This window comes from Flavobacterium sp. LPB0248, assembly GCF_013388355.1.
In the GTDB taxonomy this organism is placed as follows: domain Bacteria; phylum Bacteroidota; class Bacteroidia; order Flavobacteriales; family Flavobacteriaceae; genus Flavobacterium.
In genome coordinates this window covers 2,133,642-2,191,312 of the sequence record NZ_CP058246.1, presented here as the reverse complement: position 1 = coordinate 2,191,312, position 57,671 = coordinate 2,133,642, and the positions used below count along the sequence as shown (strand labels likewise).

45 protein-coding genes (2 of these 45 cut by a window edge) are annotated in these 57,671 nt (G+C 35.1%); 17 read left to right on the top strand and 28 right to left on the bottom strand.

Going from position 1 to position 57,671, the window contains the following annotated elements; all coding sequences use genetic code 11:
- The 10 genes from LPB248_RS09015 to LPB248_RS08970 form a co-directional block, all read right to left on the bottom strand.
- Positions 1–112: the start of a TonB-dependent receptor domain-containing protein gene (locus tag LPB248_RS09015; RefSeq protein ID WP_177211136.1), read on the bottom strand. 2,672 nt of this gene lie to the left of the window's left edge; only the first 112 of its 2,784 coding nucleotides appear in the window; its start codon is at positions 110–112; its stop codon lies off the left edge, out of view.
- Positions 113–856, bottom strand: coding sequence for a hypothetical protein (locus LPB248_RS09010; protein WP_177211135.1), 744 nt, complete (start codon positions 854–856; stop codon positions 113–115).
- Between the two features lie 302 nt (positions 857–1,158).
- The gene (locus tag LPB248_RS09005; RefSeq protein WP_177211134.1) at positions 1,159–2,763 is read right to left on the bottom strand and encodes a hypothetical protein; all 1,605 of its coding nucleotides are present in this window, start codon (positions 2,761–2,763) and stop codon (positions 1,159–1,161) included.
- Positions 2,764–2,834: 71 nt separating this feature from the next.
- Entirely contained in the window at positions 2,835–4,013 is a 1,179-nt protein-coding gene (locus LPB248_RS09000; protein WP_177211133.1) for a DUF4249 domain-containing protein, read from the bottom strand.
- 18 nt (positions 4,014–4,031) lie between these two features.
- Positions 4,032–6,794, bottom strand: coding sequence for a TonB-dependent receptor (locus LPB248_RS08995; RefSeq protein WP_177211132.1), 2,763 nt, complete (start codon positions 6,792–6,794; stop codon positions 4,032–4,034).
- A 19-nt stretch (positions 6,795–6,813) separates the two neighbouring features.
- The gene (locus tag LPB248_RS08990; protein WP_177211131.1) at positions 6,814–7,620 is read right to left on the bottom strand and encodes a hypothetical protein; all 807 of its coding nucleotides are present in this window, start codon (positions 7,618–7,620) and stop codon (positions 6,814–6,816) included.
- A gap of 261 nt (positions 7,621–7,881) precedes the next feature.
- Complete coding sequence (locus tag LPB248_RS08985; RefSeq protein ID WP_177211130.1) at positions 7,882–10,017, bottom strand: polyribonucleotide nucleotidyltransferase; 2,136 nt, start codon at positions 10,015–10,017, stop codon at positions 7,882–7,884.
- 180 nt (positions 10,018–10,197) lie between these two features.
- Entirely contained in the window at positions 10,198–10,464 is a 267-nt protein-coding gene (gene rpsO / locus LPB248_RS08980) for a 30S ribosomal protein S15 (protein WP_057117622.1), read from the bottom strand.
- 152 nt (positions 10,465–10,616) lie between these two features.
- On the bottom strand, positions 10,617–11,312 hold the full coding sequence (locus LPB248_RS08975) for a hypothetical protein (protein ID WP_177211129.1): 696 nt from the start codon (positions 11,310–11,312) through the stop codon (positions 10,617–10,619).
- A 33-nt stretch (positions 11,313–11,345) separates the two neighbouring features.
- The gene (locus LPB248_RS08970; protein ID WP_177211128.1) at positions 11,346–11,801 is read right to left on the bottom strand and encodes a GAF domain-containing protein; all 456 of its coding nucleotides are present in this window, start codon (positions 11,799–11,801) and stop codon (positions 11,346–11,348) included.
- A gap of 70 nt (positions 11,802–11,871) precedes the next feature.
- On the opposite strand from LPB248_RS08970, the gene xrtF reads away from it, so the two are divergent.
- From xrtF to LPB248_RS08940, 6 genes are all read left to right on the top strand, one after another.
- Complete coding sequence (xrtF, locus tag LPB248_RS08965) at positions 11,872–12,408, top strand: exosortase family protein XrtF (protein ID WP_177211127.1); 537 nt, start codon at positions 11,872–11,874, stop codon at positions 12,406–12,408.
- Entirely contained in the window at positions 12,398–12,844 is a 447-nt protein-coding gene (locus LPB248_RS08960; RefSeq protein ID WP_177211126.1) for an exosortase F system-associated membrane protein, read from the top strand. Before xrtF ends, LPB248_RS08960 begins: the two co-directional genes overlap by 11 nt.
- A 46-nt stretch (positions 12,845–12,890) precedes the next feature.
- Entirely contained in the window at positions 12,891–13,289 is a 399-nt protein-coding gene (locus tag LPB248_RS08955) for an HYC_CC_PP family protein (protein ID WP_177211125.1), read from the top strand.
- A 119-nt stretch (positions 13,290–13,408) separates the two neighbouring features.
- Positions 13,409–15,415: a TonB-dependent receptor plug domain-containing protein gene (locus LPB248_RS08950; RefSeq protein WP_177211124.1), complete on the top strand. Its 2,007-nt coding sequence runs from the start codon at positions 13,409–13,411 to the stop codon at positions 15,413–15,415.
- Positions 15,416–15,456: 41 nt separating this feature from the next.
- Complete coding sequence (locus LPB248_RS08945) at positions 15,457–15,798, top strand: heavy-metal-associated domain-containing protein (RefSeq protein WP_177211123.1); 342 nt, start codon at positions 15,457–15,459, stop codon at positions 15,796–15,798.
- Between the two features lie 133 nt (positions 15,799–15,931).
- Positions 15,932–16,612 (top strand): DedA family protein, encoded by a 681-nt coding sequence (locus tag LPB248_RS08940; RefSeq protein WP_177211122.1) that lies wholly within the window; start codon positions 15,932–15,934, stop codon positions 16,610–16,612.
- 257 nt (positions 16,613–16,869) lie between these two features.
- Here LPB248_RS08940 and rodA read toward each other — a convergent pair whose 3' ends face one another.
- The 6 genes from rodA to purH all read right to left on the bottom strand — a co-directional run bounded on the left by rodA (position 16,870) and on the right by purH (position 24,138).
- Positions 16,870–18,105 carry a rod shape-determining protein RodA gene (gene rodA / locus LPB248_RS08935; RefSeq protein ID WP_177211121.1) on the bottom strand — a complete coding sequence of 412 codons (1,236 nt, stop codon included), beginning with the start codon at positions 18,103–18,105 and terminating at the stop codon, positions 16,870–16,872.
- Between the two features lie 15 nt (positions 18,106–18,120).
- Positions 18,121–20,094, bottom strand: a complete 1,974-nt coding sequence (gene mrdA / locus LPB248_RS08930) for a penicillin-binding protein 2 (RefSeq protein ID WP_177211120.1) — start codon at positions 20,092–20,094, stop codon at positions 18,121–18,123.
- Positions 20,091–20,597: a rod shape-determining protein MreD gene (locus LPB248_RS17060; RefSeq protein WP_111379478.1), complete on the bottom strand. Its 507-nt coding sequence runs from the start codon at positions 20,595–20,597 to the stop codon at positions 20,091–20,093. The genes mrdA and LPB248_RS17060 overlap by 4 nt, the downstream gene beginning before the upstream one ends.
- A complete protein-coding gene (gene mreC / locus LPB248_RS08925) occupies positions 20,590–21,414 on the bottom strand; it encodes a rod shape-determining protein MreC (protein ID WP_177211119.1) in 825 nt (274 codons plus the stop codon). The genes LPB248_RS17060 and mreC overlap by 8 nt, the downstream gene beginning before the upstream one ends.
- 112 nt (positions 21,415–21,526) lie before the next feature.
- Positions 21,527–22,555: a rod shape-determining protein gene (locus LPB248_RS08920; protein WP_008466528.1), complete on the bottom strand. Its 1,029-nt coding sequence runs from the start codon at positions 22,553–22,555 to the stop codon at positions 21,527–21,529.
- Between the two features lie 56 nt (positions 22,556–22,611).
- On the bottom strand, positions 22,612–24,138 hold the full coding sequence (gene purH, locus LPB248_RS08915; RefSeq protein WP_177211118.1) for a bifunctional phosphoribosylaminoimidazolecarboxamide formyltransferase/IMP cyclohydrolase: 1,527 nt from the start codon (positions 24,136–24,138) through the stop codon (positions 22,612–22,614).
- 165 nt (positions 24,139–24,303) lie between these two features.
- On the opposite strand from purH, the gene LPB248_RS08910 reads away from it, so the two are divergent.
- Both LPB248_RS08910 and LPB248_RS08905 read left to right on the top strand, forming a co-directional pair.
- Positions 24,304–25,551: an ABC transporter permease gene (locus tag LPB248_RS08910; RefSeq protein ID WP_177211117.1), complete on the top strand. Its 1,248-nt coding sequence runs from the start codon at positions 24,304–24,306 to the stop codon at positions 25,549–25,551.
- A gap of 88 nt (positions 25,552–25,639) precedes the next feature.
- Complete coding sequence (locus LPB248_RS08905; protein WP_177211116.1) at positions 25,640–26,527, top strand: cupin-like domain-containing protein; 888 nt, start codon at positions 25,640–25,642, stop codon at positions 26,525–26,527.
- Between the two features lie 333 nt (positions 26,528–26,860).
- Here LPB248_RS08905 and LPB248_RS08900 read toward each other — a convergent pair whose 3' ends face one another.
- From LPB248_RS08900 to LPB248_RS08885, 4 genes are all read right to left on the bottom strand, one after another.
- Positions 26,861–27,259, bottom strand: a complete 399-nt coding sequence (locus LPB248_RS08900; RefSeq protein WP_177211115.1) for a helix-turn-helix domain-containing protein — start codon at positions 27,257–27,259, stop codon at positions 26,861–26,863.
- 214 nt (positions 27,260–27,473) lie between these two features.
- Positions 27,474–28,328, bottom strand: coding sequence for an acetyl-CoA carboxylase, carboxyltransferase subunit beta (gene accD / locus LPB248_RS08895; protein WP_111379468.1), 855 nt, complete (start codon positions 28,326–28,328; stop codon positions 27,474–27,476).
- Between the two features lie 82 nt (positions 28,329–28,410).
- Positions 28,411–29,478: a class II fructose-bisphosphate aldolase gene (gene fbaA / locus LPB248_RS08890; RefSeq protein WP_012023542.1), complete on the bottom strand. Its 1,068-nt coding sequence runs from the start codon at positions 29,476–29,478 to the stop codon at positions 28,411–28,413.
- Between the two features lie 60 nt (positions 29,479–29,538).
- Entirely contained in the window at positions 29,539–32,112 is a 2,574-nt protein-coding gene (locus tag LPB248_RS08885) for a BamA/TamA family outer membrane protein (RefSeq protein ID WP_177211114.1), read from the bottom strand.
- Between the two features lie 37 nt (positions 32,113–32,149).
- Between LPB248_RS08885 and LPB248_RS08880 the strand changes: the two genes are divergently transcribed.
- A complete protein-coding gene (locus LPB248_RS08880) occupies positions 32,150–32,878 on the top strand; it encodes an RNA methyltransferase (RefSeq protein ID WP_177211113.1) in 729 nt (242 codons plus the stop codon).
- Between the two features lie 9 nt (positions 32,879–32,887).
- Here the strand turns inward: LPB248_RS08880 and LPB248_RS08875 are convergent, their stop codons facing one another.
- From LPB248_RS08875 to LPB248_RS08860, 4 genes are all read right to left on the bottom strand, one after another.
- Complete coding sequence (locus LPB248_RS08875; protein ID WP_177211112.1) at positions 32,888–33,598, bottom strand: porin family protein; 711 nt, start codon at positions 33,596–33,598, stop codon at positions 32,888–32,890.
- 1 nt (position 33,599) lies between these two features.
- On the bottom strand, positions 33,600–34,331 hold the full coding sequence (gene ubiE / locus LPB248_RS08870) for a bifunctional demethylmenaquinone methyltransferase/2-methoxy-6-polyprenyl-1,4-benzoquinol methylase UbiE (RefSeq protein WP_177211111.1): 732 nt from the start codon (positions 34,329–34,331) through the stop codon (positions 33,600–33,602).
- Positions 34,332–34,897: 566 nt separating this feature from the next.
- A complete protein-coding gene (locus LPB248_RS08865) occupies positions 34,898–35,380 on the bottom strand; it encodes a dihydrofolate reductase (protein WP_177211110.1) in 483 nt (160 codons plus the stop codon).
- A gap of 11 nt (positions 35,381–35,391) precedes the next feature.
- The gene (locus LPB248_RS08860; protein ID WP_177211109.1) at positions 35,392–35,736 is read right to left on the bottom strand and encodes a 2TM domain-containing protein; all 345 of its coding nucleotides are present in this window, start codon (positions 35,734–35,736) and stop codon (positions 35,392–35,394) included.
- Positions 35,737–35,975: 239 nt separating this feature from the next.
- Between LPB248_RS08860 and LPB248_RS08855 the strand changes: the two genes are divergently transcribed.
- Positions 35,976–36,272 carry an isoamylase early set domain-containing protein gene (locus tag LPB248_RS08855; RefSeq protein WP_177211108.1) on the top strand — a complete coding sequence of 99 codons (297 nt, stop codon included), beginning with the start codon at positions 35,976–35,978 and terminating at the stop codon, positions 36,270–36,272.
- A gap of 38 nt (positions 36,273–36,310) precedes the next feature.
- Here the strand turns inward: LPB248_RS08855 and LPB248_RS08850 are convergent, their stop codons facing one another.
- From LPB248_RS08850 to LPB248_RS08835, 4 genes are all read right to left on the bottom strand, one after another.
- Positions 36,311–37,162, bottom strand: a complete 852-nt coding sequence (locus LPB248_RS08850) for a thymidylate synthase (RefSeq protein ID WP_177211107.1) — start codon at positions 37,160–37,162, stop codon at positions 36,311–36,313.
- 92 nt (positions 37,163–37,254) lie between these two features.
- On the bottom strand, positions 37,255–37,878 hold the full coding sequence (locus tag LPB248_RS08845; protein WP_008466556.1) for a bifunctional nuclease family protein: 624 nt from the start codon (positions 37,876–37,878) through the stop codon (positions 37,255–37,257).
- A 165-nt stretch (positions 37,879–38,043) separates the two neighbouring features.
- Positions 38,044–39,012: an electron transfer flavoprotein subunit alpha/FixB family protein gene (locus LPB248_RS08840; RefSeq protein WP_177211106.1), complete on the bottom strand. Its 969-nt coding sequence runs from the start codon at positions 39,010–39,012 to the stop codon at positions 38,044–38,046.
- Positions 39,013–39,094: 82 nt separating this feature from the next.
- Positions 39,095–39,841, bottom strand: coding sequence for an electron transfer flavoprotein subunit beta/FixA family protein (locus LPB248_RS08835; RefSeq protein ID WP_177211105.1), 747 nt, complete (start codon positions 39,839–39,841; stop codon positions 39,095–39,097).
- Positions 39,842–40,342: 501 nt separating this feature from the next.
- On the opposite strand from LPB248_RS08835, the gene LPB248_RS08830 reads away from it, so the two are divergent.
- The 7 genes from LPB248_RS08830 to LPB248_RS08800 all read left to right on the top strand — a co-directional run.
- On the top strand, positions 40,343–41,320 hold the full coding sequence (locus tag LPB248_RS08830) for a pyruvate dehydrogenase complex E1 component subunit beta (protein ID WP_008466560.1): 978 nt from the start codon (positions 40,343–40,345) through the stop codon (positions 41,318–41,320).
- Positions 41,321–41,389: 69 nt separating this feature from the next.
- On the top strand, positions 41,390–43,891 hold the full coding sequence (locus LPB248_RS08825; protein WP_177211104.1) for a DUF5686 and carboxypeptidase-like regulatory domain-containing protein: 2,502 nt from the start codon (positions 41,390–41,392) through the stop codon (positions 43,889–43,891).
- 223 nt (positions 43,892–44,114) lie between these two features.
- Positions 44,115–44,714 carry a DNA-3-methyladenine glycosylase family protein gene (locus LPB248_RS08820; RefSeq protein WP_177211103.1) on the top strand — a complete coding sequence of 200 codons (600 nt, stop codon included), beginning with the start codon at positions 44,115–44,117 and terminating at the stop codon, positions 44,712–44,714.
- A gap of 111 nt (positions 44,715–44,825) precedes the next feature.
- A complete protein-coding gene (locus tag LPB248_RS08815) occupies positions 44,826–45,356 on the top strand; it encodes an inorganic diphosphatase (RefSeq protein ID WP_111379450.1) in 531 nt (176 codons plus the stop codon).
- A gap of 113 nt (positions 45,357–45,469) precedes the next feature.
- Entirely contained in the window at positions 45,470–48,013 is a 2,544-nt protein-coding gene (locus LPB248_RS08810) for a sodium-translocating pyrophosphatase (RefSeq protein WP_177211102.1), read from the top strand.
- A gap of 448 nt (positions 48,014–48,461) precedes the next feature.
- Positions 48,462–57,293 (top strand): lectin-like domain-containing protein, encoded by an 8,832-nt coding sequence (locus tag LPB248_RS08805; protein WP_177211101.1) that lies wholly within the window; start codon positions 48,462–48,464, stop codon positions 57,291–57,293.
- A gap of 47 nt (positions 57,294–57,340) precedes the next feature.
- Positions 57,341–57,671, top strand: the start of a protein-coding gene (locus LPB248_RS08800) for a type IX secretion system membrane protein PorP/SprF (protein WP_177211100.1). The gene runs 587 nt beyond the window's last position; 331 of the gene's 918 nt are visible here — the first part of the coding sequence; it begins with the start codon at positions 57,341–57,343; its stop codon lies beyond the right edge, outside the window.

The window sequence follows — 57,671 nt, the reverse complement described above, 5'->3', positions numbered from 1 at the left end:
CAGTTTTTATATTGGCATTTTTAAAATCAACAGATATTTTGTCACTGATTACTTGAGAATATATGATTTGTTGAAAGGCAATTAGAAATAGAATAAGAGTAATTTTTTTCATTTAATTAGAACTTTTTTTTAAAAGACCATTGATTTGTTTCGTTAGATTTTCCATGAATTGGGGCTTGTTGGAGCGTTCTAATTTTTTATCGGTACTATAAATGTTGCTTATTTCTTTCTTAAGATTTGGAAAAATTTTCTTGAAATCCTTTTCTGTTTCAACCTTGTAGAAATAGTTGTTATATTTTAAGACATAACCTATTTTATAAATGAAATTATAGTAGATGATATCTGCCTGAAAAGACTTTACTTTTTCTTTGGTATGCTTGATGTAAAGAGAGACATTGTCTCCAATGTATGTCTCCTCATAAATACCTTTTATTATAGAAGGAAATTTTACTGATTCTTCTTTTAGGTTGACAAATTTTTTGTTTTTAATAAAGAAGTAATCAACCTTATTGTTAATTAGGTTTATAGGTGCATTCTCTGAAGAACCATTCTGTTTGTAGATGACTTGGTCGACAAGAATATCGTATTTAAGATTAACATTTGAATAAATCTGACCTTCGAAACTTATATCTCCAAGATTAAACTCATCAATGTAATATCTGTTTTTACCTTCTAAGGGGCGGAAAGACTCGCTATGAATGATTCCGTTATTGATGTTTAGGTTGTCTTTTCCAACCGCTTCATCGAAGTAATCATACAGTGAGGATTTTTCAGTGGATTGGGAATGTGCGTACGATATTTTTAACAGGCTTGCAAATATCGAAAGATAAATGATTTTTTTTTTGTAATTTTTCAAAGGAAACGTAATTTTTGTTTTTGGATTGATGGATTTCAAAAGTATTAAAAAAATGTTATAAAAATCACGTAATATTGTTAAAATGTAATAAAAATTCTATGAATTGATTTGAAACTATATTTATAGTATATTTTAGAAGAAAAGTTAGGAATTGGGTTGAAAAGGCTGCAACAGCGATCTTTAATTTTCAAATCAGCTTAAATTTAAAAAATAATGTTTGCTTCTATAAGCTGAAACCCCTAATTCATTACCGAATTGGGGGTTTTCTCTAATAGACCTTTAGCGCAGTAAGATCTGAGAACTTATTCCGTTTTGAATGTTTTATAAAAATGAACATACTTTCCTGTTTCGGTAATTCCTTCTAAACTGATCTGATAATCTCCAGAAATATCAGATGTATAAAAAGGAATTGTCATGTCGTTATTTTTAAAAACAATATTGGGTTTCCAAACTAATTGATATCTATAATCAGGAATTCGGCTAAGGTTGCTTGATGTATTGTATTTTGGTTCAAAATATACTTTTGCAGGTTCGGGTCTTAAAATCGTGGTTTTTAAAACATTTTTGTCGTTATAAATAGTGGCAAAATCTTTGTTTTTTGTAATGACACTGACTATTCCATTAAATATTTTAGGCCCATAACAATAAGGTCTATCTACAACGCTAATACTTTCAATTTGATAAGTGTTGTAATTTAATAGTGCATTTATATCCTGAATTTGTAGTCCGTCAACCAAAACAAGACATGGTTCGGGAGATTGTGTGATATTGTATCTGATGTCTCTTAAATACAGGGAAGGCACTTGATTATAATCTTTAAAGTTAAGTTCGATAACAATTTCTATTATTGTTTCTTTAAACGTTCTAAATCTTTCAAAATCATCAAGATTATATTTTTTTTCGGTAGGTTGAAAAAAGAAATCGTTATTATCAGTTTCAATAAGACTGTCTTTTTTCTGTGAAAAATATACGTTTTCGACTTGAGTTGCTAGAGAACGCTCCTGAATCGCTTTTAAATATTTAGCTGAAATAAAGGTCTTTTTGGAGAAAACTAAATTTGATAAATCTGGACTTGGATTTTTATCTATTACAATAGTGTAATTTTCTTTATCAAGTTCTGATAACTGCACATAACAGTCTGATGTACTGGTTTGTTTATCTATTAAAAAAATGAATTTTCCGTTGCGATCTGTTTTAGATGTTTTGAAAATGAAATTTTTTCCCGAGACAGATAATGTAACTATTTTAGAATCTAAACTAGAATTTGCAGCTTTTGCAATTATATAGCCAGTTATAATTTCGCCTCTAGTTTCTGGAAGTATCTTTATTTCTTGGTTTAAATTTATATTAGCATTACTTGTTTCGTTATTTGTGTTTGTAGACATATGATCTATTTTCCTAATATTTAGAAAGTAATTCCCTCGATCTAATGTTTTTGGTATTATAAGAGAAGCTTTTTCTCTTTTAGAGTATTTTTCTTTATCCAGACTTAAAAGAATATTTTCAGATGAGTTTTTGGCTTTATCTTGAGAAACGTCAACTTTGTTATAAGAACTATCAATGACCATATTGATGTTTTCTTGAAATGGATTTATAATGGTAAAATCCTTTTCAAAAAAGTTGTTTGTACTATTGTTTAACATCCAGTTTGTGTAAGCAATAAGTTTATAGTTTCCGGTTTTTAATATGGTTGGAATAAAATAATCGCCAGATCCGATTCCGTTTTTCAGGCTAATTTTATTTTTAAAGACACTTTCTTTCTTATCATTAATTACTTCTACGTATGCAATTTCACTAATATCAGAAAATACATTCGTCTTACTTAAGCAGTATAATTGGTAATATAGAGTTTCACCGGTTAGAATTACCGAGGTATTCGTTTTAACCAATAATGATTCTGCACTCAAAACAGTATTGTTTTGAGCACTGCTTTTAAAAGTAAAATTTACTAGTAGCAGTAGAAAAGCTAATTTGATGTTTAATTTTCCCAAAATGAAGGTATTACGTTAGAAGAGAATGTTGTGCAATCGCCACATTTTTTTTCAACCATTATGAAACTGGTGGGAATAATTCCTCCAGGACCATCTGCTATATAAACATGTGTGCTAAGTAAGAGATAATTTTGTCGCTCTATTTCATCAAAATTATAGGGTCTCGCATCGCAAGTTTGAAAATATTTAACAGGTTTTTCTAAGGGGAAAATGTCGTTGAAGTTAAAAAAGATTCTTTTTTTAGAGACAGATGCAACTTCAAAATAGCCCACAACTTTTTCATGTAAATCTGTTGTTGATTTTATATTTCCAGAAACATATCCTGGTTGATTTGGAGATAGTAATTCTCCAGAATCAATCATTTTTTTTGATTTGTAATAGTAGTCATAAGCCGATTGACTTTGCGTGTATTGAGAAACCATTATGCTATAACGATTTGTTAGCATATAATCTGTGTTGTTAATAAAACGGACAGGATATTTTACACGATCTTCAGTTAAATTCACGGTATTGGTTTGCCTTATTCCTGTAGAGTGCTTAGTTGTGTAGCAAATTTGAGTGTTTGGCTCGGCAGGAACTTTTTCGAAGCTATAAGAATAGTCGCTTTTTTGTACTAATTTCAGACGTGTTTGAATATTATAAGGAGTTATTATTTTGTACGTTTCTTCATATTCATATCGATAATATTTGGAAGTATTGGTTGGATCAAAACTTTTAACGTTAACCTGAACCCCTCGAGCTCCATCTTTGTCTGCAATCTCTGTTTCTAGATCAATACTATTTTCTGTAGGTAAAATTTCTGTTGAAGAAACATACGATTTTCTAGAACTGGTAGTTATTTTTAATTGATAGTTTTTATTTGGTTCTGCTTTAAATTCATTTACAGAAATATATTTTCCATCTTTTTCGTTAAAATTAAATACATTTCCATCGCTATCAACAACAGTAACATTAGCTCCAGATTCTGGTTTTTTTATTGTATCGTTAACCAGTCTTGTTCGTGAAATGTTTATTTCCTGATGTTTTAATTCATTTGTTAATGTGGCTTCAACACTCATTGCATCTTCAAAATCTTGATTTTGATATACATATTGTTCTGTGCAACTTGATAAAAAAGCAAATGCAAAAATGGCCAACGATTTTTTTTTGATTATTGATAAATTCATATGCATGAGATAAATGAATTAAAACTTGATATTGTAAGTGATTGTTGGAATTGGAACAGAAAAAATAGAGGTTTTGTAAGCCTTGATTTTTTTATCTTCAGTAACAAAATAAACATTGTAAGGGTTGTTTCGCCCAAGAACATTATAAACTGAAAGGTTCCAAAAACTATGAGCGAGTTTTTTTATTTTGTGATTTCCTTCAAAATTTAGACCTATATCTAGCCTATAATAATCTGGAATTCTATATTGGTTGCGATTGCTGTATAAAGTAAATTGCTCTCCTGTTAAGTCATAAGATCCAATAGGGAAGGTGACAGGTCTGCCGGTTTGGTAAACAAAATTAGTTGACAAGCTATACCTTTTTGTGAATTTATAATTTAGAATAGCACTAAAATCATGCGGTTTGTCATAATTCGTAGGAAAATAATCTCCATTGTTTATTTTTTCAGCGTCAAATCTGCTATCCAGTTTTATTAAAGCTCTCGAATAAGTATAGCTTAACCATCCGTTAAAATTTCCTTTTTCTTTTTTGATTAAAAATTCAACTCCATAAGCTTTTCCTTCTCCTTGAAGAAGTTCAGTTTCTATGTTTTGGTTCAAAAATAATTCGGCACCAACTTTGTAATCCAGAATGTTTTTAGAGCGTTTATAATAACCTTCGACACTTAATTCTAATGATTTCTCAATTATATTTTTGAAAACTCCTAACGAGAATTGATTAGAAGATTGTGGTTCAGTATTTAAATCTGAAAGCTTCCACACATCCATTGGAGATTGAGTGGTGTTTGTAGACAGTAAATGCATATATTGATATGTTCTGTCAAAACTTGCTTTTATAGATAGATCTGGAAGTATAAAATATCGAGCTGAAAATCTAGGTTCAAAGCCACCATAAGTTTTTACAGACTCATTATTAGAATAAGTCTTAGTGTCAACAACGGTTCTGTCAGATTTAGGCTGGTCATCTTGGTAGATGTTTTGCGTGGCAGGGCCAAGTGCAGAATAGAAAGAATAGCGTAAACCTAAATTAATTAAAAACTTATCGTTGACTTTATAATTTTCGGTAAAGAATAAAGCCGACTCTAATGCTTTTTCTTTTTCAAGTGTGATATTTTTAATTAGAGAGTTGCTGGTTGTTGGTTTAAGAAATCCAGGTTCAACATTGTATAATTTACTGCTAATGCCATAATTAAATAAGTGTTTTTCATTAAGATTGGACTTCATTTTAAAAACAAACTGAGTTTCATTGATTTTATAGCCGTAATCAAATGATTTTTCTGGTTGAGAATCGTAATCGATGTTGAATTTATATTGGCTATTTGTAACAATTAATGAAGATTTGTTTTTTAGATTGAAATCGTGATCCCATTTTACTGTTGCTAATAAATTGCTGTATTTGTAGATAGAATCTGAATTAATACTGTATTTGTCATGGCTATAATATAAGGAAGTTTCCAGATCATCTTTTTTTGAGATTTGGTGATTGTATTTTATAAGCAAATCATAAAAAGAAGCTTGACTATTGTCTAATTCTGGTTCCTTAATGGCCTTCAAAATCCAATCAGAATAACTCGCTCTGCCGCCAAATAACAAGCTTGATTTTCCTTTTACTATCGGAAGTTCGAGTGTTACATTACTCATTACAGGGCCAATTCCCGCTTCACCAGAAACTTTTTCGGTATTTCCGCTTTTAGATTTTATATCAAAAACAGAAGAAAGACGTCCTCCAAACTCAGCAGGAATACTCCCTTTGTAGATATCGGCTGTTTTGGTTGTAAATGGATTTACAGAAGAAAAGAAACCCAAAAAGTGAGATGGATTGTAGAGAGAAGCGTTGTCAAGTAAAAACAAGTTTTGATCATCTTTTCCTCCACGTACATTAAATCCTGCAGAACCTTCTCCTGCCGTTTTTATCCCTGGGAGTGTTGTCGCAACTTTAAAAATATCTCTTTCACCTAGAATTAAAGGTACATTTTTGATGTTTTCAACATTGATGCTTGTAAGACCAGCAACTGCCGAAGCGGTATTTTTTGTTCTTTTATTTTCAATAACAACTTCTTTAAGTGCATTTACATTTTCATCTAAATTAAAATCAACCTTTCCATTATTATAAAGCACAATCTTTTTGGTCTTTGATTGATGATTTAATGATTGTGTCTCAATTATATTGATTCCTGCAGGAACTCTAAAGCTATAATAGCCATTTGCATCAGTTGTGGTGCTTATGTCTTTGTCTTTTATTTTGATGGTAATATTGTATTCTGGTTTTCCTGAAATTCTGTCTTTAATATAGCCTGATAAGGTATAAGTTTGAGACGTGTTTATTAAAGACTGTTTTCCTAAAGAAATTATAGAGTCTGAATCTTTCTTAGAATCATTTAGATACTGTTTATTATAAATCGGGACAACTTGCAAAGCACTTATTTTGCTAACAGTTTTATTGTCAGTGTTTTTGAAATAATTTTCAGTAATCGGGTTCGATATTAAAAGACCATTGCTCAGAATTATATTATTGTTGTCAATAATATAATTTATGGTTGTGTTATTAAAAACAGCATCTAAAATTACTGTAATAGATGTATTCTTAAATTCGCCCGAAATAAGTTCATCTTTAGATAGCCATTGGTCTTCGAAATAGAAATGAAAAGATGTGTTTTTTTCAATTATTTCGATAGCTTTTTTTCGTGTTACGTTTGAATATGCTGCAGAAACATTTTTTTCCTGAGAAAAAAGAAAGAGAGGCAGTAACAAAAATAAACAGAAGAGAAAGGGTTTTTTCATTTAGATTTAGAAATAGAGCTTATAAATTGTTATCAATAAATTTTAGTAAATCTGCTTTAAATAGGTTTGGGGCTGTCTCTTCTAAAAGTTTATTTTTTTTGTAATAATCTTTTATTTCTTTTTTTAGGTCAGGAAATATTGCGAGGATTTCTTTTTGTGTATTTACAGGCGTAAATTTTGAATTATAAAGAAGCTGATAATCGCTCAATTCTTTGAATTCTGTATACAAAGTAGTTTCAACTATAATTTCTTTTGCAGTTTTAAAGTGCTTAATGTATAAGGAGATTTTTTTGCCTAAATACTTTTCTTCAAAGAATCCAGTGATGACTTTGGGGAATTTATATTTAGTGTCAATATTGATAAACTTTTTATTTTCAATGAAAAAATAATCTGTTTTTTCATTTATCAGAGTTATGCCGAATGCGGTATTATTTGCAAACGATTTAACAAGTTGATCTTTGTAGATGTCATACTTTATGAGGACATTTTCATAAAACTGGTTGTCATAAAAAACAGATCCTTTAACAAAGTTTTTATCTAAATAATAATTATGGCTGTTTTTTAAATTATAAGGATCAATATGAATTTTGCCGTTATTGATGTTTAAAATCTCTTCGCCAACAATTTTGTCAAAATAATTGGAGACTTCTTTTTTTTCATTGGTTTGAGAAAAACCGTTGATTGAAAGCAATAACAGGATGAAAACTATTGTTGAGAGGTTTATGATTTTAGATGGTTGGTTTTTACAATATAGTTTGAATTTAAAAGAGATAGTAATAAATAATATTGTGTTATTAATTCCTGACCTTGTAATACCTTTTTTCATCAAAATTTTAGTTTTTGTGTAGCTATTTTCTATATAAAACTATGTTAATGACAATCCTTTAAAAAATAAATTAAACCAACAACATTGATTTTTAAACCAACAACATTATTTAATCTATAATGTGTTTCCTGAAAACGTTGTAGATTAGTGTTTTAACCTTGTGATTTTATATTGGAAAATAGCTATAAAACTTAAAAACCCCAATTCAAATAAATGAATTGGGGTTTTTTATAAATAAACCTTTAGTAAACTAAGATCTGATTACTCTTTTTTCTCCTCGCGCGGAGGTCTTGGAAGAAGTGCTTTTTTAGACACTTTCTCTTTTTTAGTTTTAGGGTCAACTCCTAAGTATTTCACTTGGAAAACATCTCCCATTTTAACTACGTCAGCAACGTTTTCAGTACGTTCCCAAGCAAGCTCAGATACGTGAAGTAATACTTCGTTTCCTGGTGCAGCAGTATATTCAACTACAGCTCCAAAATCTAGCATTTTGATAACTTTCACTTCGTAAGCTTCTCCTAATACTGGTTTGAAAGTGATAGAAGCAATTTTTGCTAATACTGCTTCAATTCCAGCAGGATCTGTACCTAAAATTTCAATAACACCTTGTTCATCAACTTCGTTAATTACAATAGTTGTTCCAGTAGCTTTTTGTAATTCTTGAATTACTTTTCCACCAGGTCCAATTAATGCTCCAATAAAGTTTCCAGGAATAGTTCTGGTAATGATTTTTGGTGCATGAGCTTTTACGTCAGCTCTTGGCGCAGCGATAGTTTCAGTTAATTTTCCTAAAATGTGTAAACGTCCATCACGAGCTTGAGCCAAAGCTTGCTCCATAATGTCATAACGTAAACCATCAATTTTGATGTCCATTTGACAAGCTGTAATACCGTCAGCAGTTCCAGTTACTTTAAAGTCCATATCTCCTAAGTGATCTTCGTCTCCTAAGATGTCAGACAATACAGCAAATTTCTCTCCGTCAGTAATCAATCCCATAGCAATTCCAGAAACTGGTTTTACCATTTGAACTCCAGCATCCATCAAAGCCATTGTACCAGCACATACTGTTGCCATAGAAGAAGAACCGTTAGATTCTAAAACCTCAGAAACAACACGAATTGTATAAGGACAATCTGCAGGAATCATATTTTTTAATGCTCTTTGAGCCAAGTTACCGTGACCAACTTCTCTTCTTGAAGTTCCTCTTAATGGTTTTGCTTCACCAGTAGAGAAAGGAGGGAAGTTATAGTGTAAGTAGAATTTCTCTTCACCTTGTTCAGATGGAGAATCGATTTGGTTAGCTTCTCTAGAAGTTCCTAAAGTTACTGTAGCCAAAGCTTGAGTTTCTCCACGTGTAAATAAAGATGAACCGTGTACTCTTGGTAAATAATCAGTTTCACACCAGATTGGTCTGATATCTGTAGTTTTTCTACCATCTAAACGAACACCTAATTCTAAAACTACATTACGAACAGCTTCTTTGTTTGTTTTGTAGAAATATTTTGAAACTAAATCTCCATCAGCAGCTAATTCTTCTTCAGTAAATAAAGCTTTAACTTCTTCTTTTACTTCAGCAAATGCAGCGCCTCTTTCGTGTTTAGCTGAACCAACTTTTGCAATAGCATAGATTTTATCGTATGCTGCCTCTCTTACTTTTTTGTAAATTTCTTCGTTTTCTTTCTCACCTTCGTAAGTACGAATTTCTTTTTTACCAAAAGCTTCTTGTAAACGGTATTGAGCCTGAATTTGAACTTTGATAGCTTCGTGAGCAAACTTAATAGCTTCGATCATTTCAGCTTCTGAGATTTCTTTCATCTCACCTTCAACCATTGCTACAGAATCCATAGAAGCTCCAATCATCATATCGATGTCTGATTTTTCTAATTCTTCTCTACTTGGGTTGATAACCAATTTTCCGTCGATACGTGCAACACGTACTTCAGAAATTAAGTTATAAAATGGAATATCTGACACAGCTAATGCTGCAGAAGCTGCTAAACCAGCTAATGCATCTGGCATAACTTCTTCGTCGTGAGACATTAACTGAATCATAACTTGTGTTTCAGCATGGTAATCGTCTGGGAAAAGCGGACGCAATACACGGTCAACTAATCTCATTGTCAATACTTCGCTGTCGCTTGGACGTGCTTCTCTTTTAAAGAAACCTCCTGGGAAACGACCTGCTGCTGCAAATTTTTCGCGGTAATCTACCGTTAATGGTAAAAAGTCAACGCCTGGGTTTGATGTGCGAGCTGAAACTGCAGTTGCAAGAATCATAGTGTCGCCCATTCTAACTACTACAGAACCATCAGCTTGTTTAGCTAAACGTCCTGTCTCGATTGTGATGCTTCTGCCATCACCTAAATCGATCTTTTCTACAAATAATTGTGGAATCATAAATTTTTTCCTTATTGATTATACAATGGGTTTTAGTTGTGTTGTAGTTGTTGTTGTGTGTAGTTGTTGTTATCTAAAACCCAATGAAAAACCAAACTTTTTTTCTTGTAATATGCTTATTATAAACAGCTGTAATGTAAAAACAAAAAGAGGCACTTTCGCACCTCTTTTCTATATTGATTATTTTCTGATATTCAATACTTTGATAATCTCACGATATCTGTTGATCTCTTTCTTTTTCAAGTAATCAAGTAACGCTCTTCTTTTACCTACTAATAGTACAAGAGAACGCTCAGTGTTATAATCGTGACGATTTTTTTTCAAGTGTTCAGTTAAGTGAGCAATTCTGTAAGTGAACAATGCGATTTGACCTTCTGCACTTCCTGTGTTTGTTGCACCACCGTGTTGTGCGAAAATTTCTTCTTTCTTTTCTTTAGTTAAATACATTCCAATATTATTTAATGATTTTTATGTATGTCATACAACTTTTGTAAGACGGGTGCAAAATTAGATTAAAAAATCAAAAGAATCAAACAAAAATAAAAGAATCTTAAAATAAGGGTTAAGAAATTTGTTTTTAACGATTTATGATCGTTTTTTTACTTAAGCTTCTGGGCTTTTTTGCCAGATTGCTTTTCGCTTAAAGAAGAATAGGAAAATTTGACATTGTTTGTATCAGTGCTCACGCCTGAAATTAAAACTCCTTTATCATAATTATCAACAAATGTAATTTTTCTCGACGCATCATTTCCTTCCCAAACTCCTTGTTTCAACCCATCTTTAAGAGTTCCTTTTTGTGTTACAAATAAATCTGTTTCTTCATAATCTCCATTTCCGTCAACTACGGTCTGACTTTTGTTTTCATCCCAGCAGTTAAGAACTAAAGTTTGTGTCTTTTTTGTTTTCGGATCCCAGAGATTCTGCTTTTCGCACTTTTTATTTTGGTTTTCGTACCAATTGATTTCTTTTCCGTTTTTGTGATCCTCAGAATAGTTGACAACTGTTTCTTTTCCTCCGTTTTTATAATAGTAAATAAATTCGCCGTCTTTTTTTAAAACATCGCGATCCAGAGTAGAACCGGTCATTTTCTTTCTTCCATTCTTATAAAAATCAGTAACAACATAGCGAACAGTTTTTTGAGAATAATTTGTAATTACCCTTGTGTAACTATAATTGTTGGGCGTGCATTCCTGATTTAACGAGTCTAAAAAGATTTTTTTAGACATCATGCTGATTTGTGCAGAAAGACTAACTGAAATTATCAGAAGCAAAAAGAGTAAGATGTTTCTTTTCATTCAGTTCTATTTTTTATCTTAAAAATAGTTCTTCTAGAATAATTTAGCAACTTCTTGATTTACAAATTCCAAAAATCTTTCGTCGGCTTCTGTAAACGGATCAATAACATGACTGTCAATATCGATTTGGCCAATATTAACTCCATTCACAAAAAGTGGTACTACAATTTCAGATTTAACTGTTAAACTGCAGGCAATATAATTATCTTGTGCTTTAACGTCAGGGACTACAAAATTGGCATTGCTTTCGGCAACCTGACCGCAGATTCCTTTACCAAACGGAATAACTGTATGATCTGTTTCTGCACCAACATATGGACCTAAATGCAAAGTTTTAGTATCGTGATTAGCAAAATAAAAGCCAACCCAATTGTAATATTCGATATTCTCGTTTAATAGCTTGCAGACTGCTAATAATTTTTCGTCTCTATTTGTTTCATTGTCAGCGACAATTGTACTTATCTTTGGTTGTAATTCTTGAAATGTCATGATATTAAATTTTATACAAAAGTATTTAAAGCTAAACTCAAAAAATATATAAATTTGAAAAAAAAATCTCTTGAAAAAATATTTAGTCCAGTTTAGGCCATTTCTGATTTTTATAAGCATCTTTTTTCTGACTTATATTATTTTTACGCTGCTTTATAAATTTTATTTAAACAGCTATCAAGCAGAAGATCTTGATGCTATAACGATGATTTCTGGCAAAAATTCGGAACAATTGCTAAAGCTTTTTGGTTACGATGTGTTAATTCAGAAAAATTCACAAAATCCGTGGCAGGACATTATTTTAAATGGCAGATTTATAGCGCACATAACCGAAGGCTGTAATGCTGTAAGCGTGATGATACTTTTTGTGTCGTTTGTGGCCGCTTTTTCTGGAAATTTCAAAAAGACGCTATTGTTTATAATCTTTGGACTTATATCTATTTATATTTTAAATGTCATTAGAATTTCACTTTTGATTGTTCTCGTATATAATTTTCCGCAGTATACCAGTTTTCTGCATGGCACTTTTTTTCCTTTGATGATTTACGGATATGTTTTTGTTTTATGGATTTTCTGGATCAATAGATTTTCAAAGTATGCTAAATAAATTAAAAGAGAATAGATTTAAAATCTTTACTGCAATTGTTGTTGTAATAGGTTTGGCTTTAATTAGAACATTTGAAAGAAAATTGTTTTATGATCCATTTCTGATATATTTTAATACCGATTTTCATTCCATTCCACATCCTCCTGTAGAAGACCTAAAACTTTTTGCAGGACTTTTTTTTCGTTATTGTTTAAATTCGGCTCTATCTCTTTGGCTAATTTTTGCCTTATTTCAAGATCGGGATATTTTTAAGTTTAGTCTATTTGTGTACGGTTTATTTTTAGTCTTGTTTTTAATAGCATTTTATATTATTCTCGAATATTTTCCAGACTGCAATTGGCTTCTTTTTTATGTGCGTCGATTTTTAATTCAACCTATTTTAGTGCTATTATTTATTCCTGGATTTTACTATCAGCTTCAAAAAACTAAAAAATAACATTTGTTTAGGTTTTTTTTATGCGGTTTTTAAATAGCTTTGCAGTATGAATTTGAAAAAGTGTACAGGTCTGTTTTTAGCGCTCCTTTTATTGGTCTCCAATATTGGGTTTGCTTTTGATGTGCACTATTGTGGCGGAGAAATTGCTTCAGTTTCTTTAAAAACTACGGCAGAACCAGTTGTTGAAAAGAAATGTTGCGGTTCTAAAGAAAAAGAAAACTCTTGCTGTAAAGATAAAGTTGTTCATTTCGAAAAGAAATCAGACAACGCGACCATCAAATTCTTCTTTTTTCAATTTGCTTTTCCAGCTGTTGTACAAGATTATAAACCTCTAGTCTTTTTAGAAATTCCAACTTTCAAAAAGAAAGAAGTTCTCTCGTATTATGCTGATGCAAATGCGCCCCCCTTATTTAAATTATACCATCAGTATATTTTCTATTCCTGATTTTGATGTTAAGATGCAATACAAGTCTTGATTAAGGCTTTGTGTTTACATTTTGATCGTTTTTGTTCTTGTAAAAACATCTAAAATGTAATTCTATTTAAACATTAAAATCATTTTTTATGCAAAAAAATATAATGCTTTTTGCAGCGTTTTTACTTTCTATTTCTGCCTTTTCGCAAGAAGATCTGCAAGAAGTAAAAATTACAAAAAAGCAAAAAGGGATTAAAAAATCCTTTACAGTAACAGCCAATACATCTGTAATTACAAGTAAAGAACTGCTTAAGGCGGCTTGCTGTAATCTGGCAGAAAGTTTTGAGACCAATCCGTCAATTGATGTTAATTTTTCTGATGCCTTAACAGGAACCAAGCAAATCAAAATGCTTGGATTAACCAGTCCATACTTAATGATTACAGAAGAAAATATCCCTTCTGTTCGTGGAGCTTCTCAAGCTTACGGTTTATCATTTACACCAGGAACATGGATTGAAAGCGTTCAAATTACAAAAGGTGCGGGGAGTGTTATAAACGGCTATGAGAGTATTTCAGGGCAAATTAATACAGAGCTTTTAAAACCGTTAAATGATATTCCTTTCTTTCTGAACGCTTATGGTTCAACCGATTCTCGTTTTGAATTGAATACCCATTTCAATAAAAAATTATCAGATAAATGGGCTACTAGTTTATTTGTTCACGGAAATGCTCGTGTAGCAAAAAACGATATGAACAAAGATGGTTTTCTAGATAATCCGTTAGGAAAACAAATAAATGTTTTAAATCGTTATCAATATTACAATCCTGAAAGTGGTTTGGTAAGTTTTATCAATTTCAGATATATGAATGATAAAAAGCAAACTGGAGAAGTTAATTTTGATAAAGATCGTGATCGCGGCACAACTAACTATTGGGGTTCAGAAATCAATACAGAACGTTTTGATGTTTCTACAAAAATCGGATATGTATTTAAAGACATGCCATATCAAAGTATTGGTTTTCAAAATGCATTTAATAGTCATAAACAGGATTCTTATTATGGTTTGAATCAATACGATATCAAGCAAAATAGTTTTTATTCTAATTTGATTTTCAATTCGATCATCAATAATACGATGCATAAGTTTTCAACGGGTCTGAATTTTACTTACGACCAATATCAGGAATTTGTAAACGTAACCGATGTAAGCAGAATTGATAACTCTGTTGGGGCTTTCTTTGAATATACTTACGATAATACAGATAATTTCAGTTTGATTTTAGGAGGAAGAGTTGACAATCATAACCGATTGGGACTTTTTGTTACGCCAAGATTGCACATGAGGTATAATCCTTGGAAGAATGGAGTAGTTCGTTTTTCTGCAGGAAGAGGAAAGCGTTCTGCTAATATCTTTGCCGAGAATCAGCAGCTTTTTGCTAGTTCAAGAACTTTTTCGATTTTAGATTCTAATGGAAAAGTGTACGGATTAAATCCAGAAATTGCATGGAATTATGGTGTGAGTTTTTCGCAGAAATTCCGTCTTTTCAACAGAAATGCCGATGCAGGTTTTGATCTTTATAGAACCGATTTTCAAAATCAGGCAGTTGTAGATGTGATGCAAAGTCCGCAACAAGTATTGTTTTACGATTTGAAAGGAAGTTCTTTTGCAAACAGTCTTCAACTCGAGTTTAATTACGAATTGATTCACAACTTAAATTTAAGAACGGCTTACAAATATTATGATATTCAGACTGATTATTTGAGAGGGACATTTCAGCGTCCATTACAGGCAAAACATCGTTTCTTAGGGAATCTAGAATACGAAACTACGATGAATAACGACAAGCAATGGAGATTTGATTTTACCTATAATTGGTCAGGAAAACAGCAGTTGCCTTATACTGCCACAAATCCTGCAGGAGATCAGTTTCCTGATTTTTCACCATCGTATGCGGTAATGAATGCGCAAGTTACCCGCGTATTTTCGCCAGTTTTTGAAGTATATATAGGAGGAGAAAATATTGGAAATTACAAACAAGAAAAAGCAATTTTAGGAGCAAATGATCCTTTTGGGCCTAATTTTGATGCATCGATTGCATACGCGCCAATTTTTGGACAAATGTATTATGCAGGACTTAGATTTAAAATTAAATAACAATATCAAAAATCAATTTCAATAACAATAAATTAAATACAATGAATAAAATAGTTTTAATCGCAATGATGGTTTTTCTGGGTTTTTCAGCTCAGGCTCAAACTAAAAAGAATAAGAATTTAAAATACACTACAGAAGTAAATGGAAACTGTGAACAATGTAAGAAACGAATTGAAAAAGCAGCTTACGGCGTTCCGGGAGTAAAAACGGCAATTTGGGATGTTGGTTCGCACCAGCTTTCAGTTATTTTAAACGAAGAGAAATGTTCTCCTTCAGATTTAAATAAAGCAATAGCAAAGGCAGGTCATGATACTAAGGAAGTTAAATCGACTACTGAAGATTATGACAACTTACACAGCTGTTGCAAGTATGTAAGAGAATAATAATTAGAGAAGCCCGAACAATTAGTTTGGGCTTTTTTTAATAGTTAATTTATGTTTAAAATACTGCATTTTATTGTGGTTAAGGTAAATTATTGTTACTTTCACGAACTATAAAAAATAACCAATCACATTTATGAATAATTTTGAATGGACTCAGTTACTAAACCCTGAATTTTATATTACTTTAAGCGTCGGAGGTTTTCAGATTGGGTTGTTTATTGTTCTGTTTATAGTTTTTGCTGAGACAGGACTTTTTGCAGGTTTTTTTCTGCCTGGAGATAGTTTACTTTTCTTAGCGGGTATTTACAGTCGTGATCTAATTGAAAATGTTGCCTATATTCCGAATGATTTTCTAAATGTATTTCTACTTGCAACAGCTGTTGCTATAATGGGTGTTTTAGGTAATATGACTGGTTATTGGTTTGGTGCAAAAAGCGGTTATTATTTGTTTAAAAAAGAAGATACCTTCTGGTTTAAGAAAAAATACCTGCTTCAATCAAAAGACTTTTTTGAAAAATATGGAGGAAAAGCAATCATTTATGCGCGCTTCCTGCCAATTTTTAGAACTTTTGCTCCAATCGTTGCTGGAATCGTTTCGATGGATAGAAAGAAGTTTATGTTTTATAATGTTTTGAGTTCTTTTCTTTGGTCGTTTATATTAATCTTCGCAGGACATTATTTATACGGCGTGTTCTTAAAACAAGGAATAGATTTAAAGAAACACATTGAATATATTATTATCATTATCATTATTATTTCAACGTTTCCTGTTATATTAAAATTGCTTAAAAAGACACCAAACGAACAGATATAATCAATAAAAAGAATAATAAAAATCCGAAGTTGCAGCTTCGGATTTTTTTATGCTTGTTGTTTAGTTGTTGTTGAGATTTCTGCTATATAATATATATCTTGCTTAGTAAATAAAATGGGAGTTATGAAGTAAGGGTAAAAACAAAAAAGCTGTAATTAGTTTTTAAAACGTAATTACAGCTTTAGGTTAAATTATTTAGTTGTATAAAAGTAATTTCTAATTGAAATTTGGCATTTAAAAATTCAATATCTTAAACATTACCATTCATTCACTTTATTGGCATCCATTTTAAGGAAAATAAACAGCAAAATTGTAAATCCCCAGAGTCCAGAACCTCCATATGAAAAGAAGGGCAGAGGAACCCCGATTGTTGGGAAAATTCCGATTACCATGGCAATGTTTACAAAGAAATGTATAAAGAGAATTGCGGCAACACAATATCCGTAAACCCGACTGAATTTTGTCTTCTGTCTTTCTGCTAAGTAAATTACTCTAAGTAATAAACTCACAAAAAGTAGAATAACAACAAAAGAACCTGCAAAACCCCATTCTTCACCAACCGTTGTAAAAATATAATCGGTATGTTGCTCTGGAACAAATCCTCCTTTGGTTTGTGTACCTTCAAGAAAACCTTTTCCTATCCATCCTCCAGATCCAATGGCAATTTCAGATTGGTTGGTATTGTATCCAATCCCTTTCATATCTACAGTTTTGCCTAGTAAAATATTGAAACGATCTCTGTGGTGCTGTTTAAAAACATTGTCAAATACATAATCAACAGAGAAAACAAATCCAGAAATTAAGACCAATAAAATACCGCTTAAAATAATATTTCTGTCAACTACTCTGCCTTTAAAATGTATAATGGCCAACACGATAAAAGCCATTCCAATAACTGCATATGGCTCTAAAACTAAAGTAAGAACGAAAAGAACAATAGTTATAAATGCTGTCCAAACGTACCAAGAAGGCAAACCTTCTCTATATAGAACAAGGATGAACGCGCTATAGATTAAAGCACTTCCAGGGTCTGGCTGTGGTAAAATCAATATTACAGGCAAAAGCATAATAGCCAAAGCTTGAATTTGTCTATTGGTTTCTTTTAAGTTGATTTGTGTATCACTCAGGTATTTGGCTAATGCCAAAGAAGTGGCAGCTTTTGCAAACTCAGATGGCTGTAAAGTGAAGCTTCCTATGGCATACCAGCATCGCTGTCCTGCAATGGTTTTTCCAAAGAGAAATAATCCAGCGAGAGACAATAAGGAAACTCCAAATATAATACTGGCATATTTTTCATAAAATTTACCATCAACAAAAAGCACAACAAATATCAATGGAATAGTGCAGCAGATGAAAATCAGCTGTTTTTGATAAGTTCCATCGGTTGATAATAAAGAAGACGAATAGATATTAAGCCAACCTAAAGTTACCAGCGCAATGTAGATAAAGACACTTATCCAATCAATATTATTTTTTACACTTTGATTTTTCATTTGAAATAATCTTTCTTAGTTTTTCTTAGTTGTGTCTACCGCTGTTTTTTTAACTTCAGTTTTTGGTGCCGTTGTAATAGGTGCTTTTGGCTTTATAATTTTAGCTTGTAATACAGAATCTTTTGGCACAGATTCAATTTTAAGAGCGTCACTTATTCCGCCTACTTTAGCATATTCCGAAAGTAAGCTTTTGTTTAATACTCTTACTTCTAGATCTGTTCTTGTGATTTTTTTTCTTAGATATTTTTCAATCATTAAACTCGCAATCGGACCTGCTACTGTTGCTCCAAAACCTCCGTTTTCAATCATAACTGCAATAGCTATTTTCGGATTGTCTTTTGGGGCAAAAGCAACAAATATAGAGTGGTCTTTAAGCTGGGTTCTTTTACCGTTTATTTTGGCAAAGTTCTCAGCAGTACCTGTTTTTCCGCAAATATCAATTCCTTCTACTCGAAGACTGTAAGCTGTACCTTTGTTGTAAACATCAAATAGTCCGCTGATAACCGGCGGGAAATATTTTTGATCAATCGTAGTCACGTGCTTTGTCGTGAACTTTTCGTCTATTTTTTCTCCCTCAATTTTTTTGATGATGTGAGGAGTATAATAATAACCCTGATTTGCAACGGTGGCCATCATGTTGGCTAATTGAATAGGAGTCATTAAAACCTCTCCCTGACCAATTGCATTCGATACAATGGTTGAGCTTCTCCATCCTCCGTTAGGGTAAATTCTTTTATAAGTTTTAGAAGTTGGAATATTTCCTCGTTTTCCAATAGGTAAATCATATCCCATAAATTGTCCTAAACCAAAACTTTTTACGTGACTGCTCCAAACATCAACAGCTTGACCGGGATCTTTGTACTTGTTGATCGTAAGCATATAGGCTTGTCCGAAATAAGTATTACAAGAGTTGTAAATTCCGTTATGCAATTGATGCGGACCAAAACCGTGGCATTTCATGAATCGGCCTCCACCATAACTAAATCCATGATGACACATAAAAGTAGTTTGTTCATTTATTACGCCTTCTTGCAATGCAACTAAACCAGTCAGGATTTTGAATGGAGAACCTGGAGGGTATTCTGCTAAAAGTCCTCTGTCATATAAAGGTTTTGCAATAGAATCGTGATATAAAAGTGTGTAATTTTTAGATCTTTGGCGTCCTACCAAAATACCTGGATCATAAGAAGGGGCAGTAACCAATGCTAGAATTTCTCCAGATTTAGGTTCAATTGCCACAATACCTCCTCTTTTGTTAATCATCAATTCCTCTCCATATTTTTGAAGTTCGGCATCAATAGTTAAATTGATATCTTCCCCAGCTACAGCAATGGTGTCGTATTTCCCTTCTTTATATGGGCCAATTTCTCGGTTGTATTTATCTTTCTGAATGTATTTTACCCCTTTTATTCCTCGTAAAATTTCTTCATAGCTTTGTTCTACACCTTGTTTACCAATTAAATCACCACTATTGTAGTAAGGATTTTTTTCGATCTGTTTTTCGTTCACCTGTGTAATAAAACCAAAAATATTGGCTCCGTAATCTACTTCATAATCACGAAGTGATCTTTTCTGGAAGTAAAAACCATCATATTTTCTGATTTTTTCCTGAAAAGCGGCAAATTCATTTTTATTCAGCTGAGATAAAAATACAGAAGGAAGTCTTGGGCTGTAGACTTTTGCTTTTTCAATACGTTTATGATATTCTTCTTCGGTAATATTTAAAAGGGCACAAAATTCGGCAATGTTTAAATCCTTTTTTATATCTCTTGGAATAACCATGATGTCATAAGAAGCCTGATTCGCAACAAGAAGTTTTCCGTTACGATCATAAATATAACCTCTTTCAGGATAGTCATATACTTTTTTTATCGCATTATTTTCCGATTTCAATTTAAAAGAATCATCAATAATCTGCAAGTAAAAAATCCTAATCACTAGCAAAGACGCTGCAATAATAATTATAGTGGGCAGCAAGACTTTTCTCATCGTTTATTGGGCTTAATAAGATAAATTATTATTATTGAGGTGATTATAGTAAAGATAGAACTAAATAAGGTTCGGAGCAAAATGTCCCAGATGAATTTGAACTGAAATGCTTCCAAAACAAATAATACAATATGGTGCATTAAAACCGAGACCAGTATAAATGAAAATCGTTCTGGTGTTAGAGAATCATTCAGTTTAATAGTCTGATATTCATAACTTAAACCAAAAGAAAATTTAAAAATGTAAGGTCTGTAATACGCTAAAATAACACAAGCAGTTGCATGTATTCCGCCGGAATTACAGAACATATCCATTATTAGTCCCAAGAAAAAGCTAGAAATAATTAATCCTGCTTTATTGCTGTTTACTGGATAAAGAATGATATACAAGATATACGGAAAGGGACTTATATATCCTAAGAAATTCATATTGTTGAAAATAACAATCTGAATTGCCAGTAACATAATAAATCGAAAAATATTGACTAACAGAGCGCTATTCATTTTTTTCTTTGTTTTCTAAATTAATAAGTTCCTCTCTGTCCTTACTCTTGATAATATAGACGTGTCCTAAGTTTGTCATATCGTTAAATAACTTAACTTTTATAACATAAAAACTTGTTTGGGTTTCTTTGTAAATTGTTTCAACAGTTCCGATATTGATCCCTTCAGGGAAAATTACAGACTGTCCTCCTGTTACAATTGTATCTCCTTTTCTAACTGAAGCTAATCTTGGAACGTCTCTTAGCTGTACAAATCCTGTACTTTTTCCATCCCATGTCAAAGAACCAAAATGATTTGATTTTTTCAACTTGGCATTAATCTGAGATTTCATGTTCAAAATACTCACAACAGTAGAATATCTTGGTGATGTGTCATCTACGATACCAACAATTCCTAAACTGTTTATTACTCCCATATCTGGTTTTACGCCATCATTGGATCCAGAATTTAAAGTAAGAAAATTTTCGTGTGTGCTGTACGTGTTATGAATTACTTTTGACACAATGATATCAGCAGGTTTTAAACCTTTAATGGTATCTGGTAAAGGTAATTTGGATGTGTCTTCTTTGTTAAATAAAAGACTTTTTAATCTTGCGTTCTCAAGTACAAGTTCGTCGTTTTCAGCTCTTAAATTCATGTACTCATTAACACGATTGATTTTTTCATAAACACCTCCGCTTAAGAAATTTGCCGAGCTGATTATTTTGCTTCTATGATAAGAATGAGATTGAATCGTGAGTCCTAACGATATACCTAAAAGCAGCAAAAACAGCAATCGATTACTGTTTCTTATAATGAAATTAAATATTTGCTGCATTTCTTGTCTGGTTATTTTGTTTCAGGATATGCTTAAAGGTTTCAGTTTTTACAAGGGTCAAAAAGTATAAAATTGACCCTTATAAAAGTAAATTGATTTTTATTTTTAGATCTTATTTAATTAAGATACTTTTAAATTTAGCAATGTTTTTAAGGGCCATTCCTGTACCACGAACAACAGCTCTTAAAGGATCTTCGGCAATGTAAACAGGTAAATCTGTTTTTTGAGAAATACGTTTGTCAAGACCTCTTAACATAGATCCACCACCAGCTAAATAGATACCAGTGTTGTAGATATCTGCTGCTAATTCAGGAGGAGTCTGAGATAATGTTTCCATTACCGCATCTTCAATACGCTGAATAGATTTGTCTAAAGCTTTTGCAATTTCACGGTAAGAAACATCTACTTGTTTTGGTTTACCAGTAAGCAAATCTCTACCTTGAACTGACATATCTTCTGGCGGGCCATCTAAATCTTCGATTGCCGCTCCAATTTGAATTTTAATTTTTTCAGCAGTACTTTCTCCAACAAATAAGTTGTGTTGTGTACGCATATAATAAACGATATCGTTTGTGAAAACGTCACCTGCAATTTTTACAGATTTGTCACATACAATTCCGCCTAATGCGATAACAGCAATTTCTGTTGTACCACCTCCAATATCCACAATCATGTTTCCTTTTGGTTGCATAATGTCAATACCAATACCAATTGCCGCTGCCATTGGCTCATGAATCAAGTAAACTTCTTTTCCGTTTACTCTCTCACAAGATTCCTTCACCGCTCTCATCTCCACTTCAGTAATACCAGAAGGAATACATACAACCATACGTAAAGCTGGAGTAAACATTCTTTTTTTCAATGCAGGAATACTTTTAATGAACATATTGATCATTTTTTCCGAAGCATCAAAATCAGCGATTACACCATCTTTCAAAGGCCTTATAGTTTTGATGTTTTCATGTGTTTTACCTTGCATCATATTGGCTTCCTTACCAACAGCAATGATTTTGCCTGATACTCTATCACGTGCAACGATAGACGGACTATCAATGACAACTTTATCATTATGAATGATTAAAGTGTTTGCGGTTCCAAGGTCTATCGCAATATCCTCGGTCATGAAATCAAAAAATCCCATAAGTTTTTTAGGGGTTTAAAATGTTATAAATTATTTATCGAACAAAGTTAAACAAATTAATGTTTAAAATGACGAGTTCCTGTAAATACCATTGCAAGATTATTTTCATTGCAATAATTTATACTTAATTCGTCTTTAATCGAACCTCCTGGCTGAATTACAGCAGTTATTCCTGCTTTTTTAGCTAATTCTACACAATCCGGAAATGGGAAAAATGCATCACTTGCCATCGAAGCTCCATTTAAATCAAATCCAAAAGCTTTTGCTTTGTCAACAGCTTGAATTAAAGCGTCAACTCTTGAAGTCTGACCTGTACCTGATGAAATCAATGTTCCGTTTTTAGCAAATACAATTGTGTTTGATTTTGTATTCTTGCAGATTTTAGAAGCAAAGATCAAATCTTCGATCTCTTGAGCAGTAGGTTCTGTAATTGTAACGGTTTTTAAATGCTCTTTATTATCCGTAATATTATTTCTGTCCTGAATTAACAAACCATTAAGACAAGTTCTTACTTGACGAGCTGGTAATTCAACTTCATTTTGAACTAATATAATTCTGTTTTTCTTCTCTTGTAATACCGTAACAGCCTCATCTTCATACGCTGGAGCAATTACAACTTCGCAGAATAGTTTGTTGATTTCCTGTGCAGTTTCTAAATCAATTTTAGTGTTAGAAATTAACACTCCTCCAAAAGCAGAAGTAGGATCACAAGCTAAAGCTGCTAAATAAGCTTCGCTAATTGTTTTTCTTGAAGCCAATCCGCAAGCATTGTTGTGTTTTAAAATCGCGAAAGTTGGTCCGTCAGTTTTAAACTCAGCAATTAAATTAACTGCAGCATCAACATCAAGTAAATTGTTGTATGATAATTCTTTTCCATGAAGTTTTTTGAACATTGCATCAAAATCCCCAAAGAAGAATCCTTTTTGGTGAGGGTTTTCACCATATCTTAAAACTTGACCGTTTGCAATACTTTCTTTGTAAATAGTCTCGTCTGTATTGAAATAATTAAAAATAGCTCCATCGTAGTGAGATGAAACGTGGAATGCTTTAGTAGCCAACAATCTTCTGTTCTCCAAAGTTGTTGCTCCATCTTGCTCTGTAATCAAATCTAAAAGTAAACTGTACTCGTTTACAGAAGCCACAATTACAGTGTCTTTGAAATTTTTCGCTCCAGCACGAATTAATGAAATTCCGCCAATATCGATTTTTTCAATAATATCTTGTTCGCTTGCTCCAGAAGCAACCGTTTTTTCAAAAGGATATAAATCAACAATTACCAAGTCAATCTGAGGAATGTCAAACTCCTTCATTTGCTGAACATCGCTTTCATTATCCTGACGATTCAAGATTCCTCCAAAAATTTTCGGGTGTAAAGTTTTTACTCTTCCTCCAAGAATTTCAGGGAAAGAAGTAATGTCTTCAACAGGAACTACTGGAATACCAAGGTTTTTGATGAAATCTTCAGTTCCTCCAGTTGAATAAAGTGTTACATTTTGTTCGTGTAATTTTCTAACAATTGGTTCTAATCCATCTTTAGAAAAAACAGAAATTAATGCCGATTGTATTTTTTTTGTTGTGCTCATTGTGTAGTTATGATTTTGAGACTGCAAAAGTAGTTTTTTTATATATTATATTAAAAAAAATTAGTGTAACAAAATGCTAAAAAAATCTACTGATGAGTAAGTTAACTTTTATTAGGTTTTTGAATTTAAATTATTGAATTTTACTTTATTGAAAAATACAAAAATATGATCGTTTATCTGAGATTATTAAAGGAAAGTCTGAGCTTTGCCATCAATGCTTTGCGAAATAATAAATTGCGCACTTTATTATCGCTATTAGGTGTAACAATCGGTATTTTTTCGATTATCGCTGTTTTGGCTGCTGTTGACTCTTTAGACAAAAAAATCTCAAAAGATTTGAGCAGTTTAGATAAAAATACGATTTATTTAATGAAATACTGCTTTGGACCGTCTGAAATTCCGCAATGGAAGAGAGAACAGTTTCCAAATGTAAAATATGACGAGTATATCGGATTGAAAAATTCAATGAATAATACCGATCAAGTAGCATATCAGCTTTTTGTAAATAGAGAAAGTTTAAAATACGATTCTAAAACAGTCAGCGATGTAAATATTATTCCATCGTCAAGCGAAATGGTCGATATTGACGGATTGAGTTTTGATAAAGGAAGATTTTACAATGAATCTGAATCAAATTCGGGAACTCCTGTTATTGTTTTAGGATATGATATAGCCGAGGGACTTTTTGGTTCTAGTGATCCGATCGGAAAAAATATCCGCTTATACGGACAGCGATTTACTGTAATTGGCGTATTGGCTAAACAAGGAGCCGGATTCTTTGGAGATAGTAATGATACTTCAGTTTATCTTCCAGCAAATTTCTTAAGAAGAATGTATGGAGACAGTGATTCGATGACTCCAGTTATAGTTTTAAAGCCAGAAAAAGGCGTAGACATGGATGCGTACAAAGCGGAAATTGCCCAAAAGCTTCGAGCAATCCGTGGAATGAAAGCGGGAGAAATGGACAATTTCTTTATTAATGTACTTTCTGGATTTACTGATTTTATTGATGGAATTTTGGGGCAGATGAATTTTGTAGGCTGGATCATTAGCGGATTTTCTCTTCTTGTGGGCGGTTTCGGAATTGCAAATATTATGTTTGTTTCTGTTAAAGAAAGAACCAATCTTATCGGAATTCAGAAATCTCTAGGCGCAAAAAATAAATTTATCTTATTCCAATTTTTGTTTGAAGCCGTTATTTTGTCTGTTATTGGCGGAATAATTGGTCTTTTGATGGTTTGGGGAATTGCTTTAGCTCTGACAAAACTGCTGGATTTTGAATTTGTTTTAAGTTTAGGAAATATTCTTTTAGGAACCGGTTTGGCTGCTTTTATTGGTCTGGTTTCTGGAATTCTTCCTGCTATTTCGGCGGCAAATTTAGATCCTGTTGAAGCCATTCGAACAGGAATGTAATATTGTTTTTGTGTTATTTTACTGTAAATTTTGTTGGGTGAGAATAATTAGATACATTTGATAGACAACAAATTAAAATACAAGATAAATGAGCTTTAATCTTAAATCTGTTGATACTGTTGAGTCGATTTCCAAGGAAGATTTTAAAAAGAATTACCTGGATAAAAGAAAACCTTTAATCATAAAGGGACTTACAAAAGATTGGCCAGCAAGAGAAAAATGGTCAACAGAGTATTTCAAGCAGATTGCTGGAGATATAGAGGTTAAACTTGTAGATAATTCAAAGGCAGATCCAAAAAAAGTAATCAATGCTTCGATTGCGAGTATGAAATTTGGAGAATATCTGGATTTGATAAAGCGTGAACCAACCCAATTGCGTATTTTTTTCTTCAATCTTTTCAAGCACAGACCCGAATTAATTGATGATGTAAAAGTTCCCAAAGAATTAATGGGAGGTTTTATAGAAAGTATGCCCGCCATGTTTTTTGGCGGTTCTAAGGCAATTACTTTTCTGCATTATGATATCGATTTGCCGCATCTTTTTCATACGCATTTCGGCGGAAGAAAGCATATTATCTTATTTGATAACAAATGGAAGAAAAGACTTTACTGTCTTCCAAATACCACTTATGCATTAGAAGATTATGACGTGGCTAATCCCGATTTTGAAAAATTTCCTGCTCTAAAAGGAGTGGAAGGTTATGAGGTTTTTCTCGAGCATGGAGATACCTTATTCATGCCAACCGGAATGTGGCATTGGATGCGTTATATAGATGGTTCTTTTTCTCTAACACTTCGTGCTTGGGATTCATCGATTTCCCGTAAAGTAGCTAGTGTATGGAGTTTATTTATGCACGGTGCAGTTGACAGTGGCATAAAAGTAATTTTTAGGGAGCGTTATGCTGTATGGCGAGAAAAACTAGCTTATAAAATTGCTGAGAAAGAATTAAAGAAGGATTTGAGAAAGGCAAGTTAAGCGTTATGCAATTGAGAAAAATTCCGCAGAAATAAATATCGGTAGCAACGGAATTTATTCCGTTGATCATCCGTAAAGATTGTCATTTCGACGAAGGAGAAATCTCCACGAGTAGCTCCGTACGGAATGTCGCCAATCTTTGCAGAGTCGCTTACGAAGATTTCTCCTTCGTCGAAATGACATATTGTGTGTAATATGACTTTCAGTTCTTTATTAAAATCTATCAAATATCTATGTACAGGCTTTGCTGAAAACTTATAGGGTGTAAAACAAAAAATCCCAAGAAGCAATTTCTTGAGATTTTGTATTGAATTTTTATGTTTTTTAGAAAGATTATTTCTCTTTCATTAATTTTTCCAAATATTCATTTTTTTCTTTTTCTGCCAAAACCAAACGTTCGTAAAGTTCAACTACTTTATCTAACGGATTGAATGTGCAATAATTTGCATGAAACATTCCGTTTGATCCATTACAGCTGTTATCGTAAAAATTATTAAAATAATTTATCATATTTTCTTCGGTAAAGTTTTTTATTGCTTCGGCACTTACTCCAAGCGCTTTTGCTACTTCTTCAAGTTTTTCGTCATCAATAGTTTCGCTATTTTCTATTATCGATACAGATTGTTGTGATATTCCTAAAGCCTGTGCCAATGCTTCTTGTTTCATATCTTTAAGTTCGCGAATACGGCTTATTTGTCGTCCTATGTGTTTTGGTTTTGTTGCTGTGTTCATAATTCAAAGATATTTATATTACTTTAGAAAGAATAGATTTCTGTAAAAAACAGGTTTGCATTAGTATGATACAATAAAGCTATTATCATTTACAAAAACAAAAATACAATTTTTCAGACAAGTTATTAATTGTACTCATAAAACTTATATGGTTTAAAACAAAAAATCCCAAGAAGTAATTTTCTTGGGATTTCTATTTTAAGTAGTTTTAAAACTATCTAATATCATTATTTTGAATCAAATCGATATATAAGTTAATCTTATCTTTCAATTCTTTTCTTGGCGTGATAAAGTCTAAGAAACCGTGTTCTAATAAAAACTCAGCAGTTTGGAAACCTTCTGGCAAATCTTTTCCTGTAGTATCGCGAACAACACGAGGACCAGCAAAACCAATCAAAGCGCCTGGTTCAGAGATGTTGATGTCTCCTAACATTGCGTAAGATGCAGTTGTTCCTCCAGTTGTGGGATCTGTACAAAGAGAGATGTAAGGTAATTTAGCTTCAGCTAATTGAGCTAGTTTTACAGAAGTTTTTGCTAATTGCATTAAAGAATAAGCAGCTTCCATCATACGAGCTCCACCAGATTTAGAAATCATTACAAAAGGAAGTTTGTTTTTGATAGCGTGATCAATACCTCTTGCGATTTTCTCACCTACAACCGCTCCCATAGATCCACCGATAAAAGCAAAATCCATACAGCAGATTACAAGTTCTTTTCCTTTAGATTTTCCTACTCCCGTACGTACAGCGTCTTTAAGGTGAGTTTTCTCCATTACATCTTTCAATCTGTCTGCATATTTCTTTGTGTCAACAAAGTGCAAAGGATCTTTAGAAGTCATGTTTTTGTCTAACTCAACAAATTCGTTGTTGTCGAATAAAATTTCAAAATAGGTTGCGCTTCCAATTCGAACGTGAAAATCATCTTCAGGGCTTACGAATAAATTTCTCGCTAATTCGTCAGCATCAATAATTTTTCCAGTAGGAGATTTGTACCACAATCCTTTCGGAACGTCCATCTTATCTTCTGTCGCGGTCGTAATCCCTTTTTCTTGTCTTTTAAACCAAGCCATATTGAATGTTTTTTTTGTTTTAGGTTTCAAGTTTCAAGTTGCGAAACCTGAAACTTGAAACGTTAAACTTGAAACTTTTTTATTATAGTGTATTCACGTTATTTAAATCAGCAAAAGCTTGTTCAAGTCTTGCATTGAATGTAACTTCGCTTTCACGAACCCATCTTCTTGGATCGTAATATTTTTTGTTTGGAGCATCTGGACCTTCTGGGTTTCCAATTTGAGATTTCAAATAGTCAAGGTTTTTAACCATATAATCACGGATTCCTTCAGTGTATGCAAACTGTAAATCTGTATCGATGTTCATTTTGATAACTCCGTAGCTAATTCCTTCTCTGATTTCTTCAAGTGTAGAACCTGAACCTCCGTGGAAAACGAAATCAACTGGATTGTGTCCTGTGTTGAATTTGTTTTGTACGAAATCTTGAGAATTTTTTAAGATTTTTGGAGTTAATTTTACGTTTCCTGGTTTGTAAACACCGTGAACGTTTCCGAAAGCAGCAGCAATTGTAAATTTAGGGCTCACTTTAGATAATTCTTCGTAAGCGTAAGCTACTTCTTCTGGCTGAGTGTATAATTTTGAGCTGTCAACATCAGAGTTATCAACACCATCTTCTTCACCACCTGTAATACCAAGCTCGATTTCTAATGTCATACCCATTTTGCTCATTCTTGCTAAGTATTCTTTGCAGATCTCAATGTTTTCTTCGATTGGTTCCTCAGACAAATCGATCATGTGAGAACTAAATAATGGTTTTCCTGTTTCTGCGAAATGTTTTTCAGAAGCATCTAATAAACCATCAATCCAAGGTAAAAGTTTTTTTGCACAGTGGTCAGTATGTAAGATTACAGTTGCACCGTAAGCTTCTGCCAAAGTATGAATATGTTTTGCTCCTGCGATTCCTCCCGCGATTGCTGCTTTTTCACCTGCATTAGATAATCCTTTTCCAGCGTTGAATTGTGCTCCTCCGTTAGAAAATTGAATGATAACTGGCGCGTTAAGTTTCGCTGCAGTTTCAAGAACTCCATTAATTGTGCTTGATCCAGTAACGTTTACTGCTGGAAGAGCAAAACCCTTCTCTTTCGCATAATTAAAGATCTCTTGTACTTGATCTCCTGTAGCTACTCCTGGTTTAATGTTGTGTGCCATTTTAATTTTTTTTATAGTTGTTTTTAGTTTTTAGGTTGCAAAAATAAGAATTAATTAGCATTAGAAAGGATAATTTATACCAAAATTTAAAACTGAATGCCCAAAATTGTATTCTTTAAACCATCGGTCTCCCTTCTCATGTGCTGGATTATAAGTCTTAAAGCCTAAATCTAAACGAATCACAAAAAAGCTTAAATCGTATCTTAAACCGAATCCTGTACCTAAAGCAATTTCAGCTAAATCGTTTAAGTTGTCGAATCTTGCTTTCGGATCTATGACATTATCGAGCACATTCCAGATATTTCCGGCGTCTGCAAAGAATGCTCCTTTAACATCTCCGAAAACTTTGAATCGAAATTCGGCACTCGCTGCAATTTTCATATTCGCCTCATTAAAGTCGTTTACGGCATTCGTGCTTCCAGGCCCTAAAGCGTAAGGCTGCCAAGCACGGTTGTCATTGGAACCTCCGCCATAATAACTTCGTGAAAACGGAATGTAGTTTGAATTTCCAAACGGAATCGCAATTCCAAAGAAGCTTCTAACTGCTAAAACTTTCTCTTTCCCAAAATCCCAGTGTTTAATATAGTCAAATTCAGTTTTTATATATTCTGAATATTCCAAATTAAAAATCTCGTAATTGCCTTTTGCGTTTTTTTGAAGATTTCCGACTTCAGAAATTAATGACAATAATGTTCCAGCAGATTCAATTTTGGTTCTGAATTGATAGAAATTATTATCGGCCAGATCTTTTTTGGTTGTTTTGGTAAAAGAAAAGCTTGTTGCAAGAATAAAATCATTCTCGGTCAAACGAACTCTTCTTTCTTCAATACTTTCAACTTCTTGGTATTGTGAGTCAGTCGGAACTAAAGCTGTTTTTCCTGTTAATACGTCATTTGTAAATCCGGTAGTTCCTTTTGGAATTGTAAGATCTTTTCTAGCTTGTTCCTCTGGTGTAGTTCCCCAGTTATTGATATTGGTATTATAATCTTTCCCGATAAAATTCAAATCATCGTAAGAAGAAGTATATACATTAAAATAATTGTCTGGATTTAAGTTACGAACAAACTGTGCGTTTAGCAATTCAAATTTTGCTGTATTATGACGTTTTGGTGTCCAGTTGTATGAGATACCGCCTGTGAAATTTTCTTTATCCAAACCAATATTTCGCTGTTTCGAAAAACCAGATGTTATAGAAGTGTAGGGAATCATACTCTTCGGAATAATCTTTTCTGTTCCAAAGGGGAGTAGAATTCTAGGAAAATTCAATTTCATATCCAAACCATACTCAGAGACATTAAAGAAATTATTGTTCGGATTTGCCATATCTCTGGATGATCCAACGTTTAAACGCGCTGAAATTTCTAAAGTTTCTGCACGGTTAAATACATTTCGAATAGTTTCAGAAACACTGGCTCCAATTCCGAAATCCTGAATGTTAGAATGTGTTACGTCAAGAGTGGCTCCAAAACTGTATTTTTTTCTCGGAGTCAAATAAACATTGGCAATAAGAGATTGCGCTGTAGAATCTCTTTTGTCTACTTCGTATTGAATTGATGGATAGTTGAAAATCCTTAAATTATTTAGATATCGAGAAGAAAGAGTAGTTCTGAAATCGGCAAAAGTACTTCCTTTCGTAATGAAAATAGCGTCAGTAATAGCGCGTGGTTTGTATTTTAAAGTCTTGTAACTGTATAAATTAAAATTATTGTACGTTACACTGTCTGTTGGTTTTTTCTTGGCATTTGCAGCAGAATAATCTGTGTAAATGTTTACATCGCTAATTTTATACAATTTAAAAGGTTCTGTACGGCTAGAATCTCGCTCTTGAATTGTATTGTTGTTTATAATCAAAGTGACATCAGCTTTGGCTTTTTTGCCAATAGTATCAATGTCAAAAGTTACATAAGTAGGCTGAAAATAGTAAGCACCGTGATTTCTAAAGTATGTTGTAATACGGTTTTTTTCTTCTTCAAAATCTGTGGTTTTGTATTGATTTCCAGATTTTAACAAAGAAGGTTCATTGTTGGTTCTGTATAATGAGTCCAGTGCAGGAGTCATTATTTTAGTTGTAATAGTATCTAATTTGTAAGCTGGTCCTGTAGTGATATTATAATTAATTGTGGCTCTCTTTATTCCAACTGTATCAATAGTGTAATCTGTTTTAACATTAAAATAACCACTATTAAAATAATAGTATTTTAAGCGCAGTAATGATTTTTTAGTTTTTGAAGTGTCAATTATTACTGGTGGTTCTCCAGTATTTTTTAGAAATTCATGAATTCCTTTATAATAGAAAGATTGTCCAAGGCGATCTACCTGTTTTGCTGAGAATATTTTTGACATACGCTCATACTTTCCAGGATTGTTTTTAAATTTGGCCTGATAAGTAGAATCTGGATTTAAATTGGCTAAATTGTACAGGTTTAATCGAAGCTTATAACCTAATAGTTTCCCATTTGGTTTTTGGTACATCTGATTAGAAGCTGTCTCATCGTTTGTCGATTTTCCGTTAACTAGAATATTATTTTTTACAAGAAGGTTTTTTCCATCGGGAACTCTTTTTACGGCATTACAAGCGCAAATTAATATTGCAATTAGAAGAAATGCTATTATTTTTGTGGAATTCTTTTTCAAGTGTTTTTTAATATTTAATTCAAAAGTACATTATTTTATGGTTAGTAAAAACCAAATAAAGCTTATCTCAGGCTTACATCAAAAAAAGCAGCGTTTTGCTAATCAATTATTCTTTGCTGAAGGAGTAAAAGTAATTCAAGAATTGCTGCAATCCAATTTTGAATTAGAACATTTATACACCACATTGAATGATTTTGAAACAGTTCATGCTTCACAACGCACTCTTATTAATGATCAGGAACTGAAAAAAATAAGCGCTTTGTCGACTCCAAATTCTTGTCTGGCAGTTTTTAAAATTCCAGCCGAAAAGAAGATAATCAATTCGGGTTTAATTTTAGCCTTAGACGATATTAGAGATCCCGGAAATTTAGGAACTATTTTGCGTCTGTGCGATTGGTTTGGTATTAAGCAAATTGTCTGTTCTAAAGAAACAGTAGATATTTATAATCCGAAAGTGGTACAAGCTACAATGGGGTCTATTGCCAGAGTAAATGTAAGTTATGTCGATTTAAAACTTTTTATTGCTCAAACTAAACTGCCTGTTTTTGGAACTTTTATGGACGGAGAAAATATCTATCAATCTAAATTGCCACAAGAAGGAATCATTATCATGGGTAATGAAGCCAACGGAATTTCAGAAGAGATTGAAAAGATCATAACCAGCCGCCTCACAATTCCTCGATTTGGAGAGCTTCAAAAAACAGAAAGTTTAAATGTAGCTACTGCAACAGCAATTATTCTTAGTGAATTTAAACGAAATAGTTGATATTTTGTTTTAATGAAAAGTGAAATTTATTAAAATCGCTCTAGATTTCATCGAATCAATATTTCCTGTCCAAGGGCTGTCTGGAGTTTTGTCTCTAATTAGCTCATCGGTTATGCCGAACATTCCTCTAACAGAAGGAGAGAAGATAAAGTATTCGGTGAAAATATCAATTCCTAGACCTAATTCGTAGGCAGCAGTCCATTGTTTTACTCTAAATTTCTGCTCAAAGTTATCGTCTTGAGATTTGGCGTTACTTGATAAATTTAAAGTCGTAGACATACCGCCAACCAAGTACGGGCGTATGTTTCCTGTACGCTTCGCAGAAAATTTCAATAATAAAGGAAAGTGAATGTAAGTGCTGTTTACCTCTCTAAGGTAATCGCTTTCTTTATTGCTAATGCCCGGAAAAAAAAGATCACGTTTCGTATAGTACAAACCCGGCTCAAAACGGAGATTTATATATTCTTGAAGTCTTAAATCGGCCACAACACCAACATTAAAGCCGGTTGTCTTTTTTACCTGAATATCTTGCTGTACAGGAGTTTTGTAATCAAATTTAAAGTCAAAACTATTAAAACCTAGATAGTAGCCAAAGTAAATACGCTGTTTCTGCCAGTTTTCAAGATTAATAATAGGATCTTTGCTAAACATGTTTTTAGCAAATTGCGAATGTCCTTTTGTCGTTAAGACCAATAAAAATAAGATTACAATTTTTTTCATACTATTTTTTAGATGCAGAATAAATTGTTGCGACACCAAAAGTTTGAGGCATTGCCACAACATCTATAAACCCAGTTTTTCTCAAAATATTGTTTAAGGCTTCTCCATAAGGAAAAGCGGCAGCCGATTCAGATAAATAGCCATACGCATCGTTATCTTTAGAAAATAATTTTCCGATTAACGGAAGTATATTTTTGCTGTAAAAATTGTATCCTTGTTTATAAGGAAATTTATCTGGAACAGAAGTTTCTAAAATAACAAAAATTCCGTTTGGTTTTAAAACTCTTAAGATTTCTCCAAAACCTTTTTCTAAGTTTTCAAAATTTCTTACACCAAAACCAACTGTAATAGCGTCAAAATAATTGTCTTCAAAAGGCATGTTTTCAGAATCTCCTAAAACGAGTTCGATAACATTCGAAAGGTTTTTTTCTTCTACTTTCTTTTTTCCTACTTCCAGCATTCCGGCAGAAATATCAAGGCCGATAATTTTTTCAGCATTAGTTTGTGAAAGTAAAATGGCTAAATCACCAGTTCCTGTTGCAATATCAAGAATAACTTTTGGTTTTTTGTCTGATACTAATTTTAATACTTTTTTACGCCATTTAACGTCAATTCCAAAAGAGATTACGCGATTCAAATTATCGTAATTCCCAGAAATGGTATCAAACATTTGGGTTACTTGCTCTTTTTTACCTAAAGAAGAGTCTTTATACGGAGTTATTTTTTCAGACATTTTTTTTATTTAGGCAAATATAAACAATCTAGTTTAACTGTAATTGAGTTTTTTAATTTGTAAAATAAATGTTTAGAAAGATTTAATTTAAGACAGATTTTGCCATCCCTAAATCTAGGTATTTTGCTAAAATCCCTAAATCTTGGTATTGTCTAATAGCGCTATTATGAGCAACTTTGTTTAAGTAAAAATGATTAAAGTTTTAATGATTGATCATGTCGCTATGACTTAAACAGATGATTGCTTTTTTGCGCTGGCAATTCATTTGTTCATGAAAGAGTTTTGTAAAGTATTGTTCTTGGGGGGAAATACTAATATTAAGTGCAAAGTACGTTCTTAGGATTAAATTTGTTTTTGGAAATTTTAATTTTCTGCCTTTAATATCTTAGTGGTATTTGTTGTTAAAGGCGTTTGAGACTTAGGTCTCAATAACATTAAATGTTATTCAGTTTTACAAATGTTTCTCGACATTTGTGATTTTTAAACAAAAATTTTTTCTTGAGCGAGTCAGGCTTTAAAAATCAATTATTTAAAAACATCCTCCCTAAAAAGAGGATGTTTTTTATTTATTTTCTAATGTAAGTTTCATAGGTATAATCATAAAGATGTTTCTCGTCTTTATAATTTTCTTCAGATTCTACCAAAACCCATTCGCTTTTATTGATTTTAGGAAAAAAAGCATCTGCTTCAAAAGAATGATGAACTTTGGTTAATTCTATAATATCGGTAAATGGAAGAGCAAGATTGTAAATTTCTCCACCGCCAATAACATAACTATCATCATTTTCTGGACATAAAGCAATTGCTTTTTCAATACTGTCTACCACAATGCATCCTTCTGGTTTATAATTTTCTTGACGAGAAATTACAATATGAACGCGATCTGGTAATGGTTTCGGAAAGCTTTCAAAAGTTTTCCTTCCCATAATAATATGATGGCCAGTTGTAAGCGATTTAAATCTTTTAAAATCATTTGGAAGATGCCAAACTAATTCGTTGTTTTTTCCAAGCGCATTATTTTCGGCCGCAGCCGCTATCATTATAATCATGGTAAGCCTAACTAAATTTTATTTTCATTCTCTTCATTAATAGAAGATTCAAGCCGACTGATCCTTTTTTGCTGTAAAGCAACTAATCGGTCAATTTGTTCTCTTTCCCATTTTTTATTCATAAAACGGTCAGTTATATACACTTTTATAAAATGTAGAATAAAAAGGAAAAGCCAGATTGTAATTCCCCAAATACACCAGTTTTGGGTCGTGCCCTCGCCAAAACCAAAAAACTTGTTAGCAATAAATAAAAATAAACTTCCTAGAAGGAAAAGAACAAAATGAAAATATAGGATTTTTTTTTGTCTTAATCGTCGTCTAGCGTATTCGTATTGTTCGTGCACTTCTTTTTCCATAAGATAAAAATGAGATTATAAAGTTAAAATTTATTTTGGAAAGACAATATTTTGGTTGCGGAATATTTGTTTTTTAATGGTCTAAGAATTTGAATAACAAAATTTTAACCGATTTAAATTGCTAATAAAGCGAAAAAAATATACTGTTTTTAGTATTATCATAAATCGGTTCCGGTAGTAGCAAGTGTTTCGTTGAATTTAATTAATTTTAGATGTATAAATCTAAAAACGAAATAGTTATGTCTTTGAAAAAACAATTTATCAAAACGAAGCCGGTTGTTAAAGTTACATTTTCAATAGATGCCAAAGATGCTGATTCGGCAGCGGTGGTTGGAGATTTTAATAACTGGAATGCCTCAGAAGGAGCTTTGAGCAAGTTAAAAAACGGAACGTTTAAAGCAACTTACGATTTGGTGAAAGATGCGATTTACGAATTTAAGTATGTAATTGACGGAATTTATGTTAACGATCCTGAAGCCGATTTTTACAAATGGAATGACTATGCCGGAAGTGAAAATGGAGTTTTAGTTGTATAAAAAAATCCGCTTAAATTTTTAAGCGGATTTTTTTATAATTATACAGCAACACTTCCTTTTATGGCTGGATGTGGATCGTAATCTACTAGTGTAAAATCATTAAAATCAAAATCAAAAATGTTTTTAATCTCCGGATTTAAAATCATTTTTGGTAATGGTTTTGGTTTACGTGTCAATTGCAATTCTAATTGCTCAAAATGATTGTTGTAAATATGTGCGTCGCCAAACGTGTGAATAAATTCGCCTGGTTCTAAGTCGCATACTTGTGCGATCATCATTGTCAATAATGCATAAGAAGCTATGTTAAAAGGAACTCCCAAAAAGATATCAGCACTTCGCTGATACAATTGGCAAGAAAGTTTTCCTTTTGTTTCGCCTTTTTCAAGATCTGGACTTGCCACATAAAACTGAAAAAAAGCATGGCAAGGTGGTAATGCTGCTTTGTTGTTAGCCACATTTTCCTCAAAAGACTTTTTAGTATCTGGCAAAACCGAAGGATTCCATGCAGAAACTAGCATTCTTCGGCTATTCGGATTTGCTTTTAATTCTTTAATTAATTCAGAAATCTGATCTATTTCTTCACTGTTCCAATTACGCCATTGGTGGCCATAAACAGGTCCTAAATCGCCATTAGAATCTGCCCATTCATCCCAAATTTTAACTCCATTTTCTTGAAGGTATTTTACGTTTGTATCGCCTTTTAAAAACCAAAGCAATTCGTAAATGATCGATTTTAAATGAAGTTTTTTTGTTGTAACCATTGGGAAGCCCTCACTTAAATCAAAACGCATTTGGTAACCAAAAACACTTTTTGTTCCGGTTCCAGTTCGGTCTCCTTTTTGATTGCCGTTTTCTAAAACGTGTTTTACTAAATCTAAGTATTGCTTCATCTTTGTTTAATCGTTTAATCGTGGATCTGTTTAATTGTAAATTTGTTTAATCGATTTAACGAATAAACGGTTTAACGAATAAACATTAAAATTTATCTTCTAGAGATTTCGTCTCTAATTTTTGCTGCTTTTTCGTAATCTTCCTGAGAAACGGCTTGATCTAAAAGCTCGTTTAGTTCTTGTAAACTATGTTTTGCGTACACATCTCCAGATTGGTTGCTTTCTTCTTCGTGTCCAAAAGTTTCAGGATTAGAAAGAACATCATCTATTTCTTGAGCGCCAGAATCTGTTTCTGCAGTATTAGATTTTAGATAAATTCCTGCTTTGTCTAAAATGTTTTTGTAAGTAAAAATAGGAGCATTAAAACGCAATGCTAAGGCAATAGCATCAGAGGTTCTAGCATCTATAATCTCTTCGATTTTATCTCTTTCGCAGATCAGGCTAGAATAAAAAACACCATCAACTAATTTGTGGATAATGACTTGTTTTACCACAATGTCAAATCTTTCAGCAAAATTCTTGAATAAATCATGTGTTAATGGACGTGGCGGTTTTATTTCTTTCTCTAAAGCAATAGCGATTGACTGGGCTTCAAAAGCACCAATAACAATAGGTAATTTTCTTTCGCCATCCACTTCATTCAAAATTAAGGCATAAGCGCCATTTTGAGTTTGACTGTATGAAATTCCTTTTATGGATAATTTTACTAGACTCATATATGTTTGTAAAAAAGGCACTTAGCACCTTATTTTAATACTGTTTTGGTTTAAAAAATAAAGCTGCAATTTTAATCAAAAAATATGGAACAAAAAAGCTGCCTATAAACAAAGATACAACATCTTGTTTTTAGGCAGCAATATTTTTAAAGAGAATTCTTTGTGTTAAGAGTGCTGAGCTTTAAAAGCTTTTAATTTCTCTGTTAATTGTGGTACAATTTCAAAAGCATCTCCAACTACACCATAATCAGCCACTTTAAAGAAGGGAGCTTCAGGATCGTTATTGATAACTACTTTTACTTTAGAAGAGTTAATACCTGCAATGTGCTGGATAGCTCCAGAAATACCAATAGCAATATATAAGTTTGTTGCAACTGGTTTTCCTGTTTGCCCAACGTGTTCGCTGTGAGGTCTCCATCCTAAATCTGAAACTGGTTTAGAACAAGCCGTTGCAGCGCCTAGAACAGCAGCAAGATCTTCTACTAATCCCCAGTTTTCTGGACCTTTTAATCCGCGTCCGCCAGAAACTACGATATCCGCGTCAGCGATAGAAACTTTTCCAGATACTTTTTCTACAGATTCTACTTTTACACCAAAATCATTGTCTCCAATTGTTGGATTGAAATCTTCTGCTGCAGCCGCTCCTGCGCTTTCAAAAAGGCCATAAGAGTTTTTAGCCAAACCAAGCACTTTTACGTCTGTACTGATTTCTGTAATATTGAAAGCTTTGTTTGAGAAAGCATTTCTCTTTACTTGGAAAGGAGAAGTGCTAACTGGCAATCCAACCACATTTGAAGCGAAACCAGCATTTAAACCTACCGCAACTAGTGGAGAAAGGTAAATACTGTCTGTTGTAGAAGAAAGTAAAACTAATTTTGTTCCTTCTTTTTCAGCTGCTTGTTTAATTACATCAGCATAAGCCTTTGCGTTAAAACCAGCTAATTTATCGTTGTTTACTTTTAGAACTTTATCAACGCCGTATTTGCCTAATTCGCTTACATCGCTCATGTTTACAGTCAAAGCTGTAACAGTTGTTCCTAATGATTCAGCTACTTTTTTAGCATAAGAAGCTAATTCGAAAGCTACTTTTTTAAATTTTCCTTCTGCAGATTCTGCATATATTAATATTGACATAATAATTTTTTGTTTAAAAGTTTAAAGTTTCAGGTTTCAAGTTCATAAACTGAGACTGAAAACCGAGACTGAATACTGATTACTAGATTACCTTCGCTTCGTTGTGTAATAAATTGATTAACTCATCTAAATTATCAGGAGAAACTAATTTTACTGCTGATTTTGGAGCTGGTTTTTCAAATTTCACTGCTTTTGTATTTACAGCTGCATCAACTGGCTCAAGGATAGTTAAAGCTTTTGTTCTTGCAGTCATAATTCCTCTCATGTTTGGAATACGTAAATCTTTTTCTTCAACAAGACCTTTTTGAGCTCCAATAATTAATGGAAGAGTAGTGCTTACAGTTTCTTTTCCGCCATCAATTTCACGAACTGCTTTTACGTTGTTTCCGTCAACAGTTAAGCTTGTACAGGAATTTAAGAAGTTAGAACCTAAAATTCCAGCAATCATTCCAGGAACCATTCCTCCGTTATAATCTAAAGATTCTTTTCCTGCAATTACAAGGTCATAACCTCCGTTTTTAATAACTTCTGCTAATTGCTTAGCAACAAAGAATCCGTCAGTTGGATTTGCATTCACACGAATTGCTTCGTTTGCACCAATTGCTAATGCTTTACGCAAAGTTGGTTCAGTATCAGGACCTCCAACGTTTACAACCGTTACATTTGCACCTTGCTGCTCTTGAAACCAGATAGCGCGTGTAAGACCAAATTCGTCGTTAGGGTTAATTACATATTGTACTCCATTAGTGTCAAATTCTGAGTCACCGTTGGTAAAGTTAATTTTTGAAGTAGTATCAGGCACATGGCTGATGCAAACTAGTATTTTCATAAGTATATATTTTGAATTTATAATATGCTTTTACAAATTTAGAATTTAATTTGGAATAATTATACTATGCATGCATAATATTTTTTAAAACTATTACGATTTCGCTAATTGTGTAGTTTTAACTGAATTTCATCGGAATCTAAAAATAAAACAATACTCATTTTGCTTGATTGTTAGGAATTTTGCAATAACTGACAGTTGGATAGCAATTTGGTTTTTGTCTGAGAAATACTAATTTTTGGTTTTTTACGTTATGATGAGTGAATTTGAAGAAACAAGAATTAAACAAATGCATGAAAGTTTGTCTAAAAAATATTTTGAGAGAGATTAAGTGTGAATTACACGCTCTTATATCGATTTCGTTAATGTCACAATAAAGTTTAAAAAGTTAAAACCTGAGAACAGATAGAAGTTCATGCGATTTTAAATTCAATTTATGCTTTTAAGTTATTTAAAATATTTATTTTTGCTCTTCAGAAAATTCAACATACAATATAAAATATGAGAACAATACAATTTAGAGAGGCCATTTGTGAAGCGATGAGCGAAGAAATGCGTCGCGATGAATCCATATATTTAATGGGAGAAGAGGTTGCAGAATACAATGGAGCTTACAAAGCTTCTAAAGGAATGCTTGCTGAGTTTGGTGAAAAAAGAGTAATTGATACTCCAATTGCTGAGCTTGGATTTTCAGGAATTGCAGTAGGTTCTGCAATGAACGGAAACCGCCCTATTGTAGAATATATGACATTCAACTTCTGTTTAGTTGGTATTGATCAAATTATAAACAACGCTGCTAAAATGCGTCAAATGACAGGAGGACAGTTTAATGTGCCTATCGTTTTCCGCGGACCAACAGCTTCTGCTGGTCAATTAGGAGCTACTCACTCACAAGCTTTAGAAAACTGGTTTGCTAATACTCCAGGTTTAAAAGTTGTTGTTCCTTCAACTCCTTATGATGCAAAAGGACTTTTAAAATCAGCTATCCGTGATAACGATCCAGTTATTTTCATGGAATCTGAGCAGATGTACGGAGACAAAGGTGAAGTGCCAGACGGAGAATATACAATTCCTCTAGGTGTTGCTGATGTTAAACGTGAAGGAACAGATGTAACGATTGTTTCATTTGGAAAAATTATCAAAGAAGCTTTTATCGCTGCTGATGAATTAGCTAAAGAAGGAATCTCTTGTGAGATTATCGATTTAAGAACAGTTCGTCCAATGGATAAAGATGCGATCTTAAAATCGGTTAAAAAAACAAACCGTTTAGTAATTCTTGAAGAAGCTTGGCCAGTTGCCAGCCTTTCTTCTGAAATCTCTTATATCGTTCAAGAACAAGCATTCGACTTCCTTGATGCGCCAATTCAACGTATTACAACAGCAGATACTCCTGCACCGTATTCTCCAGTATTGCTTAAAGACTGGTTGCCAAATGCAGGTGATGTAGTAAAAGCAGTTAAAAAAGTATTGTACAAATAATACAAATACATAATACTCATAAAACTTCATCAGACAGAATGGATTGGTGAAGTTTTTTTTTACTTTATAATGAACAAATTAACTCTACTTCTCTTATATATTGTATTTGCATTTGCGAATGTTGTTACTGCACAAACTAAAGTGAGTGGAGTTGTTTTGGACAAATCGAATCAGCCAATACCTTTTGCAAATGTAGTTTTTAAGGGTTCTAATATCGGAATCGTTTCCAATGAAGACGGGCGTTTTTATCTAGAATCGCCAAATACTTACACTGCACTTTTGGTTACTTCAGCTGGATTTTCAGATAAAGAAGTTCCTTTAGATAAAGCAGTTAATTATAATTTTAAAATTGTTTTGTTCGAAGAGCAAGTGCTTAACGAAGTTGTAATTTATACCGGAAAAACTTCTAAGAAGAATAATCCGGCATTGGATATTTTGAGAAAAATCTGGGAAAGAAAACGTAAAAACGGATTATACCTGTTTAATCAATATCAAATGCAGAAGTATGAAAAAGTGGAATTTGACATGAACACTATTGATAGTGCCTTCATGAAGAATAAGCTTTTTAAAGGAATGGAGTTTATCTTTAATCACGTTGATACTTCAGACGTTACTGGAAAAACCTATTTGCCGATTTTTATCAACGAATCGGTTTATGATGTTTACGGAGATAATAAGTTAAAAAAGGTAAAAGAAAATCTTACCGGAAATAAAATGTCTGGTTTTAACGGAAATCAGCAAATTCTGTCTTTCGTTAAAGACCTTTATTCAGATTATAATATTTACGACAATCACCTGAAATTCTTTGATAAGAGTTTTACGAGTCCGCTTTCAAGAACAGGAATCGATGTTTACAATTATGTTTTAAAAGACAGTGCTTATATCGATAAAAAATGGTGTTATAATATTGTTTTTTACCCAAGACGTAAAAACGAGTTGACTTTTAAAGGAGACTTTTGGGTAAATGATACCACTTTTGCGATCAAGAAAATTAATATGGGTGTGACGAAAAGCGCCAATATTAACTGGGTAAAAGATATTTATATCGAACAGGAATTTGAAGTAGAAAATGATTCCGTTTTCCTTTTGACACGTGATTACATGATGTCTGATTTTGCTTTAAATAAAAAAGAAAAATCAAAAGGAGTTTATGGTAAAAGAACCACTTTATACCGCAATCATAAATTCAATATTCAGAAACCAGAGAAGTTTTATAAAGAAGAAGTCAATTTTATTGATAATGCTGTTTACGAACGACCACCTGAGTTCTGGGAAGAAAATCGTTTTGAAAAGCTAAATAAAGACGAGCAGGGAATTTATAAAATGCTTGATACACTGCAGACAGTCAAGCGATTTAAGCAACTTTATAATCTGGTCTCTATTTTAGGAAGTGGTTACATCGAATTTAAAAACTTCGATTACGGACCTATATTTTCAACTTTTGGATATAACGAAGTCGAAGGTTTGAGATTGAGAGTAGGAGGAAGAACCTATTTTGGACCAAATGATCCATGGCGTCTTCAAGCTTATACCGCATACGGATTTGATGATAATAAATTCAAATACGGAGTTTCTGGAAAATGGATGGTTGATAAGAAAAACCGAGTTATCATTTCTGGAGGAAACAGACGAGATATTGAACAGATTGGTGCCAGTTTAACCACTACCAATGACGTTCTAGGACGAAGTTTTGCCTCTTCGGCCTTGTTTACTACTGGAAGTAATGGAAAATTGACCAATATTAATTTGAGTAACATTTCTGTAGAAATGGAGCCTAAAAAGAATTTTATTGTCTCGGCAGGACTTTCATATCGAACATTAGAATCGGCATCGAAGACTTTTAGTTTAGATTATTATACAACTTTACCAACTGCAGCAAATCCAGCAGGTGTTGTCGAAAGTATGGTAAAACAATCTGAGGCCAATATTCAGTTTGAGTTTATGCCAAACAGAAAAACGATCGGTTATGGTGTAGAAAGGAGTTTAGTTGATAGTCCTTTTAGCCATTTCTTCGTGAATTTCAGTTACGGATTAAAAGGAGTTTTTGATAGTGATTTTGCGTATGAAAAAATTCAAGTTTTCTATAGACAGCCAATTATTATCGGGCCTTTAGGAAGAACAAATATTACAATTGAAACAGGAAAAACGTTTGGTACAATTCCGTTAGGTTTGATGAGCGTAATTCCGGGTAACCAGACTTATTTTACAATTGAAAATACATTTAGTAACTTGAATTTCTATGAATTCGTTACAGATCAATATACAACTTTGCAGTGGAATCATGATTTTGGCGGAAGATTGTTTGCGAGAATTCCATTCATGAGAAAACTGAATTGGAGAGAGTTTATCGGAATTAGAGCTGTTCACGGAACTATTTCTGATGCCAATCGCGCCATCAATGCTTCGGGATTACCATATAATGCTCCTGAAAAAGTATATTGGGAATATAATGCGGGAATTGGAAATATTTTTAAAGTTTTCCGTCTTGATTTTTCTTGGAGAGGAAATTATCTAGATATGCCAGACGCACACAAATTTGCAATTAAAGGATCTTTCGGGTTTTATTTTTAATTGTATTTTAGAGGCAAAGGTTCAAAGTTACAGAGTCGCAAAGGTTTTAAATCTTTGCGATTTTTTTTGTTTAAATATTTTATCTCACGCAGATTTTGCAGATAAGGCAGATTTGATATTCTTTAAATCGTTTAATTTATCTGCTAAATCTGCGAGATCTGCGAGAACTAAAAATTAGGATATAGTGTTTTTTGTTTAATTTTGATAAAGACTTTAATAACTTATGCAAGAAGCCATCGATTTTTTAACCAATAAAAATCCTGTATTTTTAGAAATTATCGAAAAATACGGATTACCTCCAATTCCGAGACGTCCGCCTGGATTTGAAACTTTGGTTTTATTAATTCTCGAGCAGCAGGTTTCCATAGATTCGGCAAAAGCTACTTTTTTAAAAATCAAATCTTTTACAACTTGCAATCCTGAAAATATGGCTATTCTTTCTGATGAAGAATATCGAAATTTAGGAGTGAGCCGCCAGAAAACAAAGTATATAAAGATTTTGGCAGAAGCGGTTTTAAACAAAGAATTAGATATTGAAAGTTTAGCTTCAAAGTCGGCAAAACAAGTTCGCGAAGAACTTATTAAATTAAAAGGAATCGGCAATTGGACAATTGATATTTATCTGATGTTTTGTTTGGAAGAACCCGATTTAATTCCGCTTGGCGATATAGCTGTAATAAATACGATCAAAGAATTGCTGAATATTCATGACAAACAAGAAATGGAAATTCATGCAGAACAATGGAGTCCGTATCGATCTTATGCGACCTATTTGCTTTGGCATTATTACCTAAAAAAGAGGAATCGAAGCATTACCTATTAAATGCTTGTTTTTTAAACTTTAATGCGCATAATTTAACCTTGTTTTTTATTGTAAAACTAGATTCTTTAGTTATTTTTGCAACCGAAATTATAGAAACAATAAAAAACGAAAATGACCGCAGACAAATTAACGACTTTCGATGTGTTAATCGAAATACCACGAGGAAGCAGAAATAAATACGAGTACGATTTTGAAATTAAAAGAATGCGTTTCGACAGAATGTTATTCTCTTCAATGATGTACCCAGCTGATTACGGATTTATTCCAGAAACTTTAGCTTTAGATGGTGATCCTCTTGACGTATTAGTTTTGGTAAACGAACCAACTTTCCCTGGATGTGTTATGGAAGTGAAGCCAATTGGTGTATTCCACATGGCAGATGATAAAGGACCAGACGAGAAAATTATTTGTGTACCAGTTTCAGATCCAATCTGGAATTCATTAAACGATCTTTCTGATATTAACGCTCACTTATTAAAAGAAATCGAGCACTTTTTCCAAGTTTACAAAGACCTTGAGAACAAAAAAGTTGATGTAGAAGGATGGGGAGACGTAAAAGAAGCTTACGACATTATCGCTGAGTGTACAAAACGTTTTGATGACATTGAAAATAAACCGGCTGGATTATTTAGCATTAAATAATTTTAACCGTATTCTAATATAAAAAAAGCAATACTGCCGTTAGGAGTATTGCTTTTTTGTTTAAATTCGTTTTAGTTAGATTGTTGACTATTAACCAAAACCATTAATATATTATGAATGCATTTATGATTTACCTGCCCATTATAATGGCAGTTTTAGGATTACTTTTCATGGGAATAAAAAGGACTTGGGTTTTAAAACAAGACGCTGGAGACGGTAAGATGAAAGAGATTTCAGATTATATCTACGAAGGAGCCTTAGCCTTTCTAAAAGCCGAATATAAACTATTAACCATCTTTGTAATTATTGCCAGTTTAGCTTTGGCGGGAATTACTTTTATTCCTGGAGTAAAAACACATTTATTAATCGTAATTGCCTTTATTTTTGGTGCCTTTTTTTCTGCTTTGGCGGGAAATATGGGAATGAAAATAGCGACTAAAACAAACGTTAGAACCACTCAAGCAGCACGTACTAGTTTACCACAGGCTCTAAAAGTTTCTTTTGGCGGCGGAACCGTAATGGGATTAGGCGTTGCCGGATTAGCCGTTTTAGGTTTAACATCATTTTTTATAATTTTCTTTCATTTGTTTTCTGGAGGAGTTTGGAAAGATACCGATACAATGACGGTTGTCTTGGAAACTTTAGCAGGATTTTCATTAGGTGCAGAATCAATCGCTTTATTTGCCAGAGTGGGTGGCGGAATCTATACAAAAGCAGCCGATGTTGGAGCAGATTTAGTTGGGAAAGTTGAAGCTGGAATTCCAGAAGATGATCCTCGTAATCCTGCTACAATTGCAGATAACGTAGGAGATAACGTAGGTGACGTTGCAGGTATGGGGGCCGATTTATTTGGATCTTATGTCGCAACTGTGCTAGCTGCAATGGTTCTTGGAAACTATGTAATAAAAGATATGGGCGGAAGTATTAATGACGCTTTTGGCGGAATCGGTCCAATTTTGCTTCCAATGGCAATTGCCGGTTTTGGAATTTTATTCTCGATCATAGGAACAACTTTAGTAAAAATTTCAGATGACAATGCTAAAGAAGCACAAGTACAGAAAGCATTAAATATAGGGAACTGGGTTTCTATTGTTTTAACAGCTGTGGCTTGTTTCTTTTTGGTGCAGCACATGCTTCCTGAAACAATGCAAATGACTTTCTTTGGAGAAGGTTCTAAAGCTATTTCTTCAATGCGTGTTTTCTACGCTACATTGGTCGGATTAGTTGTGGGTGGTGCTATTTCATCAGTAACAGAATATTATACAGGACTAGGAACAAAACCAGTTATGGCAATCGTTCAAAAATCATCTACAGGAGCGGGTACAAACGTAATTGCAGGTTTGGCAACCGGAATGATTTCTACTTTCCCAACAGTATTATTGTTCGCGGTAGCAATTTGGATTTCGTATGCTTTAGCAGGATTTTATGGAGTAGCTTTAGCAGCTTCTGCAATGATGGCTACAACAGCAATGCAATTGGCAATCGATGCTTTCGGACCAATTTCTGATAACGCTGGTGGAATCGCCGAAATGAGCGAATTGCCAAAAGAAGTTCGTACTAGAACTGATATTTTAGATTCAGTTGGAAACACAACTGCAGCAACTGGAAAAGGATTTGCAATTGCATCTGCAGCCTTAACTTCATTGGCTTTGTTTGCAGCATATGTAACTTTTACAGGAATAGACGGAATTAATATTTTTAAAGCACCAGTTCTAGCGATGTTATTTGTTGGTGGAATGATTCCTGTTGTTTTCTCTGCTTTAGCAATGAATTCTGTCGGAAAAGCGGCAATGGATATGGTATACGAAGTTCGCCGCCAGTTCAAAGAAATTCCTGGAATTATGGAAGGAACAGGAAAACCAGAATACGGAAAATGTGTTGAGATCTCTACAAAAGCTGCTTTAAGAGAAATGATGCTTCCAGGGATTTTAACGATTGGTTTTCCAATTTTAATTGTTCTTTTAGGAAAATTAGTTTACTCAGACAACAATCAGTTAATTGCTGAAATGTTAGGAGGGTATATGGCGGGAGTTACTGTTTCTGGAGTACTTTGGGCTGTTTTTCAAAACAATGCTGGAGGTGCTTGGGATAATGCTAAGAAATCTTTTGAAGCAGGAGTTATGATCAATGGAGAAATGACTTATAAAGGTTCAGATGCGCACAAAGCAGCTGTAACTGGAGATACAGTTGGAGATCCGTTTAAAGATACTTCTGGACCATCAATGAATATTTTAATCAAATTAACTTGCTTGATTGGTTTGGTAATCGCGCCAATTTTAGGAGAAGGTCACGAGTCATCAAACATTGCAGGAAAAGCTTCTTGCTGTGCTAAAACAGAAATGCATGCAGGAATGTCTAAATGTGGTGATATGTCTGGAATGACAAAAGAAGAATGTATTAAAATGTGTAAAGAAAAAGGTTGTTCTGAGGAAGAAACAGCTAAATGTCTGGCTCATTTTGACGCAACTGGAAAATATCAAAAAACAGATTGTTTTGATACCAGTAAATATGAGAAACAATCGGTTCGTGTTGAGGTTAAAAATATTAATGGAAAAACGACAGGAACTGTTACTAAAACAGAAAATGGCAAAACAACAACCGAAGTTTTTGAAGGAACTGAAGAAGAAGTTTTGGCTAAAGTTGAAGCTGCGAAATAAATGTAAAATTTGCGAAGCAGGAATTCGTATAAAAGTTGGAAAAAACTGCCCGATATTTTTCGGGCAGTTTTTTTTTGAAATAGGTTGAGTCAATTAAAATAATAGCCCAAAAAAGCTGATACAGTATTTCTGTATCAGCTTTTTTTTTGAATTTGATTGGAGTGTGCCTTTTTAGATTTAAATCAAAAACATTAAAAAAGTAATAAAAAAACTTAAAAAAAGAGATATTTCTTACATTAAAATACGAAATGTCTTAAAATGCAATTTTAAAAACTTCTAGTGGTAAAATTGGCTAAATGATAGAATGACCTTTGCAACGTTAATCTGATCACTTCTTTTTTTTAAATGTAAGTATTTGTAAACTAGTAGTGTAGGAGGTTTGGCTTTTGAAATGTAATGAATTTTAGTAAGAACATTTTGAAAGCTTAATTAATTAAAAATAATAATCATGAAACTTAAAATTATTTTTGCTTTAAAGCTCATTGTGTTTGTTATGCTCATAGGAGGAACTGCTTTTGCAGAAACTCTGAATGTTACCATAACAGATTCTAGTCGCTCTTACGAAGCTAGCATTAATTCTGGAGAATGTAGGGTAATAAACCCATTTGATTTTCAAGTAATGCAAAGTTTAACTATTGCAAGTTCTTTAGGAGGAAGCGACTGGGCAATAGATGGAAATTTTAGTGGTCTACCACCTTTTAAGGCTGGTATCTATGAATCATTTGTTGTCCCCCCCTCTTTACCACCTCTTACAATTAGCAAAGAACTTATTGGTTATCCTGATGGGGTGAGAATAGGAGATTTATTAACCTATCATATTACAATTACTAATCCCGGAAATACTGATAGACAAGTCAATGTGAGAGATTATATTACTTCTGTTTTAGATAAACCTTTTGGTATAAGTAATGGGGGGATTTATACATCAGCTAATAGAAATATTAACTGGACTAATTTAACAGTATTGGCAAATAATACTCTAACATTAGAATATAGTATTCTAGTGCCTAATACTTTACCTCTTACTCAAACAAAGATTAACAATACAGCTTATTTTACGGATCCTTTAGATGGCAAAGAGATTGCTTCAAACCCGGTTTCAGTTCCTGTATTATCTATGGGTTGTGTTGGAAATTCTCAATTGTTATTGACAGGAAGTGCAAATGACAAAAATAAAGATTATATTCAGCTAACAGCAGCCAGTGGTGGTCTAAGTGGTCAGGCTTGGAGTTTAAGTGAATTAAGTTTAGAAAATGATTTCAATATTAATTTTAATGCCTTTTTTGGTGCTGATCCAGGTGGAGCAGATGGTTTTGCTTTTATAATGAAAAGCCTTGATGCAGCCTCAACAGGTCTTGTTGGTGGAGGTTTAGGTTATGGTGGAATTGGTTCTAATGGTAAGGGACATTCCTTTATTGTTGAGTTTGACACTTTTTATAATGCAAGGGTTCCTGATAATGCTACGGGAGAACTTACAGATGATACAAAAGAAGATCATAGCACTTTTCAAACCAGTGGGGATTTTACTAAAAAAGGAAGAGTAGGTGATGAGGCCTATTTAGGAAATATTAAAGATGGGAAATGGCACGATGTTAGAATTCGTTGGACAGCAGCTTCACATTTTTTAGAGGTTTATTATGACGGAAAACTAATAAATTCATTAACTAGAGATTTAGTGGCTCTTGATTTTGCAGGGAATCCATTAATTAATTACGGATATACATCAAGTACAGGAGGTTCAAATAATGAACATGCAGTTTGTATTAAAGAAGTTACTACTTGTAAAGCAGGTACAACAGCTCCAGTTGTAAGTACAAAAGCAGCACAAACTATCTGTCTGGACACTACTTTTGATTTAAATTCGTTAATAACGAGTATGACTCCGTCGGGTACGGCATTGGTTTGGTATACAGATCAATATCATAGAGGTGAGGCTTATGCGACGCCAAATCAGGCAGTTGCTGGTACATATTATGCTTTTTACTATGATCCAGCAGATAATTGTTATTCGCCAGGAACAGCTGTTGTTACCTTAGATACATTACCAACTATTACTACAACAGGAACAGTCCCCACTTGCATAGGAGATACTGCAACTATGGCTGCAACACCAGCAGGAGGAAAATGGAGCAGTAGCAATCCAACAGTTTTATCTATAGATTCTATAACAGGATTGGCAACTGCATTAACAGCAGGAAATGCCGATATTATATATACTGCTTCAAGTGCCGGAGGTGGATGTACAACAACAGCTAAATTACCGGTTACGGTTACGGGTTGTACAAAGTTCACGGTTGTCAAAACCGTTGCCGATGCAAGCGGAGACAAAAAAGCACAGGCTAATGAAGAATTGACATACACCATTACGGTTAAGAATACGGGAAGCGCAACGATTAAAACCCTAACGGTGAGCGATGCGGTGCCGGCGAACACAGTTTATGTGAGCGGCGGAACATTAAGCGGCGGTAAAGTAAGTTTTACAGATGTTAATCTTGGAGTTGGAGCCAGCAGAAGCTACAGTTTTGTAGTGAAAGCAGCTTCAGACCTGACGGGAGTGGATGCGGTTTCGAATCTTGCCACAGTAAGCGGAGACGGAGGAAGCGATGTTCCATCGGCGCCTGAGGATCCTAAGAACCCAGGAAACCCAGACCCAAGCTGCACCAGCCCTGCAGGCTGTCCAACGGACATCCCAACGGATGATGCTCCTAAGTTTACGGTTGTCAAAACCGTTGCCGATGCAAGCGGAGACAAAAAAGCACAGGCTAATGAAGAATTGACATACACCATTACGGTTAAGAATACGGGAAGCGCAACAATCAAAACCCTGACGGTGAGCGATGCGGTGCCGGCGAACACAGTTTATGTGAGCGGCGGAACATTGACAGGTTCAACAGTAAGCTTCACAGCGGCAAACCTTGGAGTGGGAGGCAGCACAAGTTTTACATTCAAAGTAAAAGCTGCAGCCGATCTTACGGGAGTAAGTATTGTATCGAACTTGGCGACGGTAAGCGGAGACGGAAAAGATGTCCCATCTGCGCCTGAGGATCCTAAGAACCCAGGAAACCCGGACCCAAGCTGCACCAGCCCTGCAGGCTGTCCAACGGACATCCCAACGGATGATGCTCCTAAGTTCACGGTTGTCAAAACCGTTGCCGATGCCAATAAGAATGGCAAAGCGGAGGCAGGGGAAGAATTGACATACACCATTACGGTTAAGAATACGGGAAGCGCAACGATCAAAACCCTGACGGTGAGCGATGCGGTGCCGGCGAACACAGTTTATGTGAGCGGCGGAACATTGACAGGTTCAACAGTAAGCTTCACAGCGGCAAACCTTGGAGTGGGAGGCAGCACAAGTTTTACATTCAAAGTAAAAGCTGCAGCCGATCTTACGGGAGTAAGTATTGTATCGAACTTGGCGACGGTAAGCGGAGACGGAAAAGATGTCCCATCTGCGCCTGAGGATCCTAAGAACCCAGGAAACCCGGACCCAAGCTGCACCAGCCCTGCAGGCTGTCCAACGGACATCCCAACGGATGATGCTCCTAAGTTCACGGTTGTCAAAACCGTTGCCGATGCCAATAAGAATGGCAAAGCGGAGGCAGGGGAAGAATTGACATACACCATTACGGTTAAGAATACGGGAAGCGCAACGATCAAAACCCTGACGGTGAGCGATGCGGTGCCGGCGAACACAGTTTATGTGAGCGGCGGAACATTGACAGGTTCAACAGTAAGCTTCACAGCGGCAAACCTTGGAGTGGGAGGCAGCACAAGTTTTACATTCAAAGTAAAAGCGGCAGCCGATCTTACGGGAGTAAGTGTTGTATCGAACTTGGCGACGGTAAGCGGAGACGGAAAAGATGTCCCATCTGCGCCTGAGGATCCTAAGAATCCAGGAAACCCAGACCCAAGCTGCACCAGCCCTGCAGGCTGTCCAACGGACATCCCAACGGATGGAGCGCCTAAGTTCACGGTTGTCAAAACCGTTGCCGATGCCAATAAGAATGGCAAAGCGGAGGCAGGGGAAGAATTGACATACACCATTACGGTTAAGAATACGGGAAGCGCAACGATTAAAACCCTAACGGTGAGCGATGCGGTGCCGGCGAACACAGTTTATGTGAGCGGCGGAACATTAAGCGGCGGTAAAGTAAGTTTTACAGATGTTAATCTTGGAGTTGGAGCCAGCAGAAGCTACAGTTTTGTAGTGAAAACAGCTTCAGACCTGACGGGAGTGGATGCGGTTTCAAACCTTGCGACGGTAAGCGGAGACGGAAAAGATGTTCCATCTGCGCCTGAGGATCCTAAGAACCCAGGAAACCCAGACCCAAGCTGCACCAGCCCTGCAGGCTGTCCAACGGACATCCCAACGGATGATGCTCCTAAGTTCACGGTTGTCAAAACCGTTGCCGATGCGAGCGGAGACAAAAAAGCACAGGCTAATGAAGAATTGACATACACCATTACGGTTAAGAATACGGGAAGCGCAACGATCAAAACCCTGACGGTGAGCGATGCGGTGCCGGCGAACACAGTTTATGTGAGCGGCGGAACATTGACAGGTTCAACAGTAAGCTTCACAGCGGCAAACCTTGGAGTGGGAGGCAGCACAAGTTTTACATTCAAAGTAAAAGCGGCAGCCGATCTTACGGGAGTAAGTGTTGTATCGAACTTGGCGACGGTAAGCGGAGACGGAAAAGATGTCCCATCTGCGCCTGAGGATCCTAAGAACCCAGGAAACCCAGACCCAAGCTGCACCAGCCCTGCAGGCTGTCCAACGGACATCCCAACGGATGGAGCGCCTAAGTTCACGGTTGTCAAAACCGTTGCCGATGCCAATAAGAATGGCAAAGCGGAGGCAGGGGAAGAATTGACATACACCATTACGGTTAAAAATACGGGAAGCGCAACGATCAAAACCCTGACGGTGAGCGATGCGGTGCCGGCGAACACAGTTTATGTGAGCGGCGGAACATTAAGCGGCGGTAAAGTAAGTTTTGCAGATGTTAATCTTGGAGTTGGAGCCAGCAGAAGCTACAGTTTTGTAGTGAAAACAGCTTCAGACCTAACGGGAGTGGATGCGGTTTCGAATCTTGCCACAGTAAGCGGAGACGGAAAAGATGTCCCATCTGCGCCTGAGGATCCAAACAACCCAGGAAACCCGGACCCAAGCTGCACCAGCCCTGCAGGCTGTCCAACGGACATCCCAACGGATGGAGCGCCTAAGTTCACGGTTGTCAAGACGGTTGCCGATGCCAATAAGAATGGCAAAGCGGAGGCAGGGGAAGAATTGACATACACCATTACGGTTAAGAATACGGGAAGCACGTCGATCAAAACCCTGACGGTGAGCGATGCGGTGCCGGCGAACACAGTTTATGTGAGCGGCGGAACATTGACAGGTTCAACAGTAAGCTTCACAGCGGCAAACCTTGGAGTGGGAGGCAGCAGAAGTTTTACATTCAAAGTAAAAGCTGCAGCCGATCTTACGGGAGTAAGTGTTGTATCAAACTTGGCGACGGTTAAAGGAGACGGAGGAAGCGATGTTCCATCGACGCCTGAGGATCCTAAGAATCCAGGAAACCCAGACCCAAGCTGCACCAGCCCTGCAGGCTGTCCAACGGACATCCCAACGGATGATGCTCCTAAGTTCACGGTTGTCAAGACGGTTGCCGATGCCAATAAGAATGGCAAAGCGGAGGCAGGAGAAGAATTGACATACACCATTACGGTTAAGAATACGGGAAGCGCAACGATCAAAACCCTGACGGTGAGCGATGCGGTGCCGGCGAACACAGTTTATGTGAGCGGCGGAACATTGACAGGTTCAACAGTAAGCTTCACAGCGGCAAACCTTGGAGTGGGAGGCAGCACAAGTTTTACATTCAAAGTAAAAGCTGCAGCCGATCTTACGGGAGTAAGTGTTGTATCGAACTTGGCGACGGTAAGCGGAGACGGAAAAGATGTTCCATCTGCGCCTGAGGATCCTAAGAACCCAGGAAACCCAGATCCAAGCTGCACCAGCCCTGCAGGCTGTCCAACGGACATCCCAACGGATGATGCTCCTAAGTTCACGGTTGTCAAAACCGTTGCCGATGCCAATAATAATGGCAAAGCAGAGGCAGGAGAAGAATTGACGTACACCATTACGGTTAAGAATACGGGAAGCGCAACGATTAAAAACCTGACGGTGAGCGATGCGGTGCCGGCGAACACAGTTTATGTGAGCGGCGGAACATTAAGCGGCGGTAAAGTAAGTTTTACAGATGTTAATCTTGGAGTTGGAGCCAGCAGAAGCTACAGTTTTGTAGTGAAAACAGCTTCAGACCTGACGGGAGTGGATGCGGTTTCGAATCTTGCCACAGTAAGCGGAGACGGAGGAAGCGATGTTCCATCGGCGCCTGAGGATCCAAACAACCCAGGAAACCCAGATCCAAGCTGCACCAGCCCTGCAGGCTGTCCAACGGACATCCCAACGGATGATGCTCCTAAGTTCACGGTTGTCAAAACCGTTGCCGATGCCAATAATAATGGCAAAGCAGAGGCAGGGGAAGAATTGACGTACACCATTACGGTTAAGAATACGGGAAGCGCAACGATTAAAAACCTGACGGTGAGCGATGCGGTGCCGGCGAACACAGTTTATGTGAGCGGCGGAACATTAAGCGGCGGTAAAGTAAGTTTTACAGATGTTAATCTTGGAGTTGGAGCCAGCAGAAGCTACAGTTTTGTAGTGAAAACAGCTTCAGACCTGACGGGAGTGGATGCGGTTTCGAATCTTGCCACAGTAAGCGGAGACGGAGGAAGCGATGTTCCATCGGCGCCTGAGGATCCAAACAACCCAGGAAACCCAGACCCAAGCTGCACCAGCCCTGCAGGCTGTCCAACGGACATCCCAACGGATGATGCTCCTAAGTTCACGGTTGTCAAGACGGTTGCCGATGCCAATAAGAATGGCAAAGCGGAGGCAGGAGAAGAATTGACATACACCATTACGGTTAAAAACACAGGAAGCGCAACGATCAAAACCCTGACGGTGAGTGATGCGGTGCCGGCGAACACAATTTATGTGAGCGGCGGAACATTAAGCGGCGGTAAAGTAAGTTTTACAGATGTTAATCTTGGAGTTGGAGCCAGCAGAAGCTACAGTTTTGTAGTGAAAACAGCTTCAGACCTGACGGGAGTGGATGCGGTTTCGAATCTTGCCACAGTAAGCGGAGACGGAGGAAGCGATGTTCCATCGGCGCCTGAGGATCCAAACAACCCAGGAAACCCAGACCCAAGCTGCACCAGCCCTGCAGGCTGTCCAACGGACATCCCAACGGATGATGCTCCTAAGTTCACGGTTGTCAAGACGGTTGCCGATGCCAATAAGAATGGCAAAGCGGAGGCAGGAGAAGAATTGACATACACCATTACGGTTAAAAACACAGGAAGCGCAACGATCAAAACCCTGACGGTGAGCGATGCGGTGCCGGCGAACACAATTTATGTGAGCGGGGGAACATTAAGCGAGGGTAAAGTAAGTTTTACAGATGTTAATCTTGGAGTTGGAGCCAGCAGAAGCTACAGTTTTGTAGTGAAAACAGCTTCAGACCTGACGGGAGTGGATGCGGTTTCGAATCTTGCGACGGTTAAAGGAGACGGAGGAAGCGATGTTCCATCGACGCCTGAGGATCCAAACAACCCAGGAAACCCAGACCCAAGCTGCACCAGCCCTGCAGGCTGTCCAACGGACATCCCAACGGATGATGCTCCTAAGTTCACGGTTGTCAAGACGGTTGCCGATGCCAATAAGAATGGCAAAGCGGAGGCAGGAGAAGAATTGACATACACCATTACGGTTAAAAACACAGGAAGCGCAACGATCAAAACCCTGACGGTGAGCGATGCGGTGCCGGCGAACACAATTTATGTGAGCGGCGGAACATTAAGCGGCGGTAAAGTAAGTTTTACAGATGTTAATCTTGGAGTTGGAGCCAGCAGAAGCTACAGTTTTGTAGTGAAAACAGCTTCAGACCTGACGGGAGTGGATGCGGTTTCGAATCTTGCGACGGTTAAAGGAGACGGAGGAAGCGATGTTCCATCGACGCCTGAGGATCCAAACAACCCAGGAAACCCAGACCCAAGCTGCACCAGCCCTGCAGGCTGTCCAACGGACATTCCAACGGATGATGCTCCTAAGTTCACGGTTGTCAAAACCGTTGCCGATGCGAGCGGAGACAAAAAAGCACAGGCTAATGAAGAATTAACATACACCATTACGGTTAAGAATACGGGAAGCGCAACGATTAAAAACCTGACGGTGAGCGATGCGGTGCCGGCGAACACAGTTTATGTGAGCGGGGGAACATTAAGCGAGGGTAAAGTAAGTTTTACAGATGTTAATCTTGGAGTTGGAGCCAGCAGAAGCTACAGTTTTATAGTTAAAGTAGCGGCTGACCTTACTAATGTGGATAAGATTTCGAATCTAGCGACGGTTAAAGGAGACGGTGGAACTGATGTGCCATCTGCACCGGAAGACCCTAATAATCCAGGCAGCCCGGATCCAAGCTGTATAGGCGGCTGTTCTACGGATATTCCGACGCATGCAGTATCGAGCATTGCTGTAATCAAAAAAGCAGTATTTGTTGATGAGAACAATAATGGCTATGCAGAAGTGGGGGAAACGATTAGATACAGTTTTGAAGTTAAAAACACAGGTAATGAAACGCTTACTAATGTAACCATAACTGATAATCTGCCGGGATTAGTATTATCAGGCAGTCCAATCACTCTGGCGCCTGGAGAAATTAATTCAACGAATTTCGTCGGTGTGTATGCAATTACAAAAGCAGACATTGATGCAGGATCAGTGACCAATCAGGCATTGGCGGAGGGAACAACTCCGTCGGGAGAAAAAGTAAATGCTCTTTCTGATAATACGAATTTCGTAGACGACAAGCCTACTGTTATTGATGTTGTGACCTGCGTGGTTGAAGTGTTCAATGCAGTTTCTCCAAATGGAGACGGCATCAATGACGAATTCCGTATTCAGGGATTAGAGTGTTATCCAAACAATACTGTTGAGATTTATAATCGTTGGGGAGTAAAAGTATTTGAAACTTCAGGTTATGGATCAAATGGAAATACATTCAAAGGCTATTCAGACGGAAGAGCTACAATTTCTCGCGGAGAAAGTCTGCCGGATGGAACCTATTTCTACATTCTGAAATACTTTGATGAAGTAAGACATAAAATGCTTGATAAATCTGGTTACTTATATATTAAAAAATAATCTCTAACACAGGGGGACAAATTCCCCCTGTTTATAAACTTATACAGATGAAAACAAAGTTATTTACCTTGATTTTAATGTTGACGGCTATTGCAAGCTTTTCCCAACAAGATTCGCAGTTTACGCAGTACATGTACAACACAATCAATATCAATCCGGCTTATGCTGGATCAAGAGGAGTCTTAAGCGTCTTTGGATTGTATCGAACTCAATGGATTGGTCTCGACGGAGCTCCAAAAACAAGCACCTTTTCGGTTAACAGCCCCATCAACAACAGCAATTTGGGAGTTGGAGTCTCAGTGATAAATGATAAAATAGGTCCAACCAATCAAACTGATCTTTCAGCAGATCTTTCTTATACTATCCAGGTATCGGCAG

What these genes read in the sequence shown, in the direction of transcription:
- LPB248_RS09000 (WP_177211133.1), bottom strand. Translation starts at nt 4,013, where the DNA reads ATGAATTTATCAATAATCAAAAAAAAATCGTTGGCCATTTTTGCATTT.
- LPB248_RS08995 (WP_177211132.1), bottom strand. Translation starts at nt 6,794, where the DNA reads ATGAAAAAACCCTTTCTCTTCTGTTTATTTTTGTTACTGCCTCTCTTT.
- LPB248_RS08990 (WP_177211131.1), bottom strand. Translation starts at nt 7,620, where the DNA reads ATGAAAAAAGGTATTACAAGGTCAGGAATTAATAACACAATATTATTT.
- LPB248_RS08985 (WP_177211130.1), bottom strand. Translation starts at nt 10,017, where the DNA reads ATGATTCCACAATTATTTGTAGAAAAGATCGATTTAGGTGATGGCAGA.
- rpsO (WP_057117622.1), bottom strand. Translation starts at nt 10,464, where the DNA reads ATGTATTTAACTAAAGAAAAGAAAGAAGAAATTTTCGCACAACACGGT.
- LPB248_RS08975 (WP_177211129.1), bottom strand. Translation starts at nt 11,312, where the DNA reads ATGAAAAGAAACATCTTACTCTTTTTGCTTCTGATAATTTCAGTTAGT.
- LPB248_RS08970 (WP_177211128.1), bottom strand. Translation starts at nt 11,801, where the DNA reads ATGACATTTCAAGAATTACAACCAAAGATAAGTACAATTGTCGCTGAC.
- LPB248_RS08960 (WP_177211126.1), top strand. Translation starts at nt 12,398, where the DNA reads ATGCTAAATAAATTAAAAGAGAATAGATTTAAAATCTTTACTGCAATT.
- LPB248_RS08955 (WP_177211125.1), top strand. Translation starts at nt 12,891, where the DNA reads ATGAATTTGAAAAAGTGTACAGGTCTGTTTTTAGCGCTCCTTTTATTG.
- LPB248_RS08950 (WP_177211124.1), top strand. Translation starts at nt 13,409, where the DNA reads ATGCAAAAAAATATAATGCTTTTTGCAGCGTTTTTACTTTCTATTTCT.
- LPB248_RS08945 (WP_177211123.1), top strand. Translation starts at nt 15,457, where the DNA reads ATGAATAAAATAGTTTTAATCGCAATGATGGTTTTTCTGGGTTTTTCA.
- LPB248_RS08940 (WP_177211122.1), top strand. Translation starts at nt 15,932, where the DNA reads ATGAATAATTTTGAATGGACTCAGTTACTAAACCCTGAATTTTATATT.
- rodA (WP_177211121.1), bottom strand. Translation starts at nt 18,105, where the DNA reads ATGAAAAATCAAAGTGTAAAAAATAATATTGATTGGATAAGTGTCTTT.
- mrdA (WP_177211120.1), bottom strand. Translation starts at nt 20,094, where the DNA reads ATGAGAAAAGTCTTGCTGCCCACTATAATTATTATTGCAGCGTCTTTG.
- LPB248_RS17060 (WP_111379478.1), bottom strand. Translation starts at nt 20,597, where the DNA reads ATGAATAGCGCTCTGTTAGTCAATATTTTTCGATTTATTATGTTACTG.
- mreC (WP_177211119.1), bottom strand. Translation starts at nt 21,414, where the DNA reads ATGCAGCAAATATTTAATTTCATTATAAGAAACAGTAATCGATTGCTG.
- LPB248_RS08920 (WP_008466528.1), bottom strand. Translation starts at nt 22,555, where the DNA reads ATGGGATTTTTTGATTTCATGACCGAGGATATTGCGATAGACCTTGGA.
- purH (WP_177211118.1), bottom strand. Translation starts at nt 24,138, where the DNA reads ATGAGCACAACAAAAAAAATACAATCGGCATTAATTTCTGTTTTTTCT.
- LPB248_RS08910 (WP_177211117.1), top strand. Translation starts at nt 24,304, where the DNA reads ATGATCGTTTATCTGAGATTATTAAAGGAAAGTCTGAGCTTTGCCATC.
- LPB248_RS08905 (WP_177211116.1), top strand. Translation starts at nt 25,640, where the DNA reads ATGAGCTTTAATCTTAAATCTGTTGATACTGTTGAGTCGATTTCCAAG.
- LPB248_RS08900 (WP_177211115.1), bottom strand. Translation starts at nt 27,259, where the DNA reads ATGAACACAGCAACAAAACCAAAACACATAGGACGACAAATAAGCCGT.
- accD (WP_111379468.1), bottom strand. Translation starts at nt 28,328, where the DNA reads ATGGCTTGGTTTAAAAGACAAGAAAAAGGGATTACGACCGCGACAGAA.
- fbaA (WP_012023542.1), bottom strand. Translation starts at nt 29,478, where the DNA reads ATGGCACACAACATTAAACCAGGAGTAGCTACAGGAGATCAAGTACAA.
- LPB248_RS08880 (WP_177211113.1), top strand. Translation starts at nt 32,150, where the DNA reads ATGGTTAGTAAAAACCAAATAAAGCTTATCTCAGGCTTACATCAAAAA.
- LPB248_RS08875 (WP_177211112.1), bottom strand. Translation starts at nt 33,598, where the DNA reads ATGAAAAAAATTGTAATCTTATTTTTATTGGTCTTAACGACAAAAGGA.
- ubiE (WP_177211111.1), bottom strand. Translation starts at nt 34,331, where the DNA reads ATGTCTGAAAAAATAACTCCGTATAAAGACTCTTCTTTAGGTAAAAAA.
- LPB248_RS08865 (WP_177211110.1), bottom strand. Translation starts at nt 35,380, where the DNA reads ATGATTATAATGATAGCGGCTGCGGCCGAAAATAATGCGCTTGGAAAA.
- LPB248_RS08860 (WP_177211109.1), bottom strand. Translation starts at nt 35,736, where the DNA reads ATGGAAAAAGAAGTGCACGAACAATACGAATACGCTAGACGACGATTA.
- LPB248_RS08855 (WP_177211108.1), top strand. Translation starts at nt 35,976, where the DNA reads ATGTCTTTGAAAAAACAATTTATCAAAACGAAGCCGGTTGTTAAAGTT.
- LPB248_RS08850 (WP_177211107.1), bottom strand. Translation starts at nt 37,162, where the DNA reads ATGAAGCAATACTTAGATTTAGTAAAACACGTTTTAGAAAACGGCAAT.
- LPB248_RS08845 (WP_008466556.1), bottom strand. Translation starts at nt 37,878, where the DNA reads ATGAGTCTAGTAAAATTATCCATAAAAGGAATTTCATACAGTCAAACT.
- LPB248_RS08840 (WP_177211106.1), bottom strand. Translation starts at nt 39,012, where the DNA reads ATGTCAATATTAATATATGCAGAATCTGCAGAAGGAAAATTTAAAAAA.
- LPB248_RS08835 (WP_177211105.1), bottom strand. Translation starts at nt 39,841, where the DNA reads ATGAAAATACTAGTTTGCATCAGCCATGTGCCTGATACTACTTCAAAA.
- LPB248_RS08830 (WP_008466560.1), top strand. Translation starts at nt 40,343, where the DNA reads ATGAGAACAATACAATTTAGAGAGGCCATTTGTGAAGCGATGAGCGAA.
- LPB248_RS08825 (WP_177211104.1), top strand. Translation starts at nt 41,390, where the DNA reads ATGAACAAATTAACTCTACTTCTCTTATATATTGTATTTGCATTTGCG.
- LPB248_RS08820 (WP_177211103.1), top strand. Translation starts at nt 44,115, where the DNA reads ATGCAAGAAGCCATCGATTTTTTAACCAATAAAAATCCTGTATTTTTA.
- LPB248_RS08815 (WP_111379450.1), top strand. Translation starts at nt 44,826, where the DNA reads ATGACCGCAGACAAATTAACGACTTTCGATGTGTTAATCGAAATACCA.
- LPB248_RS08810 (WP_177211102.1), top strand. Translation starts at nt 45,470, where the DNA reads ATGAATGCATTTATGATTTACCTGCCCATTATAATGGCAGTTTTAGGA.
- LPB248_RS08805 (WP_177211101.1), top strand. Translation starts at nt 48,462, where the DNA reads ATGAAACTTAAAATTATTTTTGCTTTAAAGCTCATTGTGTTTGTTATG.